A 57,671-nucleotide genomic window follows, 5' to 3' on the forward strand; every position below is an offset into this window, starting at 1 on the left:
AACGGGAAAATCATTCAGGAGCTGGAGCGCGCATTCCGCGGTGCCGACTGGAACGTCATCAAGGTGATCTGGGGCAGCGGTTGGGACGGCCTGCTGGCCAGTGATCGCAACGGCATACTGCGCCATCGCATGGAGGAGTGCGTGGACGGCGATTACCAGCGCTATTCCATTCTTCCCGGCAACGCACAGCGCGAACACTGGGTTAAAGGTGATCCGGCGCTGGAGCGCATGATGAACTCGCTGACGGATGAGGAGCTGAAACAGATCAAACGCGGCGGGCAGGACCCGAAAAAACTGTTTGCGGCCTTCGCCAAGGCGAGCCAGACAAGCGATCGACCCACAGTGATTCTGGTAAAAACGGTGAAGGGCGATGGCATGGGCCCGGCGGCTGAAGGGCGCAACAACGCCCACCAGAAGAAAGATCTCAGTGCAGAAGAGCGGCTGGCCTGTGCCCGCGCTTACGGTATTCCGCTGCAGGATGAGGAAGCTGTACGGGCGGAGTTTTACCGACCGCCAGAAGACAGTGAGGAGATGCAATACCTCAAGGCGCGCCGCTCAGCGCTGGGCGGTTATGTGCCACAGCGACGCGTTGAGTGCCCGCAACTGCAGCCGCCGCCGCTTGAATCGTTCGAGCAGTTCCTCGGTGGCAGCGGTGAACGCAGTATTTCAACGACGATGGCAATGGTGCGCATGCTGGCGCTGCTGATGAAAGATAAGGCCATCGGTGATTACGTGGTACCCATCGTGCCGGATGAGGCGCGCACTTTCGGTATGGATGCGCTGTTCAAGGTGGCGGGTATCTATTCCTCCGTAGAACAGAAATACACACCGGTGGATGCGGAATCGCTGATGTCCTACCGCGAGGCCGTTGATGGCCAGATACTGCAGGAAGGCATCTGTGAAACGGGTGCGATGGCGTCCTTTCTGGCGGCGGGTACCGCGTACGCGGTTCACGGTGTACCCACCATCCCGTTCTACATTTTCTACTCGATGTTCGGGTTCCAGCGTGTCGGCGATATGATCTGGGCCTGCGCCGATATGATGGCGCGCGGCTTCCTGCTGGGCGGCACTGCCGGGCGCACAACGCTGAATGGCGAGGGGCTGCAGCACGAGGACGGTCACTCCCATGTACTGGCCAGTACCGTGCCGAACCTCAAGAGTTACGACCCCAGCTTTGCGTATGAACTGGTGGTTATCGTGCGCGATGGTATTCGCCGGATGTATCAGGAAGGCGAGGAGATTTTCTACTACATCACGTTGTATAACGAGAACTATCCGATGCCGGCGATGCCCGAGCAGGATGTCAGTGAAGGCATACTTCGCGGCGCGTACTGTTGGCGCGAGCGAGCCGTTGCAGCGGCGGGAGCGGGCGCTGGTGAGCACGTGGATATCCTGGCCAGCGGTTCCATGATGCAGCAGGCCATAGCCGCGGCAGACCACTTGCAGGCAATGGGCTACGCCCCCGCGATATGGAGTGTTACCAGCTATGTGGAACTGGCGCGCGAGGCCGAAGACTGTGAACAGGATGCGCGCAACAATCCGACAGAACCGAGGCGGACGCCGTATGTGGAATCACTGTTTGCCAACAGCGAGGGGGCGATTGTCGCCGTCACCGATTACCAGAAATCGCTGCCCGGCGGTATCGCCCGCTGGATGCCGACCGGTTATACCGTGCTGGGCACCGATGGTTTCGGCCTGAGTGAATCCAGAGCCGCACTGCGCGATCACTTCGAGGTAGATGCAGCGCATATCGTGCGCGCCGCACTGACCACGCTGTACCGGCAGGGAAAAATCAGCGAACAGACGCTGCAGGCGCAGCTGGCCGACTAGATCTCGACGCGCCGCTCGAAGACAAACTCATTGGCCGGGTAAGACACTTCATACTCGGCGCCGGGATACAGCGGGTGGGGCGCAGGTGATTGGAACAGGCACCAGCCGTCTTCCAGCGCGGCCAGCCCGGTAGCGTACGGTGGCTCTCCCTCGGGTAACTGCGGGCCCTTGCCGCTGCTGCCATCGTGGAACGCCCAGCCCACGGTTTCTGTATCCAGCGCGCCCTCGGCCAGCCACAGATACAATACCTGCTGTCGCATAGTCATTGCTGTTGCCCCCCGCTCAAACGCCCGCGTTGTTCGATGCGTGTGTAGTAGTAGTCGACATCAAAATTCGGATCGTCACTCAGGTAGCGCCAGAGCCGGGCGCGCTGCATCTGCTCGTAGCGACTTTCATGGCCTTTCTGCCACGGTTGCATGGTGCGAAACACCTGCGCGACGCTGTCCTGTCGCATCAGCGCGAACGTATGGTCGCTGGCGTCGTTGTGGATCTGCGCGAAATCGTCCATGTTCCAGCGCCTTACCTGGGAGACGGCAGGGTTGAGTCGAATCTTGTACATCCAGCGATCGACCTCGCTGGGGTTGGGCTGCCCGGCATGCCACAGCCCGTGGTGAAACACCATCAGCGTGCCTGCCGTGCCGCTGTACTGTTGCTCGCCCAGCAGGTGCTGGAAGCGGCTGACACCTTCCGCGCGGGTGCGGCGAAGATGGGTGCCCGGCACAAACCGCGTGCCGCCGGCTCCCGGCGCGACATCCTGTGGGAAGTAGAACAGCTGGATATCAAACGTCGGATCTGCGCTGTCGATCACGGCATCGACATGCAGGTGCTGGTGATAGGTGCTGCCCGCCGGCAAGCGGTGTACAAAATCGTGATCAAACAGCGGGTCGGGACCCACCAGTGACTCGATAATGCCCTGTACCTCCGGCAGGTTCAGCAGGGTGCCCAGTACCGAGGGCGCCGGATAGCACTGCGACAGCGGCGTCAGGCTGGCCGGCCGCGGCGGCCCGCCGGCATCGGCTGGCAGTCCGACAATCTGGTTGATTTTGTTCTCTTCGAGCAGCCTGAGTTCTTCGATGACGTTCTTGTTAATGTCGTCGGGTATCAGTGCATCAAAGCGCAAAAAGCCATCGGCGACGAAGCGCGCCATTTCCTGCGTGGTGAGTTTATGATCCTGTGCTGGCATAGAGAGGTGCCTCGAGTCGTCATTGCCTGCGCTTGTGTGTTCATCAAGCGTCTAGTTATTTGCTAAGCCGTACCATTTTCCATGTACTGACAGTAATTGGCAACTGCCAATTTCTATAAGTTGGCAGTTGCCAGTACAACCCCTCCCAAACGTTGCGATGTCATCTGTGTGTAGCCTAATGGACATAAAAACGACACTTACTATACTTCTTACTGTCATACGGCTCGCTGGGTGTGTCATCGGACTCGCTCGATAGAGGCAGCCATTGGGCTGTCGCTTACTCGCGATCCTTTGGTCGTCATAAAAAATGGGCATTGCGCTGCAAAGATTACAGGTGAAATAGCACAACCGTAACGTTCGCAAGATACGCTTTAAGTTGGCGTTTAACTGGAGTGAGTCCATGATCTCGGCACAGCCGCCCCGGAACCGCATTGGTCACATCGACTCCATTCGCGGCATTGCGGCGTTGATGGTTGCCTGGATGCACTGCAGCGCAATCCTGGCATCGATGGATACCTCGCAATCGACAGGATCGCTGCTGTACGTGATACCGCAGCAACTGGATTTCGGGCGTGTGGGTGTCATCGCGTTTTTTGCCATCAGTGGCTTCGTGATCTGTCCGAGCCTCAGGGGCAGTGGAATGTCCGGTGCAGGCGGATTTGTGATCAGTCGATTTTTCCGGCTCTACCCGGCTTTCTGGATCGCGATGGCATGCGCGATTCTGGTCTCGTATGTGCTGCCCGGCAGGGATATTGATGTCGGACAGATTCTCGGCAATATTCCGATGCTCTATACACTCTTCGATGTGCAACCGCTGCAAGGGCTGTACTGGACTCTGGAAGTGGAACTCGTGTTCTATGGTCTTTGTCTCGGTGTGTTTCTGCTCGGTTGGCTGCACAAACCGCTCGCCCTGTTGGCGATCTGTTTGTCGCTGTTGTTGCTTCAGGCGGTGATAAATGCCAACCCCAATATGAGTGAAGCCATTATCACCTCGCTCAATCGCAGCTGGAACCGCTTGCCATGGCATCTGGCGATCATGTTCTGGGGCGGGCTGTTTCGCACCTGGTATGACGACCGGCATGGCGTTATTGCCGCAGGCCGCTTGCGCATACCCAAAGCGTGGCCGGTGGTACTTGTCCTGTTGCTGATTCTCAGGCAGCCACTTCTGTCTTTGTTCACCACTTTGTCTAGCGGCTTCGAGTGGGTGAGCTGGAGCATGCTGGCCTATATCTGGGGAATGATGCTTTTCCTGGTGGGTGCGCTCTATGTGAAGTTGAACAACCGCATTTTCGTGTGGTTGGGTGCAATCAGTTATTCGCTATACCTGCTGCACCCGCTGGCCGCGAGACTGCTGAAGTACGTCATCACACACCATTTTCCACAGTACGCCCAGATGCCACTTGGCGTGACACTGGCAGCGAGTTTACTGTTGGCGGTGGTGATGTCGGCCTGCGTTTACTACTGTGTCGAGAAGCCTTCGATAAACCTGGGGCGCAGCTTGCAGAAAAAGTGGGCGTCATACCGAGAGGACAACGGCCGCCCACTGCAGCCTCGCTATCAGGGCCTCTCGGGGGTGCGCCGGTATTTCACAGCGCATTGAGCTGCCAGGCTTGCTCCGTCAGGATCAAAAACCCATCAGCGTCGCATAGCGGTCGCGGTGATAGGCGCGGTTGCCAAAACTGGTTTCCAGAACACGCGCCCGCTTCAGATACAGCCCGGCATCGAATTCGTCCGTCATGCCGATACCGCCATGAATCTGGATGAGTTCATTGGACATCAGGTACAGAAACTTCCCCGTCTGGCATTTTGCCAGTGACGCCAGCAGCGGTATGTTATCCGCATCGGCATCGACAGCCTGTAAAGCGGCTTCAACGCAGGATCGGGATTGTTCCATCAGCGAATACAGGGTCGCGGCGCGGTGTCCCAGTGCCTGAAAGGAGCCGATAACCTTGCCAAACTGTTCCCGTGTCTTCAGGTAGTCCAGCGTCATATCAAACGCCTGGCTGGCGGTACCCAGCATTTCAGCGGCAATGCCGATACGCGCGCGGTCCAGTAGGGTCTCCAACACTGGCATGCCTTCATCCAGCGTTCCCAGTATCGCCGCACTGTCGACCTGCACATTCTGAAACGAGAGTCTGGCGTGGTCGCGGCTGTCGATGGTCGCAAGCGCGTTACGCGCCAGACCTGTTGCGTCTGCCGGCACCAGAAACAGGCTGATACCGTGGGCATCGCCGGGTTGTCCCGCTGTGCGCGCGGCAACGATAAAGTGCGTTGCCGCCATGCCCTCGGCGACGAAGGTCTTGTCGCCGTTCAGGGAAAATTGCTCGCCCGATTGTTCAGCTCGCAGTGCTGTCTGCTCAGGCTGGTGCCGCGAGGATTCCTCCAGCGCCAGGGTTACGATGGCGCTGCCGTTTACGATGCCGGGTAGCAGTGCCTCGCGTTGCGCAGTGTTACCCGCCAGGACTAAACTGCTGGCACCTAGCAGTGATGAAGCAAAAAAAGGCGATGCCGTGAGTTGTCGACCGAGTTGTTCCAGAATAAGGCCGCAGGTGAGATAGCCCAGATCGGAGCCGCCGTATTGCTCGGGTACCAGAATACCGCTCCAGCCCATGTCGACCATCGCCTTGAAGGTCTCCGGTTGAAAGCCTTTGCCTGTGCCGCTGTCGCGCAGGGCGCGGAAACTGCTGACGGGTGCCTTGTCGATAACCCAGGCGCTGGCCTGATCCTTGATGAGCGTTTGTTCTTCAGTCAGTACTGCCATGTTCAACCCTTCTGTGTTGTTTCCGGTAGGCCGAGAATATTCTTGGAGATAATGTTTTTCTGTACCTCGTATGAGCCGCCATAAATAGACATCGATTTTCCACCCAGCCATTCCCGGACGGCCTGTGCTTCTTCTTCGGTGTAGTCGCCGGCCTCCCAGCCCAGGCCCTGATTGCCCATAATCTCGAGCATCAGTTCGGAGCGGCCCTGGGTGACATCGGTTGCGGAGTTCTTGAGGATGGATGCAGTAGCGGTGACTTCGAGGTTGCCACCGCGCGCATCCGTCATGATGCGGGCGATGGTCAGTTCATGGGCTTGATTATCCATCAGGTGATCTGCCAGCCGACTGCGCAGATCGGGGTCGGTCAGCGTGCCATCGGCGTTGGTGCCCAGATACCGCTTGGCGACATCCTGCAGCGGCAGTGCTGCGAGGCGGGTGGCCGGAGCGTCTGTCTGGCTCTGTCGCTCGTGTTGCAGCAGCCGTTTGATGACCGACCAGCCGCCATTGAGTTCACCGAGTAAATCGTCCTTGCGGGCGCGCGCGTTGTTGAAAAAGGTTTCACAGAAGGGTGATTCGCCGGCAATCAGGCGTATCGGCCGCGTTTCGATACCGGGTTGATCCATCTCGAGCATCAGGAAACTGATACCTTCACGTTTGGCTGCGCTGCGGTCTGTGCGCACCAGAGCGCCGCACCACTGGCTTTTATCGGCACCGGATGTCCAGGTTTTCTGTCCGTTTAGCACCCAGCCTTCGTCGTCGAGTTCTGCGTTCATGCTCAGCGACGCCAGGTCGGACCCCGCATTGGGCTCGGACAGGCCGAGGCACCAGCGCACTTCACCGCTGGCCATGCCCGGCAGATGCCGTGCCTTTTGTTCATCCGTCCCGTATTCCAACAGGGTGGGGCCCACCATCGTGACCCCCATGCCGGCAAGATAGGGGATGGGATTCATGCTCCCGGCTTTGGCGATCACGCGCCTGATTACCTTGGCCTCGGTATCGGTTAAGCCGGCCCCGCCGTACTCGCTAGGCCAGGTAGGTGCGCCCCAGCCCTGTGCCGCGAGGCGCTGGCGCCACAATTCAAAGGCCTCCAGTACTTCGGGGTCCTCCGACTCGACGCCGTACATGCCGATAGGTACGTCAATTAGTGCTTTGGGTAGATTGTCGGCAACCCACTCGCGCACGCTGGTTTCAAATTCTCCGGCCATCTTCTGTATCTCCAGTCCCGTTCCCACGTTATTGTTGCTGTTCGCTAGTTCGATTTGAGCACTGTGCGCCTGTTTACGCGGTCTATAGTACGCAATGCACCAGAGGATTGGATGACCGATGTTGCCAGAGCGCTAACAAATGCTGCATGGTTGTTTATCTGTACCAGTGTACGCATAGTATCGGCCTATAGCACCGGAGAGAATTCGCCATGACCAACACATCGCCCTTCAACCACCGCAGCTCTGCCGATGACGTACTGAAGGGGCGGAACCTGAGCGGACAGGTCATTATTGTGACTGGCGCCAATACAGGCATAGGCTACGAGACTGCGCGATCACTGGCAGTCGCCGGCGCTTCTGTCATTGGCACCTGCCGAACGGCGGAAAAGGCCGCTGCTACCCGGCAGCGCATACTGCAGGCACATCCCGGTATCGATGCGGAGATGGCCGTGATGGACCTCGCGTCCCTGGCCAGTGTCAGTGATTTTTGTAACCAGCTGCCCCACAGTAAAATTGACACTGTGATCTGTAATGCCGGGATAGTCGCGCCGGAGTATGGCGAAACCAGCGATGGCTTCGAGCAGACCGTGGGCGTCTGCCATATCGGCCACTTCCTGTTGGTGAACAGTCTGCTGCCGAGACTTTTGAGCGCTGCGGAGCCACGTGTGGTGATGGTGTCCAGTGAGTCGCATCGGGCGCCGCCGCGCCTCAACTTTGATGAGTTGCCCTACCCAAAAACGTCCTACCGTACGATGAAGGCGTATGGTCAGGCGAAGTTGTGCAATGCACTGATGGCGGTGGAGTTACAGCGCCGCTATGGCGAGCAGGGGCTGACCGCCTGTTATCTGCATCCGGGCACCATGGTCACTACCGATATAGGGCGCGATTCAGCCCTGATACGATTTGCGATGTTGCTGGTGCGCCCTTTCACCAAAACTGCCAATCAGGGGGCTGCCACCTCGGTATTCTGCGCCACCTGGGAGGATCGCGCCGCACTGGGCGGCAACTATTTTTCACACTGCGCCAGGGCGAAGCCGAGTGCCGAGACGGCGAACACCGAGGTGGCAGCGCGCCTGTGGCAACTGTCCGAGCATTGGTTGCAGGAGAAAGGCTATTCAGCTGCTGTGATGCCGCTCGCGTAACGCCGGCCACACGCTGGCCGCCGTACCTCCCATGCAGAGGTTGCGGTCCTTAGTCGATAGCCCGCTAAAAGCCTCCCTGGCAAAGTCCACCAGTTCTACATAGCTGCCATTGTGGGTCTGGGAAAAATCGGAGCCCCACATCAGCCGGTCTGCACCGAAATGACGGACAAGATGCTCAACCCACTGCGCCGGGCTGTGGGGCTTTTCAGCGACGGTGTTCAGCAAATGGGTGGTGATTTTCAGGTAGAGGTTCTCGAACGGCACAAGATTGGTGAGCGAGACTGAGTCCTCCCAGGGTGGGCCGTTCACGGACGGAAAGCCGCAGTGATCCAGTGACACACGGATCTGTGGGTAGCGTTTTAAAACCGTGCTGAGCGCGGGTAGCTGATGCGCGAAAACGGTGACAATCACATGTGCGGCGAGTTCGTCGGCACACTGCCACAGTGGCTGCGCTATCGCTTGGTCGAGCCAGCCGGTGCCCTCGCCATCCAGCGCGAACAGGCGCACACCCTGCATTCCCCGCTCCTCAATCCAGTAGCGCAGTTCGGCAGCCGGGTCCTTGCCATTGACGTCGATGCAGCAGGCACTGGCAAAGCGCTGTGGGTATGCCGCTGCCGCATCCGCCGTGTAGCGGTTGTCAAAAGAGTACGCGCCAACCGGCTGTACCAGTATCGCTTTGGCGACCCCGGCGGCATCCATGCAGTCTTTGAAGGACTCCACACTGTGCGGCGCCTCGAGGTACCACGCGCCCGGCAAGCCCGCCGGGTTCAGCGGATAGGCTTCTTTATCCTCGGCAATGACATGCACATGCGTATCAATGATGTCGCAACTTTCAGGCATCGGGCTTCCTCAGTGGGAGTGATTGCTAAAACTGCCACGGTGATTACAATCGTAGGGCTTCGTGTAACAGTAACTAACAAGAACCATAACTGTAAACAGAGGGATCAGATCATGTTATCCGTACAGCCCATCACCGGCGAACTCGGTGCAGAAGTCAGCGGCATCGATTTATCACAGCCGCTGAATGACAGTGACGTCAAAGATATTCAGGATGCATTGGATGCGCATCAGGTGCTGTTCTTTCGCCAGCAAAAGATTCTCTCTGTAGATGAACATGTGGCGCTGGCCGAAAACTTCGGTCCCGTTGAGTTGCCGCTTTTTCGCACACCTTCCTCGCACCGGCCAGAGGTGCTGGTGCTGGATCAGACCAGCCCCAAGGGGCAGGGCGCCGATAACTTCCACTCCGACAACAGCTACCGTGCAGCACCGACCAAGGCTTCCATTCTGCAGGCGCAGAAAATACCTGACGCGGGTGGTGATACCTGCTTTGCGAGTATGGGGGCCGCCTACGATGCGCTGTCGCCACCGATGCAACAATTTCTTGAGGGGCTAACGGCGGTGCACTCGCTGAAGATGATGGAGGCCACCACCCTGAAAGCCGGAGGGTCATTCCGCCAGAAAACCAGCGAATGGCCACCGTACTCACATCCGGTGGTGGTGTATCACCCGCGCACGAAGCGCAAACTACTGTATGTGAACAAGAACTGGACTTCACATATCGAGGGGGTGACGCCAGAGGAGAGCGATATCCTGATGAGTTATCTGCTCAACCATGTAAAGGCGCCGGAGTTTCAGGTGCGCATCAAGTACAACGTGGGCGATATCGCGTTCTGGGATAATATTGCCACCAACCACTACGCGGTGCCGGATTATTCAACGCGCAGGGTGATGCAGCGTGTGGCGATTCAGGGGCCGGAGATCACGGGCACTGTTGCGGGCAGATCGCATGCGGCCATTGCGGCCGCCAGTTGACGGTCGCACCTGCTCAGATCAGCAAGCGCTTCATCGCCTCCAGTTCACTGTCACTGAGGTTGTTGGTCTTTCGCTCGCCGCGCCTGAATTCCAGATAATCGCGCAGGCGGCCATGGGTGATCTTGTCCAGCGGGTAGGTTTTCGCCACCAGGAATGCGGGAATAAGCAGCGCCATCGGTACGAGGAATACGATCAGTTGCAGGGCGGTGATCACGCTGTCCGGCTGCGACTGCAGGATTTCCGTCGTGGTGCCGTCTACCACCGATCTTACCGGCGGTAGATAACCGGAAATCTCCAGAATCATCCCCACCGCAAAAATGCCGATCGCACCGGAAAACTTCCGCGAAAACGTCATCACGCCGCTGAAAGAGCCAGCGATACGGTAGCCAAAACGCAGTTCGCCGACATCGGTGACATCCGGAAATATGGACCATGGCATCACCACGCAACCGACCACACCGCTGCCAATGATGACGGCGATGGTGTAGATGGCATACTCCGGCCACTCGGGTTGGTACATCGCCATCAGGCACGCGCCGGCCAGCCATAGCAGTATCGAATAACGATACACGGTGGCCTTGCCGTACTTGCTGGCCAGCGTGACGACCAGGGGAATCAATATAATCTGCGTGACCAGCATCGTGCCGATCACAAGATCTGCCTCATTTTTCCGGTCGAGGTAGTAGTACATATAGTATTGAAAAACGGCGGCCACCACGTCCATCGAGAGGTAGGCGAGGAAATACATCACGATCAGCTTGCGAAACGACTTCACTTCAAAGGGCCGCAGGAAAGACGCGATACTGAATTTGCTTTTCTCCTCTGTCAGCGGCACACGCTCGTGGGTGAAAAAGAACATCATCAGCCAGGGAATGGCGTAGAACACCGAGAAGATGATGGCCATTGCCAACCAGCCGGTGGTCGGATCGTCAAACATCTCGACCACGGCCAGCGGCAGTACCGCCGCCACCAGCGAGGACAACTGCGAGAAGAACAGGCGCATGCCGTTGATGGTGTTGCGCTCTTCGTAGTCGATGCTGATCTCACTGCTCATCGACGAATAGGGCACCAGGCACACGGTGGAAACGGTGGAAAAATAGATATAGGCCAGCAGTACGTAGAGGAATTTCAGGGAGTCTGAATCAAACGATACCGGATACCACAGCAGAATGAATGAGCTGATAATGCCGAAGAACGCCAGTACAAAGTAGGGTTTGCGCCGGCCCCAACGGGTGCGCGTGTTGTCGGTAATCACACCCATCAGGGGGTCTGAAACGGCATCCCAGGCTTTCGACAGCAGCACTACCGTGCCGGCCAGTGCCGGGGAGATTTGTACCACATCCGTCAGGAAGCGCAGGTAGTAAAACGCCATGATGACCTGCGAGCCGCCGATAAAAATATCGCCGGAGCCGAAGATCAACTTTTCCCTGAGCGTAATCGGGGGAGGTGAGTGCCTCACGGCAGCATCCCTGCATCTGACAGGCGTTTGTATCCCAGTGATGCGAAGAACAGTGCCGCGAGGCCGTATGTCCAGTCATTGCCGCGCGGTGTGTATTTGTAGCCGAGGTAAGGCGCACCCTGTATCGCGATGGTGGGAGCGCTGATCAGCGGCATGCTCAACAAGTTGTCCTTGATCTCCAGCGAGTCCACCACGGCTTTGTAGGCTTTCAGGCCAGGCTCCAGGTAGGCTTTGTCCAGATAGCCGTCGGCCACGCCCTGCATCCAGCCGCTGGCGATCAGCGCCGTGGCGCTGCTCTCGATATAGGTCTTGCCGGGTTTGTTCAGCACGGTTTCAAAAAAACCATCCGCGCGCTGATACGGCAGCAGTGCGGCCGATGTTTCCACCAGAATATCGATGGCCTGCTGGCGCTCCTCACTGTCGGCCCTGAAATGGTCGATGGCCAGTGGTAGGCCACCAATGACCCAGCCGTTGCCTCGGCCCCAGAAGATTTTGTTCTTCGGGTAGGTGTGCCCCTTTTTGGTCCAGTAGCAGTGGTAGAACAGCTTGTCCTGCGGGTCTTGCAGGTATTTGGCAAACAGCGCCGGTTGGCGGCGCGCAAAATCGTATATCTCTTCATCGCCGGTAGCCTGGCCGTACCAGCTCGAAAAAACGCCGTACATCATCACCGAATCCACCCAGACACTGCGCGGGTAGAACTTGCCCTCCAGCGATGAACCGAGGTGATTCGGCATGTAGTCGAGTACGCGCTCGGAGTGTTTCAGGTAGTTCAGCACTCGGTCGACCACCTGCTGGTACTGCGGGTTGTCGGCTTTCTGTAGCACGGCAAACGCAGTGAGGCCCGGTGCCATGGTGTCGGATTGGTCGACCCGATAGCCTTTTTGAATGTGGGCATCCAGATAGGCGCGATTGAAATCCAGGTAGCGGTCCTGCCCCAGGGCATTATCGAGTAGTGACAGGGCGTAGGTATAGAGCGCTTCACCCCACATCCATTTCAGTTTCGCCGGCTCAAACCGCTTCACGGACGCATCGGCGAGCTCGATGACGCGGTTGAAATAGGGGTCCTGCATGACGGTGTCTATCGGATTCATGGTTGATTCAGTCACTCCTTTGGCAGTGCTGCGTTGAAGCACAGTGACATATGGCGACTTAAGTCGCGGCGGATTTTGTCGATGTCGACGTCGGTGGTACCGGACATCAACGCCGATTGCTCCAGCTGGCGAAACAGGCTTGAGGTGATCATCGCGTCGGCTTCGGGTTGTGTTGAGCCCATCATGAAATGTACCTGCTCCAGAAAGCTGACCTGCACCTGCCACATGCTGGCGACCACTGCGCGCAGCGAGGCGTAGCGCATCGACTCATGATAGAAGGCCATTTCAATAATGCGATCATCCCTGGTGCCCGTCAGCTGGTCATAAATATAGGCGACAGAGGCCTGCAAAATTTCGTCTGCCACGTCCTTGCGCCTCGATGGCGGAACCACGGTGCCCTCCCAGGGGCCCAACAGGCCGACGATATCCCGGTAGTAGGGATTGTCTTCCATGGTTTTTCCGGCACGCCAGTGCTCGAACGCGCTGATGATCAGTTCTTCGATGCTGCTGAAATGGTAGGTGGTGCTGCCCAGTGAGACGCCGGCCCGCTCGGCCACGGCCCTGTGCCGGATGGAGCGCATGCCCTCATCGACAATAATGGCCAGCGCCGCGTCCAGGATTCTGGCGCGCGTCTGCTCCCGCTGTTCGGAGCGGCTCAGCGGTGAAGTGCTGGTTGCGGCTGGGGCTGTTGCTGCCATGAAATGGAATTCTGTTTGTGTAGCAAGTTTGGCTGTACTATAGTACAGCCAAACGATACAATAGCAAGCGATTAAACGCAGGCACCCGGGGAATAGCGCGTTTTTCCCCCGAGCGTGGGTGGCCTGATCTATCTGAGAGAACTGTGAGAGGCCACCATGGACCTGGACATTCGATACGCAAGTCACCCCGATGACGTCAAGCATTACACCACCGAGCAACTGCGCGAGCATTTCCTGATCGACACGGTATTCAACGCGGATGAGGCCAGCCTGACCTATTCCCATGTGGATCGCATCATCGCCGGCGGCATCATGCCGGTGAATACCGCAGTGGGGCTGCAGGCCGGCAGTGAGATGGGTGTGAACTACTTCTTTGAGCGCCGCGAAGCGGGCATCATCAATGTCGGTGGCCCGGGCAGCATCACGCTGGATGGCGAGCGTTTTGATCTGGTCAAGCGCGATGGCCTGTACGTGGGCATGGGCGTCAAGGAGATCAGCTTCGCGTCGGACAACGCATCCGACCCGGCAAAATTCTATTTCAACAGCGCCCCGGCGCACCAATCCTACCCCCACACCAAAATAGACATCGCCCAGGCGAACCCTGTGCGGTTGGGCGAGGACGAGACCTGCAACAAGCGCACTATCTATCAGTACGTGCACCCGGCGGTTTGCCAGAGCTGTCAGTTGGTTATGGGCCTGACGGTGCTTGAGCCAGGCAGCATCTGGAATACCATGCCCTGCCATACGCACGAGCGCCGCATGGAGGTGTACTTCTATTTTGATCTGGACGAGAACGACCGGGTCTTCCACCTGATGGGCCAGCCGCAGGAAACCCGCCATCTGGTAGTGGGGAATGAGCAGGCAGTGATTTCGCCCAGCTGGTCTATTCACTCCGGTGCCGGCACCAGCAACTACACGTTTATCTGGGGCATGGTCGGTGAGAACCAGACCTTCGACGACATGGACCACCTGAAACCGTCCGAGCTGCGCTAGGGCCTGCAGGTGACAACCAGGGTCGCGCTGCAGACGTTCACGGTTCGCCGCTATCTTCAGTCGCCCGAAGCGGTCGAGCAGGGCTTTGCCCGTATCGCCGCACTGGGGATCAACGCGATCGAGCTCGCCTATGTGCCGTTGAAGCCCGAGGTCATCGACGCGGTGGATGCGGCGCGCAAGCGCCATGGCATCGAGGTGGGCAGCAGCCAGATCACGTTCGACATCCTCAATAAACAGCGGGAGCAGGTGCTGCGCTTCCTGCGCCAGTTGGAGTGCGACTTGACTGCGGTATCCGTACTGCCGTGGAAAGGTATTTTCGGGGGGCGCGACAAGCTGCTGCAGTTTTGCGAGGAACTGGATGCGCTCGGCGCCTGGTACCGCGAGCAGGGTGTCCAGCTGTGCTATCACCACCACGACTTTGAGTTCAGGCGCTACGGCGATGCGATGGGGCTGAACCTGATTCTCGACAACACCGCGCCCGAGAATGTATGCCTGGAGCTGGATACCTACTGGGTACAGCGCGGCGGTGGTTCACCACAGGGGCTGATTGCGTCTCTGGGGAGCCGGGTCAAAGTGGTGCACCTGCGCGACTACCGAATCCGCTGGAAGTGGTTTGAACTGCTGCCGATCGATACAGAGCTGGGGCAGGGTAATCTGGACTTCGATGACATTATACAGGCCTGTTGCAACAGCGGTGTGCGCTACATGGCGATTGAGCAGGCCACTAAAAATCCCTACGACAGTGTGGCGACGAGCGTTCAGCACCTGCATTCCCTCGGTTATGCCCACCTGTTCTAACAACATTTTGAAGGAGAGACATCGTGATACTCGACAGCTTTAAACTCGATGGCAAGGTCGCCATTGTTACCGGGGCATCCCGCGGGCTCGGACAGGGTATGGCCATTGCACTGGCCGAAGCTGGTGCCGATGTGGTCGGCGTCGGTGTCAGTGATTCTTCCGCCACCGGTGAAGCGGTGGCACGCGCCGGACGTTCCTACCTGCAGGTGACAGCGGATCTCACCGACAGCAGCTGCGTCGAGACAATCGTGGAGAAGGCCAAGGAGCGATTCGGCAAGATCGATATTCTGGTGAACAATGCCGGGACCATCCGCCGCAACGACCTGCTGGACTTCTCCGAGAAGGATTGGGACGACGTCATGGACCTGAACCTCAAAACGCTGTTCTTCCTGTCGCAGGCAGTGGCGCGGGAGTTTATCGCACAGGGCCACGGCGGCAAGATCATCAATATCGCTTCAATGCTGTCCTATCAGGGCGGGCTGCGCGTGGCTTCCTACACCTCGAGCAAGTCCGGCGTGAAGGGGCTGACCATGCTGATGGCCAATGAGCTGGCCAAGCACGGTATCGCCGTCAATGCTATCGCCCCCGGTTATATGGCAACCGATAATACCGAGCAACTGCGCAATGATGCGCAGAGAAACAGCGAAATCCTGGGCCGGATTCCGGCCGGTCGCTGGGGTAAGCCAGAGGATCTGGCCGGCGCGGTAGTGTTTCTCGCTAGCCCCGCCTCGGATTACGTGCACGGCTACACCCTCGCTGTCGACGGCGGTTGGCTAGCCCGGTAGGTCGAGCGCTGGATATCGGCCTAGTTTCTGTACTGCGAGATCTGTACTTCGGTGCCGTAATCGGCGAAGTCACCGTCTGAGCGCCGCCCGCGATAGTCGCCCCAGACAATCGGCTGGTAGCGGCACGGGTTGTTCGCGTTAATCGCCGGTGGCAGCGGGCTGACCCGGCAATCGGCCGCGGGGTTCAGGAAGAAGGGGATGCTGTAGCGTTCCCGCTCCTCCATCGCGCGCACGCGATGAATCGCCGCCCGATAACTATCGTTCGACCACACCTGCATCATATCGCCGGTATTGATGGTGATGGCGCCCTCGACCGTCGGTACGTCATACCACAGGCCGTCGCGATAAACCTGCAGGCCGCTGACCTCGTCCTGCAGCAATACGGTGAGCGCGCCGGAGTCCGTGTGATGGTGGATGCCGAGGTCCGCCCTCTGCGCCTGCCCCGTCAGTTCATCAGCCAGCGGATCCTGTACCGGGTAATAGTTGAGCCGGACGAACCCGGTGTGGTTGCCCTCAAAATGGGGGTGCAGGTAGTCGACGGGTAAATCCAGGCCGACACAGAAGGCGCTGAGCAACTGTAGCGAAAGCCGGGTACAGGCCTCTTGATAGGCCAGCATTGTGGTCTTGAAGTCTGGATGCCGTTGCGGCCAGCGATTGTGCTGTTGATAAATCGGGTCGAAGTCCTCGCGCGTAAAATCGAACACTTCTTTTTTATCGCGCTGGTTCTTGGTCAGTTCGCGATTGTAAAACCCCCAGGGATTATCCTTGCTGCGCTCAATCTCCAGTTTCTCTTCGGTCGGCAGCGCGAAAAACGTGTGAGTCTGCCGCCAGACATCGCCGATCAGAGCGACATCAATTCCGTGGTTCGCAACCAGAAAAAAACCCCAGCTTTTGCACGCATCCGCAATTTGATCCACTGCGGTCAGCGCGGCATTGCTGGAGGCATCGCAAAGCACGTCTGCCAGATCGATAACCGGTATCTGCTCGATCATCGCGTTGTGTGCCGCTACCGGGTGTCGATCGATGTTCTGCATTTTCAAAGTACTCTGTTCCCGCTGTCACCTGCCTGCTTCTGTGGTATCACCTCATCGGCGGGTGTTACTGACCCGCCGGTCCGAAATCGTATCTGCCACCTTTGCGCAGGGCCTGCTGGTAGGCCGGGCGCGCGTGAATACGCTCCCTGAAAGCGGCAAGGTTGGGGAACGGTTCCAGGCTATGCAGCAGTGGGGCGATTTCCACCGCAAAGGATAACTGCACGTCGGCGCCGGAAAAGCGGTTGCCGACGAACCAGTCAGCGCCCTCCAGAGCACTGTTCATGTACCCGAGATGGCGGTTGAGTTCATCCTCTATCCGCGGTTGCAATGCGGCTCCGCCATCGGGCAGGCGGCCGGTGTACATACGCAGCATCAGTGGCAGCATTGCGCTGCCCTCGGCGTAATGCAGCCACTGGAGATATTGCTCGTGCTCTACCGAACCGGGTTCAGGTTGCAGGCGCCCATCGCCGTGTTTGCGCAGGATGTAATCGATGATGGCGCCGGATTCAATGATGGTGTTGTCGCCATCTGTGACGATCGGCGATTTTCCCAGAGGATGTACTGCCTCCAGTTCCGGTGGTGCCAGATTGGTTTCGGCATTGCGCTGGTAGGTTTTCAGCTCGTAGGGCAGCTCCAGTTCTTCCAGTAGCCAGAGAATGCGCTGCGATCGCGAATTGTTCAGGTGGTGTACCGTTAGCATGGTGGATCCTCCTGTTGTATCGGTTTAGCGCTCAAGCAGGTTGATGCCGGCGCTGTCCAGTGTGATCAGGCGTTGTTTGTAGAGGGCGCCAATCGCTCGTTTAAAGGCGTTTTTGCTGACGCCGAAGGCGGCGTATATCTCTTCGGGCGGGCTCTTGTCCGACAGCGCCAGATACCCGTCGCTGGCCCGCAGTTGCGCGAGAATCTGCTCGCCGAGACTATCGACTTTATCCTTGCTGAAACCGGGCTTCTCCAGGCTCAGGTCGATTTTGTTGTCCGTGCGTATCTGCCTGATGTAGCCGTCGATAACCTGCCCCTTGTGCAGGGGTCTGAACAGTTCATTTTCGTACAACAGACCCCAGCAACGGTGATTGATAATCGCCTTGAAACCCAGTTCGGTCTTGTCTGCGATCACCAGTGATACTTTCTCGCCCACGCTGAGGCCGCTGGTATCGTCCTTTATCCAGTGGTCTATACGGGTGGTGCCGGCAAAGCGGTTCTGGTTGTCCTGATAGACTTTCACCAGTACCTTCTGGCCCTTGCGCAGGGTATGTTGCTGTTCGGCAAAGGGGATGAACAGGTCTTTGGGCAGGCCCCAGTCGGCAAAGGCCCCCAGTTGGTTTACCGCCACGATCTCCATCAGGGCGACCTGTCCCAGTTGCGCGATGGGTTGCTCGATGTGTCGCGTATTGACCATGGGGTATCCGTTTGACGGCTGTGTGCTGCGAATGAGTGACATTGTACGCAGGTGTCGCACACCATGGTAGCGCGTCGGCATCGCGGTGCTGATTAAAGTCGGTGGTCCGGCGTGGCACTGCGACCGCCAGTGGGTCGCAGAGCACGCTGGCGCTGGGCGTCGGTGCTGGTCTAGAACCCTGTTCCAGGTGGAGAAGGTACAAACCAGGGATCGTTCGCGTCGAAGTACTCGGCGCGCCGGACTTCGCGATAGGCCTCCAGCAATCCGCCGACCTGTTTGGGCAGGCTGCCGTGAATCAATACGCCGTCTGCGCCGGCATCAAACTGATCATTCAGCCGCTTCGCACAATGCTGGGCACTGCCCAATGCGGCGGACTCGGGCATCCAGTTGTCCGGAAACAATGAGGTGACTTCGGCTGTCTCGTAGCGGGTAAAGTTCTGGTCGGCTGATTTGCCGCCCTCGAACAATGGATGGTTCCTGATCTCTGTCAGTATTGACGGGTCCCAGCCGTTGACCTTGCACATTAACTCGCCATAGCCCTCCATGTGGACATAGGTGAGCAAGCGCGCCGGACCAATCGCCTCGGTCTCGGCTTCGCTCTGGTCTGCCGCTACCACCAGTGTTGCCCATACCTTGCAGGCACCGGGATCGCGGCCTGCCTCCTCGGCCGCATTGCGCACAATCGCCGCCGACTCAGTAATCGCCTGGTCTGTGAGGAAGGGATGCAGCAAGACACCGTCATAATGGCGGCCGGCGAGCGCCAGGGTTTTTGCGCCCATCGCTCCCAGTAGCATCGGGGGTGCGTGTGCTGGTGTCTCATTCATATACAGATACGGAAAGTTTCCCAGCGAGTTCTCTCCCGAGAACAGGCCGTTGTTCCAGAGGCAGCGCAGCACTTCGGGCGCCTCACGCAGCCCTTTGAGATTGGCTCGCTTGGCACCGAAGACATCGTACAATTTGTCGAAGCCGCGGCCGAAGCCCATCGCAAAACGGTTGTTCGATAAATGACTCATGGTTGCACCAAAAGAGCAGAGCTCCATCGGGTGGTGCGTCGGGTAATTCATCAGACCAGTGGCAATCTTTATTCTGGAGGTAATCGCGGCAGCCGCTCCACACAATACTTCGACATTCTTGTAGTCGTAGCGTTCAGCCGGCCAAATAGACCCAATACCCAACTCTTCAGCCAGGGGCGCTTCCTCCAGCGCGCGTTGCGGGTCATTGATTCTGCCGGGCAATGTGTAGATGCCCAATTCGGGAAATTCCTGCCTCATACTAATAGCTCCTCCAAATTTTTATGCTGAGATAGAACGCAGGCAAAGGTATGTCAGCCCTGCTGCAATGCCTTGGCCGGTGTCAGTGTTGCGAATCCAGTATAGGGTAAACGATTGTGGGAGTGGCAGTGGATAACATTACCCCATTGTAATGTACGACTCGGTTTTCCCTTGGTCCCTACCGCCGTGGCCCCAATAGTATTTGCACGTCAGCTTGTTAGACCATTGCGTTCTTCCGGGGGCTGGAACAGGTCATAGCGCTGGCAATTTTTGCGGCGCATCTGTTACGTTATCGCCCTGATACCCGCCGCTGTGGCTTTGCCGATACCCATATGCCGGTTTAGGCTGTGGCACCCTGTGTTTAACAAGGAGAATTTTATGAGCAGATTGAAAGATAAAGTAGCGTTGATCAGTGGAGCAGCATCCGGCATCGGCATCACAACGGCCAAACGCTTCGCTGAGGAGGGCGCAATTGTTATAGGCTTCGATCTGAACCCGGCGGGAGAGGCGTGGCAGGCTGTCGAATCACTGGCTGCGGCGAGCGATTTTGTGACAGGTAATGTCACCAGTGAAGCCGATGCAATATCCGTTGTCGAGCATGTCACGAACACGTTCGGGCGTATAGATATCCTCATTAATGCTGCGGGTGTATCAAGTTACGGTGCGACCACAGATGTCGAGGAAGACGAATGGGATCGTGTCATGAATATAAACCTGAAGGGCAGTTTCTTCTTCGCCAAGCACGCCGCAAAAGTGATGCAGGCGCAGCAGTCGGGAAGTATTGTCCACATTGCCAGCATTGAAGGTATGGTAGGCCTGAATGGCCAGATTACCTACGGCACGTCAAAGGGCGCGGTGATTCAGATGACACGCAATATGGCCGCTGACTTTGCACACAGTGGTATCCGCGTAAATTGTGTATGCCCGGGCGCCATAGAAACACCGCTCACGGCTGCCCTGCAGGACGAAGGTATGAAGGCGATCAAGCAGCAGATGGAGGCCGCTCACCTGATGGGGCGATTCGGCGAAGCGATCGAGATCGCCAACGCTATTTTGTTCCTGGCTTCCGATGAAGCTTCTTTTGTGACCGGTCATCCGCTGGTGGTTGACGGTGGCTGGACCGCCGGTACCCTGCTATCAATGTAGGTCACCTGCGCAGCACTGAGCGCGCGCATTGGCTGCATCAAGCGAAAAAATGATCAGCGGAAAAAGCGGGTGAACACATCGAACAGCTCCGACACGTCATCGGACTTCAGGTGTAGTTCGATAATCAGCGGCCCCAGTCCATCGTACTGATCCGCCGCTGTCAGCGCGCTTTCCAACTCGCCCTCTGTTCGCACTTCCAGGCTGTTGCAGCCTGGAATGACGTCCGTCAACCTGTGGTAGCGCCATTCGGGAATATTATTGAACTCACCATCGTGAATCATGCGTTCCACGGTGTAGCCGCCATTGTTCAGTACGAAGATAACGGCCGGCTTTTGGTAGCGCGCCAGTGTTGAGAGCTCCTGAATGGATATTAACAACGAACCGTCGCCCTCCAGGGCTATCACGCGGTTCGTCAGCTTTGGCGCGAAGCTGGCTCCCACCGCTGCGCCAAAACACATGCCCATCGACGCCCAGTACGGCGTGGTTATGGATACATTGTCCTCCTGTAACTGAAAGTTGGCGGAGTTGATGCCGGCACTGGTATCTGCGGCAATGGCATCGCCGGGTTGTATAAAGTGAACAAGCCGTTGATAAAAGCGTGTGCTGGTAAGCGTGGCATTCTCTTCCGCGTGAAACGGATCTGCCAGACTGTAGACAAACGATTTAACCGGTTGATCGGGGTGGCGCAGGCCGTCGACGCCTTCCATCTTGTCGGTGAGTTCAACAATGAAATCTCCCAGCGGGATGTCAGGTGAGATATCGCCATTCATCACAGCTTCGCCCTCGCGCACGAACACCGTTTGCGCCGGCTCAAGTTTTGCCGTGCCAATTCCCATGTTCATATCGGTTTCATGTGCGCCGATGAAAAGAACAAGGTCCGCATCTTCGATGTAGTGACGAACATTCTCGGGAGAGATAGCCCCCATATAGAGTCCGACACAGCTGTCGAGTGTTTCAATATAACCCGCTTTGCCAAACATCATGGACGCTACAGGCAGCCCGGTTTTATTCACCAGTGCCCGCAGTTCTGCCTGTAGCCGGAAGCGTTCCACCTCGTGGCCGACACAGATGACAGTGCGCCTGCTGTTGGCGATTCTGGCCACAATAGCTGCGACTAGCGAAGTCACGGCTTCGCCTGGAGCCTGGAAAGTGTTTGTGGCGACTAAAGGTGAGGTGGGGGGCAGGCAGGTAAGCTTCTGGATGTTGATCGGTATTTCGATGTAGACAGGCTTGCGGGTTGCAAGACAGATCCTGACAGCCTCGTCAATTCTGGCAGTGGCCGTTGCCGGATCATCGAGCAGTATGGACGCTGCGGTGACTTCTGCCATCATTTTCTGCGCGGCCTTAAAGTTGCCGGGGATGGTGTGGTGTATTTTCGGCTGCGTTTTGAAGGATGCTGCGTGCGGCCCCCCGGCAATCACAATAACAGGTACGTCCTCGGCGTACGCACCTGCGACAGCGTTGATGATGCTGAGCGGGCCGACGCCGCCAGTCACGATCGCAGCGCCGATGCCCTGAACTCTGGCATAACCGTCCGCGGCATAGCCGGCATTGAGTTCATTGCAGCAACCGATATGCTCGACATCTGAAGCGCCGATTCGACCGAAAAAAGGCATAATAAAATCGCCGGGCACACCGAATATGTGTTCAACCCCGATCTCACTCAGGCGTTGTAAAAGATAATCCGGAATCAGGAAATCGCTGTCGCTACTGGTGTTATTCATGTTCACCCTAATCGCTGTTAACACAATCTGACAAAAATTTAATGTGACTCGCCTTTGCGCCAAGTGGCGTTGGAAGTAGTGTATTTTCTTTTCAAATCGCCACAGGTTACTCTAAATTGGACGTGTATTATCAAAATAATTCTACAGGAAGCTGCTCATGTTAAACCCTGATATTCCCTCTGGCGGTCTGCAAGGCTATGCCGTATTGGTCACTGGCGGCGGTACCGGTATTGGCCGTGCCTGCGCACAACGACTTGCGGCGGACGGTGCCGCCGTCACTATTTGCGGCCGCACTGAGTCCAGGCTTGAGGATGCTGCGGAACAGATATCACGCGCCGCCGCACATGGCGGCAGCGTACAGTGTATTGTCGGCGATGTTACCAGTGAAGACGATGTGAAGCGCTTCGTCGCACGCGCGATGGAGACCACTGGTGGCCTGAATGGCGTTATCGCCAATGCAGGGGGCGGCGGAAAAATGGGGCCCTATCAGGTGCAGGATACCGATGAATTCACTCGGATACTGCACCTGAACGTATTGGGTACCATGTTGTGCGTCAAACACAGTATCCCGCCTATGGTGGAATCTGGTGGCGGCTCCTTCGTCGGCATGTCCTCTCTCGCAGGGCATGTTACACACCCCTACTTTGGTGCCTACTGTGTGGGTAAAGCCGGGGTTGAGGAGATGATGAGAAACTGCGCCGATGAGATGGGCCCGCAGAAGATTCGATTCAACGCGATTCGCCCCGGTTTTATCGCCACCGAGGTGATGGATGCCATTCCCGAACAGAGCAGAACCTACCAATCCTATATCGAAAACACACCTTTGGGCGACGTCGGTCAGCCAGAGGATGTAGCCCATCTGGCGCGGTTTTTGATCGGCGGTGAATCGCGCTGGATTACGGGTCAGTGTATAAATTGCGACGGCGGGCATTCTCTTCGCCGCGGCCCTGATTTCAGTGGGTCTGTCAAAGCGCGGTTTGGTGAAGAGGTGCTGGCTGGCAAGCTGCCAGCTGCATGAGTTGCTTGTACAAAATGCAGCAAAAAATATGACACATATTCTGTAGGATTTGCACCAACGTCACAGTTTAATTCGGTGACAATAAGCCATAGTCTCCAGAACTCGATGATATTCTGTGGAGTTTTCCGTGAAGTATAAAGTTATCCAATGGGCAACGGGTCACGTAGGGATGCCTGCATTGCAGGGTATTATCAATCGCGACTATCTAGAGTTGGTGGGACTGATGGTCAGCGATCCCAAAAAGATTGGTGTGGATGCGGGGCAACTGGTGGGTGGCCCCGATGTCGGTATTATGGCGACGAACGATCGCGAGCAGATACTCGCGATGGACGCCGATATCGTTTGCTATACCGCAGCCAGTGATTTTCGTCCGCAAGAATGCCTGGGCGATATGTGCGATATCCTGCGCTCCGGCAAAAACCTTGTTACCAGTTCGATGGTGACGTTGGTCAATCCTTATGAATTTATCCCCGATGTCGCCGCGATGATCGAAGCGGCTTGCCAAGAGGGCGGCAGTAGCTTTCTCTGCGCCGGCATCGATCCCGGTTTCGCACCCGATGCGCTACCTATCATGCTGTCTGCGATGTCGGACAATATCCAGACGCTGCGCCAGCAGACAATTTGGGGATACGATTCATATGACCAGCCGGAAACACTGGAGATGTTCATGGGGTTCGGCAAACCCATCGGTAGTGATGTTCCGCTGTTGACGCCGGGCGCAATCTCGATGACCTGGGGGCCATCGGCCAGAATGATCGCCGAGGCCCTGGGGGTGGAGCTCGATGAGGTTCGCCAGCGCCACGAGCAGGCACCGGCACCGGAGACTTTTGAGATTCCCACCGGCACTATTGAAAAAGGCATGGCAGCAGGCCTGCGTTTTGAAGTGATTGGTGTCGTCAACGGTGAAGAGCGTATCGTGCTGGAGCATGTCGCCAGGCTCAGGGACGATGTCGCCCCCGATTGGCCACAGGGTAATGGCCCTGGAACCTACCGAATTATGGTAGAAGGGTCGCCAAATTTTCGCTGTGAACTGGATTTCGGACTCAATGGTGAGGACCATAATGTCGGTGCGATGAAGGCGGCAGCCATGTGCTGTGTTAATGCTATTCCGCGCCTTGTGGCCTCTGAGCCAGGCCTTAAACGGTGGCTCGATTTCAGCAGCATTGCCGGAAAGGGCGCGCTGGGCTAGATCGCTGCCGTAGCGAGGGAAACGGGTACCGCAATATCGAATGTTTCAGGCCACAATAAAACAGGCGCAGTTATGTTTGCAGATAAAACAGTAATCGTTTCCGGGACGGGTCCCGGTCTCGGTTTGACAATGGCCAAAATGTTTGCCGATGAGGGGGCAAATGTCGTTTTGGCCTCCCGCAATCTGGCGTATATCGAAGAGGTCGCTACAGAAATTAAGGACAGTGGTGGCATTGCAATTGCAGTTCAGACAGATGTCACCGATCAGGCCCTCTGTGACAGATTGGCGGACAAGGCTGTCGAGGCTTTTGGCAGTATTGATGTGCTGGTGAACAATGCATTTAACCACGGTGGATTCAAGGCGCTGTGTGATCTCGACCTCGATACAGAGTGGCAGTCAACGTTTGATGTTAATGTCACGGGAACGTTACGCTTGGTCCGCTCTGTAGTGCCTGCGCTGAAGCTGTCAGCAGGGTCGATCGTCAACATCAACACCTTCAGAATTCGCGAGCCGGCGGCGGGGTCAGGCGCCTACTGCTCCAGCAAAGGCGCTTTACAGAACCTGAGTCGCACGCTGGCGCTTGAACTGGGCCCGGATAATATCCGCGTGAATAACGTCATGCCGGGCTATATCGACAGCGATCAACTGCGCGCACATTTCGATCGTGTGGCGGCGGCAGAGGGCGTGAGTGCTGACACCGTAGTGAAACGCCTCATCGCCACCCAGGCTCTGGGCTTTATTCCCAGTTCGCGCGAGGTGGCAGAGGCGGTACTGTTTCTGGCCTCAACGCGGGCCTCGGCGATAACCGGGGCCAGCCTGGATGTGAATGCCGGTCTCATCATACCCTAGCCATTGCGTGTCCAGGGAGCGATCATCAAACAGCAGGAGACAGCGGTTATGAGCGCAAGCTTTGACCAGCAAGCAGCGGTCAATTTCGAAGACCATCTTGCACAGGATGCGAAAAACTATATCGAATACTCCCAGGATGTGGTGTTCTCGTTGGACCCGCAGGCGCTGGATACCATTCAGTTGGGTCTGCTGCGAGAAAAGTTTGCCGCAGCCGCAGGCGGCATTGCAATCGTAAAACAGCTGGCCGCGCAGAATGAGATTTCCTCGATAGAGAGCTTCGATGACCTGTTGCCGATTTTCTTCAATCAGGAGACGTTCCGAAGCTATCCGCAATCCTGGCTTGAAACCGGCGATTTCAAGCGTATGACGAAATGGCTAGGCAAGCTGTGTGCGGTTGACCTGAGTGCGGTTGACGCGTCCGCTTGTGAGTCTATTGAGGACTGGATATCGGTGTTGAAGCAGCAGTCCAGCATTGATCTGATGATATCCGCCGGTGGCAATGGCAAAGCGGCTTTTCTGCCGCGCACCCGTGAAGAGTGGACCACCGCCGCGCATAGCACGCTTTGGGGTATCCAGATGGCGATGGAAAAAGCCAGTGGTGAATCGCTGGCGTTGCGACCGGGTATCGACAAGGTGCCGCTAATATATCCGGGGGCGCGCTCCGGGGCCCGGAGTTGGCGCTTCCTGAATTTTTACGAGGAAACCTTCGGTGACGATCTGGTCGATGCCCCGTTGGGTTACACCGATGCCGATCTTCTCACACTGGCCGGACGCATTCGCGAAGCGAGCAGGAAGGGCGAGGCCGGTTCACTGCAAATCAATCCGGCCTTACTTGCGCGAAAAGACGAGATAGCACGCCTCAATGCGGAAAAACCGCAACGGATCGAGGCGCTGATGCAGCGTATGCTGGAGGATTACCGCGACCAACGCGTGATCTTCTACAGCAGCATGCAGATGCTGTATGACCTGGCGATGCGCTTTGAAAAGCAGGGTATAAAGGGTGCCTATTCCAGCGATTCGTTCTTCTTCTGTGGCGGCGGTTTTATTTCCGGTAGCGAGCCGGAGAACTGGAAGCGGGACGCCGCAGCGGCATTGGGGATACCAGAGAGTTCCATCCTTATCGGTTATGGCATGCAGGAAAGCCTTACCGGTATGCAGATGTGTGATCACGGAAAGTACCATGTGCCTGTGACCCTGATTCCCTTTGTATTGAGTGAGGTGACCGATCAACCGCTTGAACGCCAGGGCACGCAAACCGGGCGATTCGCGTTCTTTGACTTGCAGGCAGAGACATCCTGGGGCGGCTATATCACCAGCGACCGGGTGACAATCCACTGGGACCAGCCCTGCGGCTGTGGGCACAAGGGTGCCTATCTGGATGCCACCATTGGCAGGGTTACCGATTTGCAGGACGACAAGATTGGCTGCGCGGGCACAGCCGGTGCGCTGGATGATGCCGCCGAATTTTTGCTTAAAGCGTAGGCCAGATGCCGATCAACGTGAGGTGAAAGCCACATATGAAGGCCTTTATACAGGATGATTGATTAATGCAGTATGAGATTCCCATCGTAGCCCGCGGTAACGTTATCGAGGACTACGAGGTGACCTATCCCGGACGTTACGGGTCAGATTTTATCTGCCCCGATCCCAATAAATACCTGTCCTCCATTCTGCTGCCGACGCGCCGCGAGATGGAGGCTCTGTATGAAATCTCGCTGGATGAGGTCGTCGATTTCCTTGTGGCGTTGGGCGCGCGACTCGATATCGACACCAACCCGCACTTGCAGCGCGCGCTGCTGTTGGCTGAAACCTTCAACGACGTCCCGGTCTACCTGATAAAGGGCGCGCTTTCGGATTTAAAGCGCTTCTTTACCCGTGAAGCGCTCGAGGCGATGATTGACACCGTAGGACGCGAACACCTTGATGGCTGGAAAACATACCAAAGAACCACGGGGCGTATCTCGCACATTCACGCGTTCGGTGTTCCCACGGTTCACGTTATCGCCGGTAACGGGCCATCGGGCGCGATACTCACCTATGTGCGCAATGCCTTGATACGCGGTTATGCGATTGTAAAAGTCCCCTCCAACGAGTTGGGTACAGCCATTGCCCTGGCACGTACAGCCATTGATATGGCGCCGGATCACCCATTGACCAATGCCTTTACCGCCGTTTACTGGCGCGGCGGTGACAAGGAGTTTGAGAGCAAGCTCTATCACCCGAGCAACATTGAGCGCATTGTCGCCTGGGGTGGATTTGAGTCGATCAAACACATTTCAAACTATGTGCGTCCCGGTATCGACCTGGTGACATTCGATCCGAAAATCAGTCGCTCTATTCTCGGCGCCGATACCTTTGCTTCGGCAGAATCCATGCGCGAGGCCGCCATGCGTCTGGCGGATGACGTCGGTAATGGCAACCAGAATGGCTGCTCCAACTGCCGTTTGTCCTATGCGATTTCTGACGGTAGCGACGACTTTCTCGACAAGGTCAAACAGTTTGGCCAGATGGTGTTCGATGAAATCCAGAACCTCCCTCCGGAGGTGAGCAGTGAAGCTATCCATATGGATGCCGGTTTCAAATCCAAGATAGCGATGCTGTCGATGCTGGACGACGAGTTTCATGTGATTGGGGGTGACAAGCGCGGCGGGATCATTATCTCGCTGGAGGGCGATCAAGTGGATTTCGCCGATGAACTCAAGTACCGGACGCTGAATATTGTGCCGCTGGCGAACTACGACGAGATGCTGAAGTTCATCACTCGCGATGTGCAGACTGTCGGAGTTTATCCGGAGAACGTGCGCGATGAATTGCGCACAACGCTGGCATTGCATGGTGTGCAGCGGATTACCTCTCTCGGTTATATGAGGCACTTTGATCCCAGCGTAGATCCCCATGATGGCAATGAGGCGCTGCGTAAAATGTGCACTTGGGTATTGGCCGAAGACTGCATGACCAACGATGTGCCAGCACTGTGGCGGCGCCCAGACTAGGGTGGCGTTATCCGAGGGAAACCACACTGTGAGTTCGCTAGACCTGAACGAATACCTGGATGCGCCGACCCGGTTGCTGGTTCCACCATTGAGTACGATGTTGGATTCCGTCGGCCGCAAGGAGATGGAGAGCTTCCAGCTACAAGCGGCCCGGCGAAAACTGGAACGCCAGGCGAAGCGCATACCGCTGGTCGGGGAGATGTACGCTGCCAATGAGGCCTCGACGTTCGAGTGCTTCAATGACTTCGCCACCGTTCTGTATGAGGATGGGGTCTATAAGGGTTACCATCAGTCGTGGCTGGAGAACAACGCTTTCGACAAGTTGACGCGGTGGTTGGACAGCCTGACCTCACATGATCTTTCCGGCGTCGAGATGACCGGATGTGACAGCCTGACGGAATGGTGTCGCCGCCTCGATGAGCAGGCAGACATATTCATCTGCCATTCAACGGGTACCAGCGGGGTGCTGAGTTTCGTGCCGCGTTCGAGAAGTGATCGCGACCTGATCGTCGACAGTATGGTCTGGGGCAATCCAGAGCTGTTCGATGCCGGCAAACCAGATAATGACGTCACCTATTTCACAATGCACCCACGGCGGCAGTACCGCATCCTGCAGGCGCTGTTCGACGGACTGGAGGAGCGCTACCTGAAGTACCCGGTGCAGGCCATCGGTGACTTCCTCAGTCCGGAATTTGCCATTACACAGGGTATGTTGCGACAGGCAGCGGCGAACGGGACACTGGATGAATGCCTGGCCAATCCGATAGTTGCTGCCAACCGCGATGCGGTGGAGCGCTATCAGAGGGAGCTGCCACAAAAGGTCAAAGCGTGGACGGACAACCTGATTGAAAACTATCGCGGCAAGCGTGTGTTCTTCCAGGGTTCGTTTGACAAGGCTTGGCAGATCACGCAGTCATTCCGGGAAGCGGGTGTCACCGGCGCTTTTGATCCTCGGTCGGTGTTTTCACTGGTCGGTGGTGTCAAGGACGGTACCGTCCTGCCTCCGGACTGGCAGGAACAGTTCCGGCAGGCGGTAGGGGTTGACGCCAGCAATATGACGGCCGGCTGGGGCATGTCAGAACTGGTGGCAAGTGCCACGCAGGTCTGCTTGCACGGTATGCACCATTTCTACTATCACAGTATTCCGTTTGTGCTCGAGCCCAATACTCGCACCCCGCTGCCGCGCGCTGGCGTGCAGAGCGGTCAGCTCGCCGTGCTCGATCTGAACTCAGAGGACTGTTGGGGCGGCATCATCAGCGGTGATCGGGGAACGATACGCTGGGACAGTGTCTGTAGCTGCGGACGCGAGGGTCCGTTGCTTGAAGCGGACAGTGTCGGCAGGTTGTAAGTTGCAGCGGCGCTTGAAAACGCCCAGCAGTATTAAAATAGGAGTTCGCTCATGCAGTCAGAATCGGCAAAGGACAGGGTTCACAGTGGTGCGGTCTGGTCGAATTTTTGCGATCAGCTTAAAGCGGCCGGTGAGGTTGTGCTCAGGGACAGCTCTCCCGACAGTGAACTGGACAGGGCCGAGGGTTTTCGTTACCTCTCGCGGCTGGTTCGGCTGGCGTTGGAGCAGTACGTTGAAAACAGCGACACCTGCGCCCCGACGTTTTTCCGACTGAGCCATGAAACAGCCAAGATCGGTTGCGATAACCCGGATTGTATTTATGGCAATGCCGTGCTGGACAGCAGCAAGGAATACCGTGTCACAGGCACCCGTGGCGATGTCGATTATCTCAGCTTCGGGACCTTCTCCGGGGGCTATGGTCAGGGCGGGAAAACCGGTCCGACAGGTTTTCTGGACGTAAAGGAACTGGCGTTGGAAGCGGACGGCTCTATCGACATCATCGTCAGTCGCAACCCGCATCCGGGTAACTGGCTGCCGATGGAAGAACATAGCAACCTGATGATCGTACGGCAGTTATTAAAGAACCGGCTCACCGACGAACCGGCGCAGTTCCGGATCGAGCGGTTGGACGGTGAAACGATTCCGCAGGTATTGACCGCAGATACGTTGGCAGAGGGGTTCACAGCCGCCGCAAACTTTGTCAACAGCACGGCGAGCATCTTTGCCGGCCTGGTGGAAAACTTCAAGCGCACACCGAATGAACTGGTGTATAACCCAATTGATAGAAAAACCAGTTTGGGTGATCCAAACAATACCATGTGGTATGGCTACTGGGAGCTGGACGAGGATCAGGCGCTGCTTATCGAGGTGGACCCACCGCAGTGTGAATTCTGGAACTTCCAGGTGAACAACTACTGGGAGGAGTCACTGGACTACCGCTACCTGAATGTGACGGTGAACAAGCACTCCGCTGTCTATGAAAGTGACGGTTCCCTGAAAATTGTTATCTCTCACAGAGACCCGGGTATGGGTAACTGGATGGAAACCGCAGGGCACAAACTCGGCACGCTGTGCTTTCGCTGGACCCTTGCAGCGAGCATGCCCGAGCCGCGCACACGCGTGGTACAGCTGGATTGAGTTGAGGCAGGTACTACACGCCTCAGGGACAGGATTCAGGGGCCGTGTATCAGTGACTGGAACTCCTCGGCAATGAGCTCGGAGGTTTCAGAAAGCCGTCCGGCGCGCCATTCTCGCCACGGAAAGATCGACTCCCAGCGGTGCAGCTTCTCAAAACTGACCGTTGCGGAAATCAGCTGTTCGGTGTGATCTGCGATTGCATAGGGGCGGGCGAAGGCGGGGAAGTCGGGGCCGGCGATTACGCTGTTGCCGGCAAAATTCCCGCTGCGTTGTTCTTCCACTGCGCCGGCGGCATAGCTCTCTGCGTGTGGCCCGCCGGCGACCTGATTGGCACTGACGGTGTAAACACAGTTTTCCTGTGCCCTGGTGCAGGTTACGGCAATCATATTGTCACGCTTATAGGGGCCGTTGAAAGAGGCACAGGTGTTGAGGATAATCCGCGCCCCCTTCAGTGCCATGATGCGGGTTGGCTCGGGGTTGAACCAGAAGTCGTAGCAGATGATTACCCCGACAGGGCCAAAGCGGGTTTCGAAAACAGGTATCGACTTGCCCGGTTTGAATGTGATGCCTTCGGTGACCCATGGCAGTGTGCCGAGGTGTATTTTTCGATACGTCCCCTGAATGCCTTCGGGGCCGACGAAGGCTGAGGCATTGTAGAGAATCGAGGGGTCATCCGGGTCTCTCTCGACCATGCCGAATGCGACGTAGAGGTCCAGCTCTTTGGCTAGCTCGGCTATGCGTTCCGTGGACGGTCCGGGCACGGTTTCCGCCAGGCCCGAGTGATACTCGCAGTGCGCTTCACCATTGCGACAGGGTGTGCAGCCGCCACAGCCGGTGAGGGCTTCTTCGGGGAAGGCGAGGATGTTTACGCCCTGGGCTGCGGCCTCGCGCATATTCGTTTCGATTCTGGCCAGGTTTGCGGCCTTGTCGCCGGAAATACAGGTGAAGTTTACCGCACCGAGAGTCACGTATTTTTCGTATCCGGCATATCGCTCGGGAATCATCCAAATCTCCTTATTATTGCGTTCAGCACGGCTCTTTTTGACAGATTAAGACATCTGTGAATTTTTGGGTACAGCGGATGACGCTCGCGCCTGCTCAATCTGACATTTGTGCAGGATTTGATATGTTTTCAGCCTGATATGCCCCACTTTATTCAAGGACGGGGTCATTCTCTGCTCATAATATGGATGCCAAGGCGACGTGAACGCGTACTAACTCGAATAAGAAGAGAGAGCGGCCGTGACGGATAAACTGCATGAACTCGGTAGTACCCAATCGGGCATAGAGGCGCCGCAATACCCCGATATTGTCACGGTAGCCTGTGTCAATTTTGATGGTGTTTCCAGCGATGGCACGTCCTCCAAGCGCTATCGGCTTGACAAGATAGTCCACCAGGCTCGCGATGCCGCTCGACAGGGGGCGCAACTGGTGGTGTTTCCCGAGTCGGCGCTGGGTGCCCTCGGCCCGATGTGCGATAGCTGCTCAGTGGAATCCGGGCCGAGTGCTGAACATCGGGCCTGGGCAGAGACTGTTCCGGGGCCATCTACGGATGTGCTGGCCGCGCTTGCCGTAGAACTGGGTATCTACATTATTTTCGGCATCGATGAAGTCGCGCCTGACCTCCCCGGTTGCATCCATAACTCTGCGGTGTTACTGGGCCCGGAAGGCCATGTCGGCACCTATCGCAAGCTGCACCTTGGGCATCCGCTAGAGACGCGTCACTACACCCCCGGCAGCGAGCTGCCGATATTCCAGACGGCGCTCGGCCCGATAGGAATACTGATCTGTTACGACTTCTGGGCGGGCCCGGAACTGTCGCGGCTGCTGGCTCTGAAAGGCGCGCGCATCCTGATTAACCCGACGCGCAGTGCTGCCAATCCGGGTAAGGCGGATTATGTCCGCGACACCACGGTGGTGCGTGCACAGGAGAACCTGTTATATGCGATCAGTGCCAACTGGACCGGACCGACTGATGGCAACGGCGGCTCCGCCGGGCACAGTACCATTGCGGGCCCCGCGTATCCTGCGTTCAACAAAATTTTTGCCTCGGCCGGGGTCGAAGAACAGGTGATCGTCGCAACGCTGAATTTCAAGCAGCTTGGCCGGTGGTACGACCTGTTCCCATGGCGCCAGTGGCGCCTTGATCCTGAGCGGCAATTGTCGATAACCCGACTGGTTGCAGAAGAATTCGCTGCGCTCTCAAATGACCATAGCGTTGAACGATCTGGCAATTGATTTCCAAGGTGCAGCGTGTAGTCTGGACTTGCTAACTTTAGCCAGGACGAAATTCTGGCCCTATACGTTAAAACCATAATATTGAGGTAGCACATGAAGTATCGTCTCCCAATTGCGATGACCTGCGCCGCAGCGGCACTTTATCAGGCAGGTGCCACACAGGCACAAAGTGGTGGCTCCGGCTTGGTACTGGAAGAAATAATCGTAACGGCCACCAAGCGGGCAGAGAACCTGCAGGATGTTCCAGTGGCGATAACCGCACTGTCCCAAGACACCATGCGAGAAGCACAAATCCACTCTTCGGAGCAACTCACTTTTCTGGTGCCCTCGCTGACGTATCAGAGGGGTAACGATGCGAACGAGTCGTCCTTTAATATTCGCGGCATCGGTACGCAGTCGTTCAGTATCGGCACGGAGCCCAGCGTATCCACCATGCTTGACGGCGTGGTAATGGGGCGTTCCGGGCAGGCCTTCATGGAACTGATGGACGTCCAGAGGGTAGAGGTACTGCGCGGTCCCCAGGGGACACTATTCGGTAAAAATTCGAGCGGGGGTGTAGTGCATATCATTACCCAGCAACCTACCGCAGAGCCTACCGGCGAGGTCATGGTGTCAGCGCAGACCAATGAAGAATACCGCGCCGGTTTTACGCTGTCCGGCCCGGTGACGGATAATCTTGCTTACCGCCTGACGGCCTCTGGCACCGATGCTGAGGACTTCACGAAAAACTATTTCGATGGCAATAAGTACAATGGCTCTCACAGGTGGACTGTCAGGGGCAAACTGCGTTGGGAACCCACCGAGAACCTCGAGTTAAACTTCTCCAGTGACTACAGCGACTCTCATTGTGACTGCACGGTGGCACCGCTGGCGAGGCTTGATCCCTGGGGTGGGAATGAAGAGGAAGTTCAGGAAATCCTCGATTTGATTGCTCCGGTTGTACCCGGAAAAGATAATACTGATGCGAATATCAATAGGGTTCCGGAGTCAAAGTCTTCGCAGTGGGGAACCTCGCTGGAGGTCAACTGGTCGATCGGGGAGTATACATTGACTTCGATCTCAGCCGCGCGCGGTTATGATATCGATGGTAACTCTGCCGACGATTATGATGGCCAGCCAATCACCCCTCTCATCGACCTTGAGCAAACAGGCGATACCAGCCAGGACCAGTACACTCAGGAACTGCGGATAGCCTCTCCCGACGATGAGCATTTCAATTATGTTGCGGGGCTGTACTACTTTGACCAGAGCATAGACGAAACCTTCAGCCGTTCCCTCGATATTGGGATAGATCCACCGGGATCGGGGCTGGCAACCTACAAAGCAGACACCACTAACTGGGCTGTTTTCGGTGAAGCTGTGTGGGCGTTTCACGAATCATGGCGGCTCATTTTCGGCGGGCGCTACACCGATGATGAAGTGAGCTTTAAATTCCGTCGTTCGCGCGAGGGTCTGCCCATTGGTCTTCCTGATCCCACTCCGCCCGGTGGGTCCACTACCAGTAAAGACAATTTTTCAGGGAAGCTGGCTGTGCAGTGGGACTTCAGCAATGATGGTATGACGTACCTGAGTTACGCGCAGGGCTATAAAGGACCGGCCTTCGATGTCACATTCGAAACCGACCCCCAGACGCAGGAAGAAGTCGACCCCGAAACCTCCAATGCCTGGGAACTCGGAATGAAGAGCACCTGGTTTGATGGTCGGGCGATGTTGAACGCAGCGATATTTTATTCCAAATACAAGGATTTCCAGGCCGAGGGATTTTTTGACCCGGATGGGCTACCCGACTGTCCGGATGATAATCCGCTGTGCAAACCGGATGATAACCCGGGTGCCTTTATCCTGGTCAACGCAGGTAAAGTGACTACTCAGGGTGTGGAACTTGACTTTCAGGTTCAGGCGACCGAGGGCCTGCGTATCACCGGGGGTGTCGCCTATGTGGATGCACAAATTGACGAATATCCGAATGGCCCCTGCAGCAATGGCCAAACCTTTCGCGGGGAGTGCGATCTCAGTCAGGATCTGTCCGGTGGAGATCTTCCCTACACGCCTAAATGGAAGGGAAATGTAACAGCGGCCTACACCTGGACAAGAGCCAGTATGTTTGACGTCGTGTTCGTTGGGGCAGTGCGTGCCCAGGATGAGATCCAGTACTCACTTTCACAGGATGAGTACACGATCGGAGATGCGTATACCATTTGGGATGCGTCAGTAGTGTTTCAGGATCATTCGGAGCACTGGCAGGCAACGATCTTCGCAAAAAACCTGACGGATGAATTTTACGTCGCCAACATTCGCTCGATGAACGGCAATTTTATTCCCAATGCTTACCAGCATTCCTATTCAAATATTGCCGAGCGCAATTACGGGCTGGAAATGCGATATCGTTGGTAGATCAAGCCGACTCAAGATGAAAGTAGTGCCCGCCCTCTACACCGGGCGGGCAAGAACCCCCTGGCTAGTTCTGGCCGATGTCTTCGAGGAATTCGCCGACGACCTTATCGTAAGTTTCCCGGTTAACGGTTACGCACTGTGTATGCCCGGCATCGGGGCAGATCCATAGCATTTTCTGCCCCGAATGGCGTTCAAAAAGTCGCTTCGAATTATCGCTCAGTGAATATTCGTCGTTCTCACCGTGAATAAAAAGTATGGGAATGGTGATGTCGCCGATAAACCTAATAGGGGATATATCGCTAAGATACATCCCGCCCCGTAACTTGCTCATAAAGCTTGTGATAGGGACAAGTGGAAAAGTAGGCAGAGAGTAATCGGCTCTCAGGCTGTGGCCTATGGTGCTGGCCAGGTCCGCCATGGGACTGTCAAGAATGTAGAATGCCAGGCGGCTATCGACGGTCATGTGCATTAAGCCGATGACCGATCCCAGGGACTCACCATGAAAGCCGATAGAGGTAGTTCCCCCTGATTTCTCGAAAACCCAATCGGCCCAGGCATCTATGTCGTAGCGCTCAAAGTACCCGAACGTAGAATTGTCTCCGCCACTTTTTCCGTGATTGCGATTGTCGACAAGCAGGACGTTGAAGCCCTTCCTTCTGAAAATATCAACATACTTATACGACCCCATCAGAGTGTATGTGCGGCCGTGAGACAGGATTACCGTCTTATCGCTGTCATCGTTGGGAATATAAACGCCGTGCAATGGATAACCAAACGGCGACGGAATCGTCACCTCCTGCCGCGGGAGAGAGTCGTAGAACGCCTGCGTAAAGTGCTCTCCTTCCAGTTCCATTTGCAGTGTCGAGTTGTAATCCCTGGTGTCGGGATGCAACAGCCTCCCTGCGATGTAATAGCTGGCAAGGGTAGTAGTAAAGGTCAGGATAAGCGTCGTCAGCGCAAGCAGAAACGTCAGCTTCCTCGCAGTGTTCATTGATTTCTCCAGGTAATGGAGGTGCCGGAACAAGCGCGTGTATCGCGAAGAGACTGCAGGATTTGATATGTTTTCAGCTAGATATGCCTCACTTTAACCGGCGACGAACTCATACTCACCAAATAAGATAGCACGGTGGAATATCGGGCGCAGATCAAATGCCAGGGAAGCGAGAGGGAAGCGAGGAAATAGATGAAAGCCTATCTGAGAAGTTTGCTGGATGACCCCAAAAACTTTCTCACCGTCAGCTACGGTGAGGGGTTCAAAGTTGATGGCAGTGAATTGGGCGACTTCCATCTCAAAGCAGCGCAGAAAAAATACAGTGAACTCAATGGCAAGGTGGCTGCGTTGAAACGGCTCTCGAAGGAGCAGGGTGTTGAAGAGGTAGCCAGTTTCGATGATCTGATCCGTGTGTTGTTTCCTCATACAGTCTACAAGTCCTACCCCTTGTCTTTCCTGGAGAAGAGCCGGTTCGACAAACTCACCAAATGGTTGAACGGTCTTACCGCACTTGATCTCAGCGACATAGATGCCAGCGAGTGCAGCTCAATTGATGAGTGGCTGGATATGTTGGACAGAAAAACGCCGCTGCGAATTTCCCATTCAGCGGGCACCACTGGAAAGCTGACGTTCCTACCGAGAACGTTGCAGGAGGCCGAGAACGTAAACCTTATCCTCCGGAACATGATACGGGACTGGTACGGCGATAACACAGGCCCGGATCTGATAGAGACTCCCCTGCCCTATATCCAGCCATCCTACAATGGCGGGTATTACACAATGTTGCGTGGCGCTGAGCTGCGTGCAGAATTATTCGGCGTCACCGAAGAAAACAGCCTGTACCTTTACCCGGACAGGATGAGTGCGGATGTCTGTTCTCTGGCGGGACGCATCCGGGCTGCCGAGTCGAAAGGAGAGGGCGGCACTCTCGAGTTGAGCCCGGCATTGACACAAAAACGCGATCAATACGTTCAGCGTGAAATCGATAAGAAAGAAAGCATTAGCCGATTTTTCCAGCAGGCCGTGGAAAAATTTGGCGGGAAATCGGTATTTCTGTGTACCACCTGGACTATGCTGTATGACGCAATGGTTGAAGCGCGAGAAAGAGGGATTGACAATATATTCGGCAAGGACAGCGTGCTCGTCTCCGGTGGTGGTAACAAAGGCTATGAATTACCGGATGACTGGAAGGAGATCATTTTTACCGGCCTCGGATTTGATCGCGCCTATGAGTTGTACGGCATGAGCGAAATGATGTCGGGGTTTCCGATATGTGAGCATGGTCATTATCACATTCCGCCGGTGGTGATCCCCTTTGTTCTCGACCCTATCAGCGGTGAGTCGATGCCGCGCAGCGGTACGCAGACAGGACGCTTTGCCTTCCTGGATTTGATGACGGAAACCTACTGGGGTGGGTTTATCAGTGGCGATGAAGTGACACTGTCGGGGTTTGACGACGATTGCCCATGTGGGCGAAAAGGCCTCTATCTCCACTCTGAAATACGCCGCTATAGTGAAAAAGAGGGTGGCGATGACAAGATAAATTGCTCAGGCGCTCCCGAGGCGCATGACAAGGCGCTGGAGTACCTGTTGAATGCCGCTCAGTAGGCGCGACGCGAAGCGCTGGTCTGGACTAAAGGGATAGGTATGACAGATCTTATTGAAGTCCCGCTAGTAGTGCGGGGGCACGTCGTAGAGGATTTTACCGAGCAATTCCCTGGCCGGTCGGGAAGCCGTGGTTTTACAACTGCAGATGCGAAGCAGTACATAGAGCAGATTACCCTGTCCAAACCATCCGAAATGTCTGATCTCTATTCGATCAGTTTCGACGACATCATAGATTATCTCGCTGAACTGGGTCCAAGGCTGGCCTTGGATAACAATGCCTATATGCAGCAGGCATTTGAACTGTCCAAATCCACATCCGGATTGTCGGACAGTATTTTGCGCTATGCGTATGAGGTAATTCCCGGAGCATTCGAGGCCGAGGAAACCCGGCGCGTTGCCGAGAATCTGATAGGCACAGATTTTCTGGAGGGTTGGGTCAGCATCCGGGAAGGTGTAAAGGTCAGGGCATTTGGTTCTCGCGCCGTGCATATTATCGCTGGCAATGTTCCGCTGGTCGGTGTCGCCACTGTTATTCGCAACGCACTGACGCGCAGTGATGCGGTGATAAAAACACCCTCCAATGATCCGCTGACCGCAGTTGCAATAGCGCAGACAATGATAGATATGGCTCCCGATCACCCTTTGACTCGCCATCTCTCAGTCGCCTATTGGAAGGGAGGCGATGAGCGGTTTGAGCAGCAGTTCTATCAACCGAGAAACATTGAAAAGATTGTTGCCTGGGGCGGCTTTAACAGCATCAAACACATTTCTGCCTATCTGCAACCGGGTATCGACCTGATTACCCTCGACCCCAAGCAAAGCAGTACAATCATCGGGCAGGAGGCCTTCGATACACCGCAGACCCTGGAACTTGTCGCAAAGAAAGCGGCGATGGATGTAGGTGTTTTTAATCAGGAAGGCTGCGTCAACGCGCGCGTCATCTATCTCGTTTGTGGCACTGATGAAGCGGGTCTCGACAGGGCGAAGCAGTTTTCAGCGCAGCTGTTCGATGCGATACAGGATCTACCCGATAGCCTGAGTACGCCGCATAAGCAGTTTGACCCGGCGCTGAAGGATGAGGTGGATGCATTGCGTTTCGTTGAAGACGAGTACACAGTGATCGGCGGTCGGGGCAATGAGGGTGCCGTGATCGTATCCCATGAGAGTGAAGCTGTAGACTTTGCTCGTGATCTGGCTTGTCGGGTCGCTAATGTAGTACCGATTGACGACGTCGAAACTGCGATCAGGTCCGTGAATGCCTATACCCAAACAATAGGTATCTACCCGGATAACCTGAAAGACCGAATCAAGGATCAACTGGCGTATCACGGCGGTCAACGCATGGTGTCCCTGGGAGGCGCTGCCAATCCACCGTCCGATGCTCCACAGGATGGCATTGAGCCACTGCGGCGCATGTGTAAATGGATCGTAGACGATACCCAGTAACAGTTTGAGTGAGTGGTTTGAGCAATGCACGGCACAGTTTATTCAGACAGGTTTGACGAGCTGCACGAGCAGGCCAGCGCGGTATCGGGGCTGACGGATTTTGGCGATGGCTACTACAGGGACAACCTGAAGTATCTGTTGAATGCCTATGATGACACCGCACAATTGAGTGAGCAGGGCAGGGCGGTGATTGAAAAAACACTGCTGGATTGCCTGGTCAGTAGACTGTTGTCTGTTGATGGCTGGAAGAACAACCCTCAGTGTCTTAAGCAGAATATTGAATCGCCCATTTTCGTGATTGGCCTGCCGCGTACCGGAACCACAGCGCTGCATAAGTTGCTGGCCGCCGATCCGGATAGCCAATACCTCGAGTATTGGTTGGCCACCTCTCCGATGACGAGGCCGCCACGTCAGCAGTGGCAGGATAACGCGCATTATCTGCGGGCAGAAAAAGCTTTGCAGGAACTCTACGCTCGCGCCGCAGGATTGAAGTCAGCGCATCACATGACGGCGGAGACGGCCGACGAATGTCGGTTCCTGCTGATGCAGGACTTTGTCGGCATGACCTATCCTTGCAATGCCACCATCCCGGACTACGAATCATGGATTGTCGATAGGGATCTGGTGCCGGCCTACCAGCGCCATCGGGACAACCTTTGCCTGATCGGTGCCAATGACCAGCAAAAGCGTTGGGTGCTCAAAAACCCCGGGCATATTTTTGCATTGCAGGCACTGGTGGCAGTGTACCCCGATTGCAAAATCGTGCAGACGCATCGCGATCCGTCCGCACTTATTCCCTCGGTCAGCAGCCTGGTCTATCGGGTGAGGTCCGTCAATGAGCCCGGCGTCAGCAAGGCGCAGGTCGGCCGGCAGATGCTGGATCAATGGGCCGAGTCGCTGGACAGATGCATACAGGCTCGCAGAATAATTAAACCCGGGCAGATACTCGACATCTACTATGATGACTTTGTCGCCGATTCCATTGCGACCGCGCGCAGTATCTATTCCCATTTCAACCTGTCAATGTCCGCCGAAACAGAGAACAGCCTGGCCTCGTGGCACGAGGACAACAGACAGGGGAAACACGGCGTACACGACTATTCGGCCGAGGAATACGGTTTAAGCGCCGCCATGATCCGCGAGCGCTTTGCGGACTATATCGGACACTTTTCCGTACCGCTGTACGACGATGTGCGCTAATCGCGAGCGCTGATGGTTGCCGTCAGCGTGCAGTCGTGTGTGCTTCTCACCGCGCTTTTAGTGTTCATGAATATATGAACATATGAGCAGCTTCGGCAGCGGTATTGCAGCTCGCGCTACAGTCCACCTGCAGACCCACCTTCACAGCATGTAGCACTGCGCACCGCGCGATCGTATTCTGGTTTTCGACAATTCGTATCCCGGCCTTGACCGACAGACCCCTGATCGGTTTTACTTTGATGCATTGTCGCTGCCCGTGGCGGCCTGACTGAGGGCTGAAACCTGATGGTAAAAACGGGGTCGCCACCTGGGTGTTCGGGGTGACCGATTGATTTTCGGAAGGGGTAAATGGCTACCAATAAAACGCGTTATTATCTTTCGAAAATGGAGTCCTATGGGTATTCACCTGTAGAAGTTCTCTCCGGCACCGGTATAGATGAACAGAGTACGCAGGATATGAGTCTGCAGCTGTCCCCCGTACAGTATCAAAGACTTATCGGCAATATTCTGACCCTGACGGGTGATGAGCATATCGGTTTAAGGCTTGGTACTGCTTACTCGGTGGGCGATCTCGGTGTGCTCGGCTATGCGGTTCTGAGCAGCAAAACCGTCAAGCTCGCTGGCGATGTAATGAACAGATACAACGAGCTGAACGAGAAGGTGTTAACGCTCGAAGGTTACACACACGGGGATAAATGGTGCGTGGAGTTGCAGGAAATTTTTCCGTTGGGAGAATTCAGGCAGTTCGCGGTTGAAGAGTCAGTAACCAGGATTCAGGCCATACTCTCCCAGCTCGTCGATGGCCCGGCGGGGCTTACTGAGCTCCACTTCAGTTATGCACAACCTCAGTCAATGCAACGGTACGATGAGCTGTTCAGCTGCCCTTGCATATTTAACGCCCCGAAAGACCTTATCTATATGGATCCCGCCGTGCTGGAAAAGCCGGTTTCCCTCGCCAATGAAACGGTTAACAAGCTGTGCGAGGAACAGTGCTCAAAGCTGGTACGTGAGATTAACAGCTCGCACGGACTGGCTGAGAGAATAATGCGGTTTCTGTACCGTAACCCCGGTTTGTTTCCCAATACAGACGAGATGGCCAGCCGAATGAACATGAGTACACGTTCGTTGCGCAGCAAGCTACAGCAGGAGGGGACTACCTACCAAAGTGTGCTCGATGAGACGCGTAAAAATATTGCGATCGAATGGCTGGAAAATACCGACATCACTCCCAAGGAGATAGGCTTTATGCTTGGTTATAGCGATGTGGGTAATTTCCGCCGTGCGTTTCGCGCCTGGACAAATAAGAAGGTGTCAGACTTCCGGCGTCACTAAAGCTTGACGCTCTCTCCAAAACTTCCACTCATGTGCTCCGTCCAGGCAGAGAGAATGGGCTCTTCTGTGTCGAGGCCGAGTGAACGCAATTCATCGGCCAGCGGGTGATTGCCCAATTCAAGTGCCACGCCTTCGCCGCCTGGGAGCGCCTGCTCTCCTGTGCCGCCGCGCGTAAACTCATTCTGGTGGGGTACGCCGTCGATCAAGGTATACCCGGTAGCGGGTGCGGGCTCGGTCGCACCGTCTCCGCCGCGTGGAACAGTGAGTGTGAATACATGCTTGCCGCCCATCACCAGTTTGCATGTTGCACTGTTGTCACCGTATGAAAAGTCGATCTCTTCAACGGTTTTCGGGAAGCCCCATATCTTGAATCCGGCCTCGCAGGTGAAGCTTTGGTTTACCGGCAGTTTGTAGATGAAAGAACCCACTTCGGCATCGGGTTTTCCTTTGGGGCGCACGAAAAAAATAATGCCGACTTCGTCGTAATCGCCAAGGTCATTATCCCTGTAGTCGACAATAACGATTGTCGCCTGGGTCTTCCCTGGCGCGGCTTCTACCACTTCAAACGCATCAGGTACCAACGCCTGAGCTGGCGCCGTGTCGACCATATACATAACTGTTCCGGATGAAGCATCGCGAACGACGGCGGGAATTTTGACCGTCTTGCCTTGAATAGTGTACTCGGGTTGGGCACTCATAATTATTTCTCCGTGTGGGGTGCTCTCAGTGCAGCTGTGCTTTGAGCGTGCAGCTGTGATGGGTTATGTCGATTCATGTCACCCGTATCTAGGCCTGGTTCCTCGCGTATTCTTCTGTATATTTTTTGAACTTCTTGAACATCCACTGATTGGCCATGCGCATGATTGGCCGGGTTAGCGCATCGGTCCACTTCGGTTCTCCGCGTTTGTCCATCGCCATATACCAGACCACACGGCAGGTACCATCGCCGAGGTCTGTTACGCGGTAATCCTCCAGAAACTTTTCCGGATTCTCTTTGCTGCAACCGAGGAAGGTGAACGCCATTCGCTTGCCTGGCTCCCAGGCGATGAACTCTTCGTAGCCATTCATATCACCCATCATGTAGACGGTACGTGTCGTGCCTACGCCAAAAGGCTTCGGAGAGGTCCACTCTACTCGCTGAATTGGCAGCGCCCAGACAGTCCAGGCAACGTCATCTTCAAATACTTCAAAGATCTGTTCTGGTGTTGCCTTGACGACGACTTCTGACCTGTAGACGTTTTTGGTCTGTTCCAAAAACTCCAGGCCTACCGGTGTGCATTCAAAATAGTCACTCATAGCTACTCCTCTTATAACGAAGTTAAACAATTTGAGTATGCACCTGGCATACCACTATATAAAATCCAGTCTTACACAGATATTCGACTTGTTCACCCTGTTGCGCAACGCCACAGTGAAATCAGGCCGCACTGCTGGCGCGCGCATCCAGTTCAGCTCGAATTCTCGTGTACTCTTCGGCCGTCAAACTGAAACGTGTAAATGCGGCTGCGCCAACCCAGAAGCACACGAGAGGAAGGCCTCCCATCAGCAGCACAATGGTGTTGTTCACTACTTCGGTCTGCTCGGCCACATTGGGCTGAAAGTTTGACCACTGTAACGCGAACCCGACCATTGCAATCATGATGCCGGCGCCGAGTTTGTTGACAAAACTCCAGCCGGCAAAATAGGCACCCTCTTTGCGTTCCCCCGTTAAGTACTCATCGCAATCGATTATTTCTGACTTCAGGGAGTAGCCCAGTACGTTAGCACAGCTGGAAGCGCCTCCGGCAATCAGCGAACTGAGCGCCATTATCAGCCAGTCTCCCTCGCTGATGAATATGACCAGACCATAGCCCGCACCGCTGGCAACAAATGCCCAGAAGATGAGCTTTCGTTTATCGAAATGCTTGGCGAGCCAGATCCAGCCGGGGACCATTGCCAGGCTAGCGAGCATATTGATGGCCATAAACAGCGGCAGCATGCCATCCATCTTGATTACATACTCAACAAGAAACGGCAGGAGTACACCAATGCCTCCCAGGCCGATGGAATCGATAAACACAATCAGCAGGAGCAATCGCGCATGAGGGTTTGCCAGTACATCGCGCAGTGCCTTGTAGGGGTTCTCGCCACCGCGGCCCTTGAAGCCGTCACGTTCTGGTGGCAACAGCGAAACACCCGTAAAGATCAGGACCAGTGCCAGAAAACCCAGCGCGTAAGCCATTGCCGTTGCGTAAGCGGTACCCTGACTGACAAGATAGGTACCGAGTGTGCCTGCAATCAGCATCGCGACAATGCGCATCAGTTGTCGCACACCGAACACTTTGTTGCGCTCGTTGGGCAGTAGCGTAATCTCCGCGCCCAGCGCCATGTGTGGTACATCGAACATGGTATAAGCCGTGTAGAAACCGATAACAGCGACGCCTATCCACAGACTTAACTGGAAGCCCTCCAGGGATGCAGGGGGAGCCCACGCCATAATGCTGAATATCGCCAGCATCGGCGCTGCGGCACGCAGCCAGGGTTTGCGTCTGCCGCTTGCGTGCTCGGTTCTGTCGCTGAGATTGCCGACCAGAGGATCGGATACCGCATCCCAGAATTTGGCGATCAGGAAAATTGTCCCCACCACGGCCGGTGATGCGCCGAGGTCATCTACCGCGTACTTCATGTACATGATTAATATCAGCACATAGCCATACATGGCTGGCATCGCGGAAAGTCCGTATCCGAATAGAACCTTATTACTGAGAAGTTTTGGTTGATTCACGGATTATCCTTTAGCGGGCCTGGTGTTTGATCTGGTGTGGGGAGTCTGGGCGCATCACGGAAATTACCTTCTCTGCAAACCAACTGCTCGCCTCGAGATACTCACTCATTGAATTGCTGGGCAGGCTGATGTTGATCCAGCTAACGCCCAGTGCTCGCAGTTGTTCGCATTGATCGAGAACGGCAGCAGCATCCCAGTTCATGCCGGAGTGCATATCGAGGCCGAAGGGGATCATGCAGATATCCAGCGGCTGACGTCGATCAAACTGCTGTTCAAGTTTACGGATATCCCTGATAGCGTTTTCCAGTCCCTGCAGATCTGCCAGTTCCCGCGTGCGAACATGGCTGGCAAGTTTGCCTTTCACCGGAAAGGGGAGCCAGCCATCGCAGTACTGTGCGGCGCGGCGCATTGCTGCCGCGCTGTTGCCGCCCATCCAGATCGGTGGGTGCGGTGTCTGCGCTGGACGGGGCAGGGCGGTATTGCCATCCGCCTGGAAATGCGTGCCCTTGAAGCTGAAGGACTCACCACTCCAGGCAAGTTTCATTGCCTGCAGTGCCTCTTCCATCAGTTTTCCGCGCTCTTCAAGTTGCACGCCGCAGGCTTGGAATTCGCCCGCAAGATAGCCAGCACCCACACCCATGATCATACGGCCGTTGGAAATTGTATCCAGGCTCGCTGCCGATTTAGCAACGATAAAAGGATTGCGGTAGGGCAGGACCAGTATATTGGTAAACAGTTTGAGAGTGGTGGTACAGCCTGCGGCGCAAGTCAGCGCGACAAAAGGATCGAAACTATGGTGGCCACCCTTTTGGAGCCAGCGATCGTCGGGGGCGGGGTGGTCAGTGACAAACGTCGCGTTGAAGCCGACAGCTTCAACATGGCGTGCGCATTGTGCGATGCCTTGTGCGGAGGAAAATTCCGCGCCAAGGTCGACACGGTCTACCGGTAGTTGTACTGCAAACTGCATGTTACAGCTCCTTTCACTGCGCAACTACTTTTATCGTACCGCCTCAGTAGAGGCTTGTTGAATTGCGCTGACTTCAAACTATCAGGGTGCCGCACGTGGGACTGAACAGAACGCTCTCTCGTAGAGGTTATCTCTCCTAGTGCACCAGACCGTGAAAAAGCAACTTGATCTGGTTGTTCACAATCTGCTCCTGCGTGTAGCGACTTTTAGGCGTGTACCAGATCACTGTTGAGGAGATAAGGTCCATAATCATCCGCAGTACCAGGTTCATATCCAGGTCTGATCTGAACGCGCCACTTCGAACGCCTTCCTGCAATACGCCGTACCAGATGCGCTCTACCTCCAGCATCACTTCATTGACGTAGGAGAACTCGGGGTTGCGATTTAGAAACTTGCGCTCATGCATAATCACGGTAAGTTCCGAGGAGTTTTCCAGCGACACATTCAGACCGGCAGCGATGAGGTTGGAGAGTGTCTCCGAGACATCTTCGCTCTCAGCGAGCACGCTCTCATAAAGGGGTACGAGTTTGTCGACAAACCGCTTGAGGAGATCGTGTAGCATCTCGTCCTTGGATTTAAAGTGATGGTAGAGACTGCCGGACAATATGCCGGCAGCATCGCCTATTTCACGAATGGAAGCGGCTTCAAACCCTCTGCTGGCGAACAGCTTTGCAGCTACCTGGAGTATTTCCTCCCGACGATTGCTGACGACTCGCCCTCTCTTTTTAGGTTTGCTGTTCAAACGATAATGCTCCCTCGAGGGTGTGAAACATGGACAACCAGCGCAGTTCGCAGGACGCTGCTGCCGCCGGGGTCAATCGCCAGCCGACGTGGCCCCAGAGCAGTAATCGTGTTGCTGTAGTGCAGGGAAGCGATTACTTCAGCAGGCACTTCGAGCCTCACTTCTATTAAACTTTGATGGGCGATAGTAAACCAATCAGTTGCTTGGTTCAATGACCGAATGGACTATTTCGTGCCCCCGTTCGACGCGTGCTGAGATCGGCCCGTAAAGCGCGTCATCGCAAGCCCGGCTTAGTGTTTTACACGCATTGCCGGTTCAAGATTATTTTTGCGGTACAGCCCCGGCGGCATCCCCGTCCAGCGCTTGAATGTGCGGTTGAACGCGCTCGAGTCCTCAAAGCCCATCAGGCTGGCGGTCGCTGTGACGCTGAGTTCGGGACGATGCAGGTACCGGATGGCGGCGTCCTTGCGCAATTCATCCTTGATAAGTTGGTAACTCGTGCCCTCTTCCGCCAATCTGCGCTGCAGACTGGAGCAGGAGATATGAAGAATCTCCGAAATTTTTTCTCTACTGGGAAATCCTTTGGTGAAATCAGAGCCGACAATAAAGCGTATCTGGGCCATGATGCTTTTCAGGTTTTTGCGCGACATGACAAGCAGTTCGTAGGGTGCTTCCTCGAGCAGTTTGGTTAGGGATTCCTCCGTTTGTACGATGGGCCTGCGCAGGTGTTCCGCATCGAAGCGGATCACATTTTCGCTTTGTGAGAAACGCACATCGCCCTCGAACAGTATGTTGTAGGAATTCAGTTCGTCACTTTCCGGTTCCATCAACCGCACTTCACTGGTCTCTATAAACTGGCCTGATAGCCAGGACCACAGGCGCAGGAGGAATGAAATATCGTAGGCGTACTTCTCGTCCTTGCCGCGGCCAGTAAAGTGGATGATGGCTTCATCCTCACGGCTCAGAAAACTGAAACGCCACCCGGGGTGTCCGTAGTGGCGGTAGAAGTCTGCGGTGCACGCAATCGCCTGTTCGACATTGCTGCAGGACAGCAGTGCCAGACACATCAAGCGCAACCCCGTTGTTGGCTCATCCTTGTTGACGGGTAGGCCAAACAGATGCCTCTGCGAGTGGAGTGCGACGCGTCGCAGCAGCTTGCAATAGACCTTGGTAGGAATGCGTGCATCGCCCGCTGTGGTATCGATCGCATTCAGAGAAAGGTTGATGCCATCGAGTATCTTGTCGATGTCACCTCCTTTTTTCTCGGCAGAGAGTAGCAGGCTTTTCACCAGACTCGCCGGAAGAGTTTCTTCATTCATAGCGGATTCTCCGGAAACCTTGTGTGAACGCATATGCAGGCCGTTACGCTGCAGGTTTTTCTTCAGGATCAAACTTGATACGCATCTCCTTGATCCCGTTGACAAAATAGTCCCTTACATACTGAACAGGCGCAGCAAAGGTCGGGTTGCGCAGGCGCGGTAGGAGTTCCTCGAACATGACTTGCATCTCGAGCCGGGCCAGATGCGACCCCAGGCAGAAATGTTGCCCAAAACCGAAAGCGCGATGCTCTTTGTACAGATCCGGCATGGTTTCGTGGCGGTTGATATTGAAGGACATGGGATCGTCGAAAACCCGATCGTCGCGGTTTACCCCGTGCCAGAACAGGATAATCTTGTCGCCCTTTTTAATCTGTTGTCCGCCTACTTCCACGTCGTCCATTGCCACGCGGCGCATACACAGAAACGCGGCGTTGTAGCGCAGGATTTCTTCGCAGGCATAGGGAATCAGGTCCGGGTTGTCTACCAGCATTTGCAACTGGTCGGGATGCTCCATGAGCAGGCGCATGCCGTGCGCAGTGACTGAGCGGGTACTCTCGTTACCTGCGGCAATCAGCATCAGGAAGAAGGCTGCGAATTCATCGGAGGTCAGTTTCTCGTCGTTGATCTTGCCATCCAGTAGCGCGCCGACGATATTGTTGAGCGGCTTCTCCGCATGTTGACGCGTCAAGTCAGCCGCATAGACATAGATGTTGGCAGCAGCCTCCTGTGCCGCGGCGGAATTGTCTTCACCTTCGCTCATAGAGTCGTCTTCGCGAAAGAACATGGCGTTGGTCCAGGCAAAGAATTGTTTGCGGTCTTCTTTGGGTACTCCGCAGAGCTCCAGAATCGCCATAAGCGGCAACTCTGCTGCCACATCTTCAACGAACTCGCACTCCCCGCGAGGTGCCACAGCATCTACGATCTCCTTGGCGTACTGGCGGAATTTTGCCTCATAGGAGCTGACGGTGGTGGGTGTGAAGGCGTTTCGCGCGATACGGCGCAGCTTGTTGTGGCGCGGCGGGTCCATATTGACCAGCATCAGGCGTTGTGATTCCAGGCTGCCTTCTTCTGCCTCCATTGGAATAGCCGTCGCTTCTTCGCTGGAGAACAGCAGCGGTTGCTTGCAGATAAAATCCACCTCTTCCCGGCCCTGGATGGCCCAGTAGGGGATGCCGGTGATCGGGTCATCTATCTTGACGACTTTGCCACCCTGCTCGCGCACCGCCAGCATAGCGTCGTGATGATTGCCGTGTACATAAAGATCCGGGTCTAACAGATTGGTATAGGGGCAACTGGACATGGTCTCTCCTGATTAGATTTATAGACCTGCAAGGCAGGTCGGTTCATGATTTAGTGTACCGCTGGTTAGTCAATCAATAGTTTGCCTTCAATAATGTCAAAAAACACCGCGACGGCCTCTCGCATGGCCGTTTTTTGGCTGGCATGGTGATACAGGCACAGGCCCATAACACTGCCGAAAAAAAACATGCTCAGGCTTTCCGTGCTGCGCGCTGAGGAGATTTCGCCGTTGGCCTTGGCGTCGTCGAAAACCTGTGTCAGTGCGGATAACACCGTGCTGGAACGATTGGACAAATGCTGTTTCAGGGTCGGCTCCTGCCGCACCTCTACCGGGAGCGAGGACAGAAAGGCAGTGGCCGCCGGGTTGCTCTCGTGAAGATCAACTGTTAACTGTAGTATCTGGTGCAGGCGGGATTTGAAGTTGTGATTATCGATCAGTGCGGTACCGATATCGGGGACCAGCACCTCGTAAATATGCTCCAGTGTCGCGGCGTACAATGCCCCTTTGGAATCAAAATACTGGTAGATGGCCGGGCCGGTTAAGCCTGCCTCGCGGCCCACTGCGGCAAAAGTAGTGGCGGCAAAGCCCTTTTCGGTAAAGCACTTCAGTGCACCGGTGAGAATATTGGCACGTGTTTCGCCCGGGTTGCGTTGCGATGGCCGACCCAGTTTTGCCTTCTTTGGCGCGGCAGAGGCTCTTCGGGGAGCATTGTCTGTAGACTGTTGTGCACCGCTTGTTTTGGTCTTTATCAGCGGGGCTTCCTGGTTGGCCATAGTGAAACTCAATCTCCGTCAGCGCAGGATCAAACAGTAATCTACACTACACCTAGAAATTAATAAACACATCTATTAATTAATAGCTGCGTTATTGGTATTGCCTGCGTTCTATAGCTCAGGCCCATACTTGTTGACAGGTCGGGGTTGGGCTCCAGCGCGAAGGTTGCGCCGGAGTGATACATTCAGGTATCGGGTTTGTCTTGAATATGTTCGCTAAGCACGACCTGCCGGCGGGGTGCGACAGGGCCGGCAGTATCACCGACCGCAGTGTTTGCCGGACCTAGATGCGCTCAATAATAGTGCCAGTCCCGATGCTGGCACCGCAGCACATCGTGATCAAGGCGGTGTTCTGGTCCTTGCGTTCCAGTGCATGCAGTGCCGTTGTAATCAAACGCGCCCCGGTAGACCCTACCGGATGGCCCAGCGCGATGGCGCCTCCCTGTGGGTTAACAATATCCATATCCGGCTTGTACACCCGTGCCCAGGACAGGCAGACAGCGGCAAAAGCCTCGTTGATTTCAACATGGTCGATGTCGCCGATGTTCATGCCACTTTTCTTGAACAGCTCGCGGGTGGCGTCCACCGGGCCGTCCAGCAGGTAGTAAGGGTCAGTGCCCACCACGACATTGGTGATGATGCGCGCCCTCGGTTTCAGGCCTCGACGCTTGGCTTCATCGGCACTCATCCACAATACTGCGGCGGAGCCATCCGATATTTGCGATGAGGTGCCCGCCGTGTGATAGGCGCCCTCGTAAACCGGTTTCAATGCGGCCAAGCCTTCCAGCGTGGTCTCGCGCAGACCCTGATCACGCGTCACCGTTCTTGTCTGGCCGGTGGGTTCGCCCTCGTCGTCGACAATCGGCGCTTCCACCGGAATCACTTCGCGGTCAAACCAGCCATTGTCCCAGGCCTGCTTCGCCAGTTGTTGTGATCGGCAGCCGAACTCTTCGAGTTCGCGGCGGCTGATGCCGCGATTATCCGCTATCCGCTGGGCTGCGTGGAACTGCCCTTTTGCTTCATCCCATGGCCATTCCTGTGGGCGTGATCGCCCGGCGGGTTTGTAGCGCCCGTTGTCACCCAGACTGACCTGGCTCATCAGCTCGATACCGCAGCCGATTCCGATATCGATAGTACCGTTGTCGATCAGTGCTGCAATCATGTGATTGGCCGCCTGGGCTGAACCACACTGGGCGTCGACAGTCATCGCGCCTGGCGCATAGCCGGCACCCATCGACAACCACGCAGTGCGTGTGACATTGCTGGCCTGTTGACCTGCCTGTGTGACGCAGCCGCCGATAATCTGGCCCACCTCGTCCGGGGCAACCCCGGCTTTCTCGATCACGGCTTTCTGCGTCAGCGCCAGTAACTGCGATGCGTGAAACCCGCTGAGATCCCCGACCACGGGTTTGCCTCTGCCGATGGGTGTTCTCAGAGCTTCTACAATGACGGCTTCAGCCATGGGTTTCTCCTGTATACGGTTGAATGCCGGAAGATTGACGCCTCCGGCCAGGTTGTCTGTGGATGGGGCGGTTGCGACTACGCTTTTGGCGTATAGTCAGCAGGCAGCGTAATGGTTTTGTACTCGCAAAACTCACCCAGGCCTTCTGGCCCCAGCTCCCGTCCCAGGCCCGATTGTTTGAATCCGCCGAACGGGCTGTGAAAATCCATACCCTGACCGTTGACGCCATACGTACCAGTGCGCACCTGGCGGGCAATATCCAGCCCCTGCTCGACATCGTTACACCATACCGACCCGGACAGGCCGTAGTTGGAATCATTGGCGATGGCGACGGCTTCCGCCTCGTCGGAATAGGGGATCACAACAACGGCCGGGCCAAAGATCTCTTCCTGCGCAATACGCATGCTGTTCTCGACATTGGAAAATACTGTCGGCTCCACATACCAGCCTTTATCCAGCCCAGAGGGACGGGCACCGCCAGTGGCGATAGTGGCACCTTCTTCCCTGCCCAGTGCGATATAGCCTTCCACACGGTCGCGGTGATGGCTGGCAAACAGCGGGCCGATATCACAGGTCTGATCCATTGGATCACCGACTTTAAGCGCATCGACAGCGGCGACCAGTGCGTCGACGGTTTCCTGATAGCGGGCTCGGGAGGCGAGAATACGGGTTTGCGCCACACAGGCCTGCCCGGTGTTCATCATCGCGCTCGGCAAAAGCTGGGGTATCACCGTCTCAAGGTTGCTGTCGTCGAGAATAATGGCTGCGGATTTTCCGCCCAACTCCAGCGTGCAGCGTTTTAGCTGCTCGCCGCAGATAGCGCCGATTTTTCTCCCCGCCGCAGTGCTGCCGGTGAAAGTCACTTTATCTACGCTGGGGTGGGAGACCAGATATTGACTGACCTCGCGGTCCGCCGGCACGATGTTGACAACGCCCGGTGGAATGGATGTCGTCGCCAGTGCTTCCGCTAGCGCGTAGGCGTCCAGCGGCGTCTCCTGTGCGGGTTTCAACACCACTGTGCAGCCGGCCGCCAGCGCCGGTGCCAATTTCAGCATGGTGGTGAATAAAGGTACATTCCACGGCGTAATAGCGGCTACCACCCCTACGGCTTCCTGGCGCACTGTCACTGGCCCCATCATGCCCTGACGACCGGCTTCAAAAGGATAGCTTCTCGCCAGACCGGCATAATAATCCAACACCATAATAGGTGCGAATGTCTGGCCCGCAGTAGAAAAAGAGATCGGGCAGCCCATTTCCTGGGTGATGACTGAGGCCATACCCGGTATGTCGCGTTGTAGAGCCGTGGACAGTTCCTGCATGCAATCGGCGCGCTGTTCAGCGCTCATGCGTGGCCAGGGACCGTGGTCAAACGCCTCGCGTGCCGCCTTCACTGCGGTGTCGATATCGGCAGTCTGCGCCGCGGGAACGGTGGCAATGGTTTGCTCTGTCGCCGGGTTGACCACATCGAAGGTGGCGGTGGATGAGGGGGTTGACCACTCATTGGCGATAAAGAAACGATCGAAACTTTTTACGCTGTACACTTGCTCAGTCATGGTGTTTTTACTCTGTGGCTATGACACGCTGAAGTTGCCTGATAAGGCGATTTCCAGTGCTTTGGGGTAAGAGGGTTTGCCGCTCGGCGCGCGCGGCACTTCGGCAACCACATGTAACTCACGTGGAATTTTGTACCCGGCGATGTGCTTGCGCGCTTCGTCCTGCACCTCGGCCAGGGTCAAGGGGTTGTCACCCCTGACTGATACGATCGCTGTGACCTTGCTGCCGAAACGGTCGTCCGGTGTCGCCACGACCAGGCAGTCATAGATATCGGGGTGGTATTTGAGCGCCTGCTCCACTTCTTCGGGAAAAATCTTTTCGCCACCGGAGTTGATGCAGTTCGAGCCGCGACCAAAAATAGTGATGCTGTTGTCCTCTTCCAGACACGCTTCATCGCCCACCAGCAGCCAGGTCTCGCCATCGACTTCGACAAACGTCTTGGCGGTTTTGACCGGGTCGTTGTAATAGCCGGTGGGAATATAGCCGCTGCGCGCGAAGATGCCTGTCTCGCCAGGGTTAACGTGCTGGTGAGGCTGACCTTCGATATCGCTGATAACGGACATAAACTCGCTCTTCTGCACATTGCCCAGGCCTTTACCCTTGGCGCCGCCACCGTCCGCGCCCATATTGCCACTCTCGGAGGAGCCAAACGAATTCCTGATAACGATATTGGGGAAGTGCTGGCGGAAGGCCTCCTGTTTGCTGTCAGAAAAAACGGCGCCGCCAGAGCCAATGCTGTACAGGCTGCCCAGATCCCAGCGATCGGGGTATTGTTCCAGCGAATCGAGTAGTGGTGCGGCCATCGCATCGCCGACAATCGCAACGGAATTCACTTTTTCTTTCTCAACGATGCTCCACACGGTGTCGCCTACCAGCGAGTGCTCCGGGTTCAATACCACCGTGTTGCCTGCCAGCAATTGGATGCAGGCGAACCACCAGCAGGAACCGTGCATCAGTGGCGCCAGCGCCATACAGGTGAGAGGCGATTTGCTGACCCGCGAGGTTATCTGTTCCGGTTCGGTGATGACTCCCTCCGGATGGAACAGTCCGCCGCCGCCAAGTGCCGCAAAAAACACGTTCTTATGGGGCCACATGACGCCCTTGGGCATGCCGGTGGTGCCGCCGGTATACAGAATGAACAGATCGTCATCAGAGCGCTCGGGGAAATCCCGTTCGTCGCGTTGTTCTTTCATTGACGATTCATATTCCACAGCCGCGATGGTTTGTGGATCGCAGCCGCTGCCGTCCTCCACGTAAATATAAGTATGCAGCTCGGGAACGTCAGACTGAATCGACGCTATGTGGGGTACGAACTCACGGTGGTGAATGCAGGCACGCATATCCGCATTCTTGAAGATATAGCTCAGTTCTTCCTCAACGTAGCGGTAGTTGACGTTGATGGGTACAGCGCGCAACTTGAAGCACGCCAGCATGCCCTCGAGGTATTCATTACAGTTATAGAGATAAAGTCCGACGTGATCTCCCGCTCTTACACCGCGGCTCGAGAGAAAGTGGGCGAGCTGGTTGGCGCGGTTATCCAGTTCGCGAAATGTCGCACGCTGTTCGCCGCAAACCTGCGCGGTTCGCTCCGGCACTTCGTCGGCGACCAGCTCAAACATGTCTGCGATATTAAAATGCTTGCTCATTCGGCCAGTCCTTTCTGTTTTTTACGCTGAAACATTTCGCAGTGGCGATTGCACTCAGTATACGATGACGCCGCGCGCATTGGCGTTATTCTTCATATCTTCGAACGCCTGTGGTGCTTCATCAATGCTGTACGACCGGCTCACCATATCATCCAGGTTAAGCTTGCCGGCCTTGTACAGGTCCAGCAGGCGCGGGAAATCCACCGGGGGATTCGCATCGCCGTAGATGCAGCCCTTGAGGGTCTTGGCGCTCATGGCCAGGGTGAGGGCATTAAACGTAACGGTGTCGGTCAGGGCTGCGACGCCGACGATAACCGCGGTGCCGCCACGGCGCACAGACTCGTGCGCCTGCTCCATCAGCACAGGAATGCCAACCGCCTCAAAGGCGTAGTCCGCCCCTTCACCTGTCAGGGCCTGGATCTTTTGCACCGGGGCTTCATTTGCAGAGTTAATCAGATGAGTGGCGCCGAAGTGCTCTGCCATGGCCAGTTTATTGTCGGCCACATCGATCGCGATAATTTTATTGGCGCCCGCCAGCTTTGCGCCCTGAATAATGGACAGGCCGATGCCGCCGCATCCGAAAACGACCACACTGGCGCCGGGCTCTATCTTCGCTGTATTGATCGCAGCACCGACGCCGGTCATCACGGCGCACCCCACCAGGGCCGCTTTGTCCAGCGGGATATCCTTCTCGATTTTGATTGCACTGGTCTCGGGTATCACGGCGTATTCGGCCATGCATCCGAGAAACTGCATCACATTGATGTCCTCGCCATTGCTGTGGACCCTGGCTGTATCGTCCAGCATTTTGCCGGTCATCTTGCCACTGGTGCAGAGGTGTGGGCGATGGTTGTGGCAGCAGCTGCATTCGCCGCAGGCGGGGACATAAGAGAGCACAACGTGGTCACCTTTTTCGAACCGTGTTACGCCTTCGCCCACCTCCTCGACAATACCGGCACCTTCATGCCCGATCACGCAGGGCAGCGGAAGTGGCAGCCTGCCCTCGATGAGGGAGAGATCGGAGTGGCATACTCCAGTGGCTTTCATCCTGATTTTCAACTCACCCTTTTTCGGTGGGTCGATTGTCAGTTCCTCGATCGAGAAGCCGCCCGATTCGCGCACTACCGCTGCTTTCATAGAGAGTACCCTTGAAGTTCAATCATGATAATTTTTATATCCAGAGCCGATTTGAGCCATGGAGGACTGGCAAACCACGCTCGATTCTAAAGAAAAGTATCGGAGTGTGGGAAGGAGAAGGCAATGTCATATCAGTGCAGATTGGTGTCATTACCGATCAACTTTCAAGCCCGGCCAGTGAACTGAAAAAAATCAAAATGGAAAATGGGAATTCAGAGAAAAATATGTTTTCTTAGCGGGAATTTTGAAGTATTTATTGGCAGCCCATACTTTTCGGATCAGTTGCAGCGGCGGACGAATAGCCCTTCAATCAGTCCTGATAAATACCTGATGTAAAGTCACATAACAAACCAGTAGCGCGAGAATTGGAGTATTTGATGAGTAAAGAGCAGGCAGAATTCAAGGCCAGGATGCAGGCCTATGTCGATTCGGGTGACGAGGGCATCAAGACCAGTTGGGACGATGTCAACCGTCCGATGATCAGGCATTGGGCTCAGGCGATGGATGACAACAACCCGATCTATACGGATGAGGCGTTTGCCGCCACAACCCGCCACGGCGGTCTGGTGGCACCGCCGACGATGATTCAGGCCTGGACGATGAAGGGCTTGAGGGAGCAGGCACCGGGGTCTTCGACCACGGACCCGATGGCAGATGCCGGCAACGCGATGATCGAGGCTGGGTATGTAGCAGTTGTGGCAACCAACTGCGAACAGACCTACCTGCGCTACGTCAAGCCAGGCGAAAAACTGCATCATAAATATCGCCTGGAATCGATTTCTGATGAGAAGAAAACCGGGTTGGGTACAGGGTATTTCCTGACGCAGCTATTGGAGTATTTCACCGAGGACGATGAAAAAGTTGCTGAAATGCGCTTCACCATTTTGCGTTACAAACCAGCCAAGCGAGAGCCGGAGCGTCCCCCGCGAGCACGGCCGGGTATGACCCGCGATACCGAGTTTTTCTGGCAGGGCTTGCATGAGGATAACAAGCTGCTTATCCAGCGTTGCATGTCGTGCAAGTCACTGCGGCACCCGCCGTCACCGATGTGCCCCAAATGCCATTCGCTGGAGCACGATACGGTCGAGGCATCCGGCAAGGGTGTGCTTTACAGTCATGTCACTATGCACTATCCGCCGCTCCCTGCGTTTGAGTACCCGAATACCATCGCCCTAGTGGAGTTGGAGGAGGGTACACGCCTGATTGCCGGGCTTATCGACCTTTCGCGTGACGATGTGGAGATTGGAATGCCACTGCAGTTGGAGATTGTCCGGTGCGATGATGAGTTAACTGTTCCGATGTTCAGACGAGCCGACTAGGTAGAGGAAACCATGAGTAAGCAAATACTGAGTAACACCTGTTTTGACCAGGTTTCCGTGGGTGACAAGCTGCCCCAACTGGAGATCGATATTACGCCTACCCTGATTGTCTCGACAGCAATAGCTTCGCGGGACTATCAGGACGTCCACCACGACAAGACCCGCGCGCAAGAGCTCGGGTCGCCAGACATTTTCATGAACATCCTGACCTCCAACGGCCTCGTTGGCCGATATGTCACTGATTGGGCGGGCCCCGAGGCGATTCTGCAGTCGGTGAATATACGTTTGGGTGCCCCCAACTATCCGGGCGACACCATGGTGATGAGTGGTGAGGTGATTGCGAAACGCGAGGAGGATGGCAGGTGTCTCGTCGATCTGGCGGTAGCTGGAAAAAATAAAATCGGTGTTCACGTGAGTGGCAAAGTGGTCGTTGACCTGTTGAAAACTGCGCCGTAAACATAGGAATAAAACATGAGTGCGAATAGTTCTGAGAGAAGTTTGGCCAACAAGGCGGCGATAGTCGGCATAGGGGCAACCGAGTTTTCCAAGGAGTCCGGACGCAGCGAGCTGCAACTTGCAGCCGAGTGTGTGATCGACGCGCTGGCGGATGCGGGTAT

General features: G+C 55.9%; 52 protein-coding genes (2 of these 52 cut by a window edge). 25 read left to right on the plus strand and 27 right to left on the minus strand.

The window, feature by feature from the left end; all coding sequences use genetic code 11:
* On the plus strand, positions 1-1,830 hold the 3' portion of the coding sequence (gene aceE / locus AC0L6S_RS19095) for a pyruvate dehydrogenase (acetyl-transferring), homodimeric type (RefSeq protein ID WP_473425706.1). 825 nt of this gene lie to the left of the window's left edge; only the last 1,830 of its 2,655 coding nucleotides appear in the window; the start codon falls outside the window, past its left edge; its stop codon occupies positions 1,828-1,830.
* On the opposite strand, the gene AC0L6S_RS19100 is transcribed toward aceE, so the two are convergent.
* Together AC0L6S_RS19100 and AC0L6S_RS19105 are read right to left on the minus strand one after the other, a co-directional pair.
* Positions 1,827-2,096, minus strand: coding sequence for a hypothetical protein (locus tag AC0L6S_RS19100; protein WP_473425707.1), 270 nt, complete (start codon positions 2,094-2,096; stop codon positions 1,827-1,829). The genes aceE and AC0L6S_RS19100 overlap by 4 nt on opposite strands.
* The gene (locus AC0L6S_RS19105; RefSeq protein WP_473425708.1) at positions 2,093-3,013 is read right to left on the minus strand and encodes a phytanoyl-CoA dioxygenase family protein; all 921 of its coding nucleotides are present in this window, start codon (positions 3,011-3,013) and stop codon (positions 2,093-2,095) included. Before AC0L6S_RS19105 ends, AC0L6S_RS19100 begins: the two co-directional genes overlap by 4 nt.
* Before the next feature lie 400 nt (positions 3,014-3,413).
* Between AC0L6S_RS19105 and AC0L6S_RS19110 the strand changes: the two genes are divergently transcribed.
* Complete coding sequence (locus AC0L6S_RS19110) at positions 3,414-4,613, plus strand: acyltransferase family protein (RefSeq protein WP_473425709.1); 1,200 nt, start codon at positions 3,414-3,416, stop codon at positions 4,611-4,613.
* A gap of 24 nt (positions 4,614-4,637) precedes the next feature.
* Here AC0L6S_RS19110 and AC0L6S_RS19115 read toward each other — a convergent pair whose 3' ends face one another.
* A complete protein-coding gene (locus tag AC0L6S_RS19115) occupies positions 4,638-5,774 on the minus strand; it encodes an acyl-CoA dehydrogenase family protein (protein WP_473425710.1) in 1,137 nt (378 codons plus the stop codon).
* A gap of 2 nt (positions 5,775-5,776) precedes the next feature.
* On the minus strand, positions 5,777-6,979 hold the full coding sequence (locus AC0L6S_RS19120) for an acyl-CoA dehydrogenase family protein (RefSeq protein ID WP_473425711.1): 1,203 nt from the start codon (positions 6,977-6,979) through the stop codon (positions 5,777-5,779).
* Between the two features lie 209 nt (positions 6,980-7,188).
* On the opposite strand from AC0L6S_RS19120, the gene AC0L6S_RS19125 reads away from it, so the two are divergent.
* Complete coding sequence (locus AC0L6S_RS19125) at positions 7,189-8,121, plus strand: SDR family oxidoreductase (protein ID WP_473425712.1); 933 nt, start codon at positions 7,189-7,191, stop codon at positions 8,119-8,121.
* Here AC0L6S_RS19125 and AC0L6S_RS19130 read toward each other — a convergent pair.
* Positions 8,095-8,961, minus strand: coding sequence for an amidohydrolase family protein (locus AC0L6S_RS19130; RefSeq protein WP_473425713.1), 867 nt, complete (start codon positions 8,959-8,961; stop codon positions 8,095-8,097). The genes AC0L6S_RS19125 and AC0L6S_RS19130 overlap by 27 nt on opposite strands.
* Positions 8,962-9,072: 111 nt before the next feature.
* Between AC0L6S_RS19130 and AC0L6S_RS19135 the strand changes: the two genes are divergently transcribed.
* A complete protein-coding gene (locus tag AC0L6S_RS19135) occupies positions 9,073-9,933 on the plus strand; it encodes a TauD/TfdA dioxygenase family protein (RefSeq protein WP_473425714.1) in 861 nt (286 codons plus the stop codon).
* 13 nt (positions 9,934-9,946) lie between these two features.
* Here AC0L6S_RS19135 and AC0L6S_RS19140 read toward each other — a convergent pair whose 3' ends face one another.
* Genes AC0L6S_RS19140 through AC0L6S_RS19150 form a run of 3 tightly spaced genes read right to left on the minus strand, consistent with a single transcriptional unit; the run spans position 9,947 to position 13,181 of the window.
* Positions 9,947-11,392 (minus strand): MFS transporter, encoded by a 1,446-nt coding sequence (locus AC0L6S_RS19140; protein WP_473425715.1) that lies wholly within the window; start codon positions 11,390-11,392, stop codon positions 9,947-9,949.
* On the minus strand, positions 11,389-12,483 hold the full coding sequence (locus AC0L6S_RS19145) for a glycoside hydrolase family 88 protein (protein ID WP_473425716.1): 1,095 nt from the start codon (positions 12,481-12,483) through the stop codon (positions 11,389-11,391). The genes AC0L6S_RS19140 and AC0L6S_RS19145 overlap by 4 nt, the downstream gene beginning before the upstream one ends.
* Positions 12,484-12,494: 11 nt before the next feature.
* Positions 12,495-13,181, minus strand: a complete 687-nt coding sequence (locus AC0L6S_RS19150; RefSeq protein ID WP_473425717.1) for a TetR/AcrR family transcriptional regulator — start codon at positions 13,179-13,181, stop codon at positions 12,495-12,497.
* Between the two features lie 156 nt (positions 13,182-13,337).
* Between AC0L6S_RS19150 and kduI the strand changes: the two genes are divergently transcribed.
* From kduI to kduD, 3 genes are read left to right on the plus strand one after another with little or no spacing between them, the layout of a single operon-like run.
* On the plus strand, positions 13,338-14,174 hold the full coding sequence (kduI, locus tag AC0L6S_RS19155) for a 5-dehydro-4-deoxy-D-glucuronate isomerase (RefSeq protein WP_473425718.1): 837 nt from the start codon (positions 13,338-13,340) through the stop codon (positions 14,172-14,174).
* Between the two features lie 9 nt (positions 14,175-14,183).
* The gene (locus AC0L6S_RS19160) at positions 14,184-14,972 is read left to right on the plus strand and encodes a sugar phosphate isomerase/epimerase family protein (protein ID WP_473425719.1); all 789 of its coding nucleotides are present in this window, start codon (positions 14,184-14,186) and stop codon (positions 14,970-14,972) included.
* Positions 14,973-14,995: 23 nt separating this feature from the next.
* A complete protein-coding gene (gene kduD, locus AC0L6S_RS19165; protein ID WP_473425720.1) occupies positions 14,996-15,757 on the plus strand; it encodes a 2-dehydro-3-deoxy-D-gluconate 5-dehydrogenase KduD in 762 nt (253 codons plus the stop codon).
* 20 nt (positions 15,758-15,777) lie between these two features.
* Here the strand turns inward: kduD and AC0L6S_RS19170 are convergent, their stop codons facing one another.
* The 4 genes from AC0L6S_RS19170 to AC0L6S_RS19185 all read right to left on the minus strand — a co-directional run bounded on the left by AC0L6S_RS19170 (position 15,778) and on the right by AC0L6S_RS19185 (position 19,458).
* Complete coding sequence (locus AC0L6S_RS19170; RefSeq protein WP_473425721.1) at positions 15,778-16,791, minus strand: isopenicillin N synthase family dioxygenase; 1,014 nt, start codon at positions 16,789-16,791, stop codon at positions 15,778-15,780.
* 64 nt (positions 16,792-16,855) lie between these two features.
* Entirely contained in the window at positions 16,856-17,491 is a 636-nt protein-coding gene (locus tag AC0L6S_RS19175) for a glutathione S-transferase family protein (RefSeq protein ID WP_473425722.1), read from the minus strand.
* Between the two features lie 24 nt (positions 17,492-17,515).
* The gene (locus AC0L6S_RS19180; RefSeq protein WP_473425723.1) at positions 17,516-18,187 is read right to left on the minus strand and encodes a CvfB family protein; all 672 of its coding nucleotides are present in this window, start codon (positions 18,185-18,187) and stop codon (positions 17,516-17,518) included.
* A 170-nt stretch (positions 18,188-18,357) separates the two neighbouring features.
* Positions 18,358-19,458 carry a TIGR03857 family LLM class F420-dependent oxidoreductase gene (locus AC0L6S_RS19185; protein WP_473425724.1) on the minus strand — a complete coding sequence of 367 codons (1,101 nt, stop codon included), beginning with the start codon at positions 19,456-19,458 and terminating at the stop codon, positions 18,358-18,360.
* Positions 19,459-19,836: 378 nt separating this feature from the next.
* On the opposite strand from AC0L6S_RS19185, the gene AC0L6S_RS19190 reads away from it, so the two are divergent.
* Entirely contained in the window at positions 19,837-20,604 is a 768-nt protein-coding gene (locus AC0L6S_RS19190; protein ID WP_473425725.1) for an SDR family NAD(P)-dependent oxidoreductase, read from the plus strand.
* Between the two features lie 53 nt (positions 20,605-20,657).
* On the opposite strand, the gene AC0L6S_RS19195 is transcribed toward AC0L6S_RS19190, so the two are convergent.
* Positions 20,658-22,328 (minus strand): alpha-keto acid decarboxylase family protein, encoded by a 1,671-nt coding sequence (locus tag AC0L6S_RS19195; RefSeq protein ID WP_473425726.1) that lies wholly within the window; start codon positions 22,326-22,328, stop codon positions 20,658-20,660.
* A gap of 157 nt (positions 22,329-22,485) precedes the next feature.
* Between AC0L6S_RS19195 and AC0L6S_RS19200 the strand changes: the two genes are divergently transcribed.
* From AC0L6S_RS19200 to AC0L6S_RS19230, 7 genes are all read left to right on the plus strand, one after another.
* Positions 22,486-23,346, plus strand: coding sequence for a glucose 1-dehydrogenase (locus tag AC0L6S_RS19200; RefSeq protein WP_473425727.1), 861 nt, complete (start codon positions 22,486-22,488; stop codon positions 23,344-23,346).
* 127 nt (positions 23,347-23,473) lie between these two features.
* Positions 23,474-24,535, plus strand: coding sequence for an NAD(P)H-dependent amine dehydrogenase family protein (locus AC0L6S_RS19205; RefSeq protein WP_473425728.1), 1,062 nt, complete (start codon positions 23,474-23,476; stop codon positions 24,533-24,535).
* Positions 24,536-24,607: 72 nt separating this feature from the next.
* A complete protein-coding gene (locus AC0L6S_RS19210; protein WP_473425729.1) occupies positions 24,608-25,384 on the plus strand; it encodes an SDR family oxidoreductase in 777 nt (258 codons plus the stop codon).
* A 48-nt stretch (positions 25,385-25,432) separates the two neighbouring features.
* Positions 25,433-26,866, plus strand: a complete 1,434-nt coding sequence (locus tag AC0L6S_RS19215) for a hypothetical protein (protein ID WP_473425730.1) — start codon at positions 25,433-25,435, stop codon at positions 26,864-26,866.
* Positions 26,867-26,931: 65 nt separating this feature from the next.
* A complete protein-coding gene (locus tag AC0L6S_RS19220; protein WP_473425731.1) occupies positions 26,932-28,377 on the plus strand; it encodes an acyl-CoA reductase in 1,446 nt (481 codons plus the stop codon).
* A 28-nt stretch (positions 28,378-28,405) separates the two neighbouring features.
* A complete protein-coding gene (locus tag AC0L6S_RS19225) occupies positions 28,406-29,725 on the plus strand; it encodes a hypothetical protein (RefSeq protein WP_473425732.1) in 1,320 nt (439 codons plus the stop codon).
* A 51-nt stretch (positions 29,726-29,776) separates the two neighbouring features.
* Positions 29,777-30,862 carry a DUF1214 domain-containing protein gene (locus AC0L6S_RS19230; protein ID WP_473425733.1) on the plus strand — a complete coding sequence of 362 codons (1,086 nt, stop codon included), beginning with the start codon at positions 29,777-29,779 and terminating at the stop codon, positions 30,860-30,862.
* 35 nt (positions 30,863-30,897) lie between these two features.
* Here the strand turns inward: AC0L6S_RS19230 and AC0L6S_RS19235 are convergent, their stop codons facing one another.
* A complete protein-coding gene (locus AC0L6S_RS19235) occupies positions 30,898-31,866 on the minus strand; it encodes a carbon-nitrogen hydrolase family protein (RefSeq protein ID WP_473425734.1) in 969 nt (322 codons plus the stop codon).
* A gap of 238 nt (positions 31,867-32,104) precedes the next feature.
* On the opposite strand from AC0L6S_RS19235, the gene AC0L6S_RS19240 reads away from it, so the two are divergent.
* Both AC0L6S_RS19240 and AC0L6S_RS19245 read left to right on the plus strand, forming a co-directional pair.
* On the plus strand, positions 32,105-33,100 hold the full coding sequence (locus AC0L6S_RS19240) for a carbon-nitrogen hydrolase family protein (RefSeq protein ID WP_473425735.1): 996 nt from the start codon (positions 32,105-32,107) through the stop codon (positions 33,098-33,100).
* Positions 33,101-33,193: 93 nt separating this feature from the next.
* Positions 33,194-35,494, plus strand: a complete 2,301-nt coding sequence (locus AC0L6S_RS19245; protein WP_473425736.1) for a TonB-dependent receptor — start codon at positions 33,194-33,196, stop codon at positions 35,492-35,494.
* Between the two features lie 64 nt (positions 35,495-35,558).
* Here the strand turns inward: AC0L6S_RS19245 and AC0L6S_RS19250 are convergent, their stop codons facing one another.
* Complete coding sequence (locus AC0L6S_RS19250) at positions 35,559-36,485, minus strand: alpha/beta hydrolase (protein WP_473425737.1); 927 nt, start codon at positions 36,483-36,485, stop codon at positions 35,559-35,561.
* Positions 36,486-36,677: 192 nt separating this feature from the next.
* Here AC0L6S_RS19250 and AC0L6S_RS19255 point away from each other — a divergent pair, with 192 nt between their 5' ends.
* The 4 genes from AC0L6S_RS19255 (at position 36,678) to AC0L6S_RS19270 (ending at position 42,071) form a co-directional block, all read left to right on the plus strand.
* Positions 36,678-38,093, plus strand: a complete 1,416-nt coding sequence (locus tag AC0L6S_RS19255) for a hypothetical protein (RefSeq protein ID WP_473425738.1) — start codon at positions 36,678-36,680, stop codon at positions 38,091-38,093.
* 39 nt (positions 38,094-38,132) lie between these two features.
* Entirely contained in the window at positions 38,133-39,539 is a 1,407-nt protein-coding gene (locus AC0L6S_RS19260; protein ID WP_473425739.1) for an acyl-CoA reductase, read from the plus strand.
* A gap of 24 nt (positions 39,540-39,563) precedes the next feature.
* Positions 39,564-40,739 carry a sulfotransferase family protein gene (locus tag AC0L6S_RS19265; protein WP_473425740.1) on the plus strand — a complete coding sequence of 392 codons (1,176 nt, stop codon included), beginning with the start codon at positions 39,564-39,566 and terminating at the stop codon, positions 40,737-40,739.
* Positions 40,740-41,087: 348 nt separating this feature from the next.
* Positions 41,088-42,071, plus strand: a complete 984-nt coding sequence (locus AC0L6S_RS19270; protein ID WP_473425741.1) for an AraC family transcriptional regulator — start codon at positions 41,088-41,090, stop codon at positions 42,069-42,071.
* Here the strand turns inward: AC0L6S_RS19270 and AC0L6S_RS19275 are convergent.
* From AC0L6S_RS19275 to AC0L6S_RS19330, 12 genes are all read right to left on the minus strand, one after another.
* Complete coding sequence (locus AC0L6S_RS19275) at positions 42,068-42,769, minus strand: acetoacetate decarboxylase family protein (protein ID WP_473425742.1); 702 nt, start codon at positions 42,767-42,769, stop codon at positions 42,068-42,070. The genes AC0L6S_RS19270 and AC0L6S_RS19275 overlap by 4 nt on opposite strands.
* An 88-nt stretch (positions 42,770-42,857) precedes the next feature.
* The gene (locus AC0L6S_RS19280; RefSeq protein WP_473425743.1) at positions 42,858-43,367 is read right to left on the minus strand and encodes an SRPBCC family protein; all 510 of its coding nucleotides are present in this window, start codon (positions 43,365-43,367) and stop codon (positions 42,858-42,860) included.
* Between the two features lie 121 nt (positions 43,368-43,488).
* Positions 43,489-44,835, minus strand: a complete 1,347-nt coding sequence (locus AC0L6S_RS19285; protein ID WP_473425744.1) for an MFS transporter — start codon at positions 44,833-44,835, stop codon at positions 43,489-43,491.
* 10 nt (positions 44,836-44,845) lie between these two features.
* Complete coding sequence (locus tag AC0L6S_RS19290; RefSeq protein ID WP_473425745.1) at positions 44,846-45,802, minus strand: LLM class F420-dependent oxidoreductase; 957 nt, start codon at positions 45,800-45,802, stop codon at positions 44,846-44,848.
* A gap of 136 nt (positions 45,803-45,938) precedes the next feature.
* Positions 45,939-46,544, minus strand: a complete 606-nt coding sequence (locus AC0L6S_RS19295) for a TetR/AcrR family transcriptional regulator (RefSeq protein ID WP_473425746.1) — start codon at positions 46,542-46,544, stop codon at positions 45,939-45,941.
* A 290-nt stretch (positions 46,545-46,834) separates the two neighbouring features.
* Complete coding sequence (locus tag AC0L6S_RS19300) at positions 46,835-47,863, minus strand: AraC family transcriptional regulator (protein ID WP_473425747.1); 1,029 nt, start codon at positions 47,861-47,863, stop codon at positions 46,835-46,837.
* A gap of 43 nt (positions 47,864-47,906) precedes the next feature.
* Positions 47,907-49,163 carry a cytochrome P450 gene (locus AC0L6S_RS19305; protein WP_473425748.1) on the minus strand — a complete coding sequence of 419 codons (1,257 nt, stop codon included), beginning with the start codon at positions 49,161-49,163 and terminating at the stop codon, positions 47,907-47,909.
* Positions 49,164-49,228: 65 nt separating this feature from the next.
* Positions 49,229-49,936, minus strand: coding sequence for a TetR/AcrR family transcriptional regulator (locus AC0L6S_RS19310; protein ID WP_473425749.1), 708 nt, complete (start codon positions 49,934-49,936; stop codon positions 49,229-49,231).
* A gap of 283 nt (positions 49,937-50,219) precedes the next feature.
* Positions 50,220-51,398: a steroid 3-ketoacyl-CoA thiolase gene (locus tag AC0L6S_RS19315; RefSeq protein ID WP_473425750.1), complete on the minus strand. Its 1,179-nt coding sequence runs from the start codon at positions 51,396-51,398 to the stop codon at positions 50,220-50,222.
* Positions 51,399-51,475: 77 nt separating this feature from the next.
* Positions 51,476-52,951, minus strand: coding sequence for an aldehyde dehydrogenase (locus tag AC0L6S_RS19320; RefSeq protein WP_473425751.1), 1,476 nt, complete (start codon positions 52,949-52,951; stop codon positions 51,476-51,478).
* Positions 52,952-52,969: 18 nt separating this feature from the next.
* The gene (locus AC0L6S_RS19325; protein WP_473425752.1) at positions 52,970-54,598 is read right to left on the minus strand and encodes an acyl-CoA synthetase; all 1,629 of its coding nucleotides are present in this window, start codon (positions 54,596-54,598) and stop codon (positions 52,970-52,972) included.
* Positions 54,599-54,652: 54 nt separating this feature from the next.
* A complete protein-coding gene (locus AC0L6S_RS19330) occupies positions 54,653-55,735 on the minus strand; it encodes a Zn-dependent alcohol dehydrogenase (protein WP_473425753.1) in 1,083 nt (360 codons plus the stop codon).
* Between the two features lie 11 nt (positions 55,736-55,746).
* Between AC0L6S_RS19330 and AC0L6S_RS19335 the strand changes: the two genes are divergently transcribed.
* From AC0L6S_RS19335 to AC0L6S_RS19350, 4 genes are all read left to right on the plus strand, one after another.
* Complete coding sequence (locus AC0L6S_RS19335; RefSeq protein WP_473425754.1) at positions 55,747-55,971, plus strand: hypothetical protein; 225 nt, start codon at positions 55,747-55,749, stop codon at positions 55,969-55,971.
* A 141-nt stretch (positions 55,972-56,112) separates the two neighbouring features.
* Positions 56,113-57,054 carry an FAS1-like dehydratase domain-containing protein gene (locus tag AC0L6S_RS19340; protein WP_473425755.1) on the plus strand — a complete coding sequence of 314 codons (942 nt, stop codon included), beginning with the start codon at positions 56,113-56,115 and terminating at the stop codon, positions 57,052-57,054.
* 12 nt (positions 57,055-57,066) lie between these two features.
* Positions 57,067-57,510, plus strand: coding sequence for a MaoC family dehydratase (locus AC0L6S_RS19345; RefSeq protein ID WP_473425756.1), 444 nt, complete (start codon positions 57,067-57,069; stop codon positions 57,508-57,510).
* Positions 57,511-57,525: 15 nt separating this feature from the next.
* Positions 57,526-57,671, plus strand: partial view of a lipid-transfer protein gene (locus AC0L6S_RS19350; RefSeq protein WP_473425757.1) — the 5' portion only. 1,045 nt of this gene lie beyond the right edge of the window; 146 of the gene's 1,191 nt are visible here — the first part of the coding sequence; it begins with the start codon at positions 57,526-57,528; its stop codon lies off the right edge, out of view.

It is taken from the genome of Halioglobus sp. D3-4 (assembly GCF_055809315.1).

Excerpts from the sequence above, each read along its gene's own strand:
- AC0L6S_RS19290 (WP_473425745.1), bottom strand. The coding sequence starts at position 45,802 with ATGCAGTTTGCAGTACAACTACCGGTAGACCGTGTCGACCTTGGCGCG.
- AC0L6S_RS19270 (WP_473425741.1), top strand. The coding sequence starts at position 41,088 with ATGGCTACCAATAAAACGCGTTATTATCTTTCGAAAATGGAGTCCTAT.
- AC0L6S_RS19315 (WP_473425750.1), bottom strand. The coding sequence starts at position 51,398 with ATGGCTGAAGCCGTCATTGTAGAAGCTCTGAGAACACCCATCGGCAGA.
- AC0L6S_RS19260 (WP_473425739.1), top strand. The coding sequence starts at position 38,133 with ATGACAGATCTTATTGAAGTCCCGCTAGTAGTGCGGGGGCACGTCGTA.
- AC0L6S_RS19145 (WP_473425716.1), bottom strand. The coding sequence starts at position 12,483 with ATGAATCCGATAGACACCGTCATGCAGGACCCCTATTTCAACCGCGTC.
- AC0L6S_RS19100 (WP_473425707.1), bottom strand. The coding sequence starts at position 2,096 with ATGACTATGCGACAGCAGGTATTGTATCTGTGGCTGGCCGAGGGCGCG.
- AC0L6S_RS19210 (WP_473425729.1), top strand. The coding sequence starts at position 24,608 with ATGTTTGCAGATAAAACAGTAATCGTTTCCGGGACGGGTCCCGGTCTC.
- AC0L6S_RS19340 (WP_473425755.1), top strand. The coding sequence starts at position 56,113 with ATGAGTAAAGAGCAGGCAGAATTCAAGGCCAGGATGCAGGCCTATGTC.
- kduI (WP_473425718.1), top strand. The coding sequence starts at position 13,338 with ATGGACCTGGACATTCGATACGCAAGTCACCCCGATGACGTCAAGCAT.
- AC0L6S_RS19345 (WP_473425756.1), top strand. The coding sequence starts at position 57,067 with ATGAGTAAGCAAATACTGAGTAACACCTGTTTTGACCAGGTTTCCGTG.
- AC0L6S_RS19105 (WP_473425708.1), bottom strand. The coding sequence starts at position 3,013 with ATGCCAGCACAGGATCATAAACTCACCACGCAGGAAATGGCGCGCTTC.
- AC0L6S_RS19130 (WP_473425713.1), bottom strand. The coding sequence starts at position 8,961 with ATGCCTGAAAGTTGCGACATCATTGATACGCATGTGCATGTCATTGCC.
- AC0L6S_RS19255 (WP_473425738.1), top strand. The coding sequence starts at position 36,678 with ATGAAAGCCTATCTGAGAAGTTTGCTGGATGACCCCAAAAACTTTCTC.
- AC0L6S_RS19115 (WP_473425710.1), bottom strand. The coding sequence starts at position 5,774 with ATGGCAGTACTGACTGAAGAACAAACGCTCATCAAGGATCAGGCCAGC.
- AC0L6S_RS19110 (WP_473425709.1), top strand. The coding sequence starts at position 3,414 with ATGATCTCGGCACAGCCGCCCCGGAACCGCATTGGTCACATCGACTCC.
- AC0L6S_RS19310 (WP_473425749.1), bottom strand. The coding sequence starts at position 49,936 with ATGGCCAACCAGGAAGCCCCGCTGATAAAGACCAAAACAAGCGGTGCA.
- AC0L6S_RS19250 (WP_473425737.1), bottom strand. The coding sequence starts at position 36,485 with ATGAACACTGCGAGGAAGCTGACGTTTCTGCTTGCGCTGACGACGCTT.
- AC0L6S_RS19125 (WP_473425712.1), top strand. The coding sequence starts at position 7,189 with ATGACCAACACATCGCCCTTCAACCACCGCAGCTCTGCCGATGACGTA.
- AC0L6S_RS19330 (WP_473425753.1), bottom strand. The coding sequence starts at position 55,735 with ATGAAAGCAGCGGTAGTGCGCGAATCGGGCGGCTTCTCGATCGAGGAA.
- AC0L6S_RS19320 (WP_473425751.1), bottom strand. The coding sequence starts at position 52,951 with ATGACTGAGCAAGTGTACAGCGTAAAAAGTTTCGATCGTTTCTTTATC.
- AC0L6S_RS19300 (WP_473425747.1), bottom strand. The coding sequence starts at position 47,863 with ATGAATGAAGAAACTCTTCCGGCGAGTCTGGTGAAAAGCCTGCTACTC.
- AC0L6S_RS19175 (WP_473425722.1), bottom strand. The coding sequence starts at position 17,491 with ATGCTAACGGTACACCACCTGAACAATTCGCGATCGCAGCGCATTCTC.
- AC0L6S_RS19265 (WP_473425740.1), top strand. The coding sequence starts at position 39,564 with ATGCACGGCACAGTTTATTCAGACAGGTTTGACGAGCTGCACGAGCAG.
- AC0L6S_RS19220 (WP_473425731.1), top strand. The coding sequence starts at position 26,932 with ATGCAGTATGAGATTCCCATCGTAGCCCGCGGTAACGTTATCGAGGAC.
- AC0L6S_RS19170 (WP_473425721.1), bottom strand. The coding sequence starts at position 16,791 with ATGCAGAACATCGATCGACACCCGGTAGCGGCACACAACGCGATGATC.
- AC0L6S_RS19185 (WP_473425724.1), bottom strand. The coding sequence starts at position 19,458 with ATGAGGCAGGAATTTCCCGAATTGGGCATCTACACATTGCCCGGCAGA.
- AC0L6S_RS19275 (WP_473425742.1), bottom strand. The coding sequence starts at position 42,769 with ATGAGTGCCCAACCCGAGTACACTATTCAAGGCAAGACGGTCAAAATT.
- AC0L6S_RS19150 (WP_473425717.1), bottom strand. The coding sequence starts at position 13,181 with ATGGCAGCAACAGCCCCAGCCGCAACCAGCACTTCACCGCTGAGCCGC.
- AC0L6S_RS19245 (WP_473425736.1), top strand. The coding sequence starts at position 33,194 with ATGAAGTATCGTCTCCCAATTGCGATGACCTGCGCCGCAGCGGCACTT.
- AC0L6S_RS19190 (WP_473425725.1), top strand. The coding sequence starts at position 19,837 with ATGAGCAGATTGAAAGATAAAGTAGCGTTGATCAGTGGAGCAGCATCC.
- AC0L6S_RS19120 (WP_473425711.1), bottom strand. The coding sequence starts at position 6,979 with ATGGCCGGAGAATTTGAAACCAGCGTGCGCGAGTGGGTTGCCGACAAT.
- AC0L6S_RS19280 (WP_473425743.1), bottom strand. The coding sequence starts at position 43,367 with ATGAGTGACTATTTTGAATGCACACCGGTAGGCCTGGAGTTTTTGGAA.
- AC0L6S_RS19135 (WP_473425714.1), top strand. The coding sequence starts at position 9,073 with ATGTTATCCGTACAGCCCATCACCGGCGAACTCGGTGCAGAAGTCAGC.
- AC0L6S_RS19305 (WP_473425748.1), bottom strand. The coding sequence starts at position 49,163 with ATGTCCAGTTGCCCCTATACCAATCTGTTAGACCCGGATCTTTATGTA.
- AC0L6S_RS19215 (WP_473425730.1), top strand. The coding sequence starts at position 25,433 with ATGAGCGCAAGCTTTGACCAGCAAGCAGCGGTCAATTTCGAAGACCAT.
- AC0L6S_RS19325 (WP_473425752.1), bottom strand. The coding sequence starts at position 54,598 with ATGAGCAAGCATTTTAATATCGCAGACATGTTTGAGCTGGTCGCCGAC.
- AC0L6S_RS19230 (WP_473425733.1), top strand. The coding sequence starts at position 29,777 with ATGCAGTCAGAATCGGCAAAGGACAGGGTTCACAGTGGTGCGGTCTGG.
- AC0L6S_RS19200 (WP_473425727.1), top strand. The coding sequence starts at position 22,486 with ATGTTAAACCCTGATATTCCCTCTGGCGGTCTGCAAGGCTATGCCGTA.
- AC0L6S_RS19235 (WP_473425734.1), bottom strand. The coding sequence starts at position 31,866 with ATGATTCCCGAGCGATATGCCGGATACGAAAAATACGTGACTCTCGGT.
- AC0L6S_RS19195 (WP_473425726.1), bottom strand. The coding sequence starts at position 22,328 with ATGAATAACACCAGTAGCGACAGCGATTTCCTGATTCCGGATTATCTT.
- AC0L6S_RS19180 (WP_473425723.1), bottom strand. The coding sequence starts at position 18,187 with ATGGTCAATACGCGACACATCGAGCAACCCATCGCGCAACTGGGACAG.